The organism is Streptomyces corynorhini (assembly GCF_003346515.1).
GTDB classification, from domain to species: domain Bacteria; phylum Actinomycetota; class Actinomycetes; order Streptomycetales; family Streptomycetaceae; genus Streptomyces; species Streptomyces corynorhini.
On record NZ_QQNA01000001.1, the window covers coordinates 1 to 57,671 of the forward strand.

Annotated in this window: 43 protein-coding genes and 2 pseudogenes; 26 read left to right on the plus strand and 19 right to left on the minus strand. The window is 69.9% G+C overall.

Going from position 1 to position 57,671, the window contains the following annotated elements:
- Together DVH02_RS00005 and DVH02_RS00010 are read left to right on the plus strand one after the other, a co-directional pair.
- Positions 1-610 (plus strand): ABC transporter permease (locus DVH02_RS00005; protein WP_407697569.1); only part of this gene is annotated, 610 nt, incomplete at its 5' end.
- 316 nt (positions 611-926) lie between these two features.
- Positions 927-2,867 (plus strand): ATP-binding cassette domain-containing protein, encoded by a 1,941-nt coding sequence (locus DVH02_RS00010; RefSeq protein ID WP_114621564.1) that lies wholly within the window; start codon positions 927-929, stop codon positions 2,865-2,867.
- 1,423 nt (positions 2,868-4,290) lie between these two features.
- Here DVH02_RS00010 and DVH02_RS00015 read toward each other — a convergent pair.
- Complete coding sequence (locus DVH02_RS00015; RefSeq protein WP_114621565.1) at positions 4,291-4,902, minus strand: TetR/AcrR family transcriptional regulator; 612 nt, start codon at positions 4,900-4,902, stop codon at positions 4,291-4,293.
- A 143-nt stretch (positions 4,903-5,045) separates the two neighbouring features.
- Here DVH02_RS00015 and DVH02_RS00020 point away from each other — a divergent pair, with 143 nt between their 5' ends.
- Complete coding sequence (locus DVH02_RS00020; protein WP_114621566.1) at positions 5,046-5,693, plus strand: hypothetical protein; 648 nt, start codon at positions 5,046-5,048, stop codon at positions 5,691-5,693.
- A 120-nt stretch (positions 5,694-5,813) separates the two neighbouring features.
- On the plus strand, positions 5,814-7,424 hold the full coding sequence (locus DVH02_RS00025) for an alpha/beta hydrolase (RefSeq protein ID WP_114621615.1): 1,611 nt from the start codon (positions 5,814-5,816) through the stop codon (positions 7,422-7,424).
- 310 nt (positions 7,425-7,734) lie between these two features.
- Here DVH02_RS00025 and DVH02_RS35830 read toward each other — a convergent pair whose 3' ends face one another.
- Positions 7,735-8,595: a site-specific integrase gene (locus DVH02_RS35830; protein ID WP_325051310.1), complete on the minus strand. Its 861-nt coding sequence runs from the start codon at positions 8,593-8,595 to the stop codon at positions 7,735-7,737.
- 1,287 nt (positions 8,596-9,882) lie between these two features.
- Here DVH02_RS35830 and DVH02_RS00040 point away from each other — a divergent pair.
- The 4 genes and pseudogenes from DVH02_RS00040 to DVH02_RS00055 all read left to right on the plus strand — a co-directional run bounded on the left by DVH02_RS00040 (position 9,883) and on the right by DVH02_RS00055 (position 15,316).
- Complete coding sequence (locus tag DVH02_RS00040) at positions 9,883-10,869, plus strand: AAA family ATPase (protein WP_114621569.1); 987 nt, start codon at positions 9,883-9,885, stop codon at positions 10,867-10,869.
- Positions 10,862-13,504, plus strand: coding sequence for a S8 family peptidase (locus DVH02_RS00045; protein WP_114621570.1), 2,643 nt, complete (start codon positions 10,862-10,864; stop codon positions 13,502-13,504). The genes DVH02_RS00040 and DVH02_RS00045 overlap by 8 nt, the downstream gene beginning before the upstream one ends.
- A gap of 420 nt (positions 13,505-13,924) precedes the next feature.
- The gene (locus tag DVH02_RS00050) at positions 13,925-14,533 is read left to right on the plus strand and encodes a DNA glycosylase family protein (RefSeq protein ID WP_199566109.1); all 609 of its coding nucleotides are present in this window, start codon (positions 13,925-13,927) and stop codon (positions 14,531-14,533) included.
- Positions 14,534-14,792: 259 nt separating this feature from the next.
- Positions 14,793-15,316, plus strand: a pseudogene (locus DVH02_RS00055) (hypothetical protein).
- Between the two features lie 45 nt (positions 15,317-15,361).
- On the opposite strand, the pseudogene DVH02_RS00065 reads toward DVH02_RS00055, so the two are convergent.
- The 3 genes and pseudogenes from DVH02_RS00065 to DVH02_RS00075 form a co-directional block, all read right to left on the minus strand.
- A pseudogene (locus DVH02_RS00065) lies at positions 15,362-15,613 on the minus strand (transposase); the annotation flags it as partial.
- A gap of 464 nt (positions 15,614-16,077) precedes the next feature.
- Positions 16,078-16,716: a DUF6303 family protein gene (locus DVH02_RS34665; protein ID WP_147285975.1), complete on the minus strand. Its 639-nt coding sequence runs from the start codon at positions 16,714-16,716 to the stop codon at positions 16,078-16,080.
- 206 nt (positions 16,717-16,922) lie between these two features.
- Positions 16,923-18,431: a competence protein CoiA family protein gene (locus DVH02_RS00075; protein WP_114621572.1), complete on the minus strand. Its 1,509-nt coding sequence runs from the start codon at positions 18,429-18,431 to the stop codon at positions 16,923-16,925.
- 257 nt (positions 18,432-18,688) lie between these two features.
- On the opposite strand from DVH02_RS00075, the gene DVH02_RS00080 reads away from it, so the two are divergent.
- Positions 18,689-19,789 carry a hypothetical protein gene (locus DVH02_RS00080; RefSeq protein ID WP_114621573.1) on the plus strand — a complete coding sequence of 367 codons (1,101 nt, stop codon included), beginning with the start codon at positions 18,689-18,691 and terminating at the stop codon, positions 19,787-19,789.
- Positions 19,790-19,964: 175 nt separating this feature from the next.
- On the opposite strand, the gene DVH02_RS00085 is transcribed toward DVH02_RS00080, so the two are convergent.
- Positions 19,965-20,585 carry a hypothetical protein gene (locus DVH02_RS00085; RefSeq protein ID WP_147285976.1) on the minus strand — a complete coding sequence of 207 codons (621 nt, stop codon included), beginning with the start codon at positions 20,583-20,585 and terminating at the stop codon, positions 19,965-19,967.
- Positions 20,586-20,903: 318 nt separating this feature from the next.
- Positions 20,904-21,992 (minus strand): redox-regulated ATPase YchF, encoded by a 1,089-nt coding sequence (gene ychF / locus DVH02_RS00090; RefSeq protein ID WP_114621575.1) that lies wholly within the window; start codon positions 21,990-21,992, stop codon positions 20,904-20,906.
- A 245-nt stretch (positions 21,993-22,237) separates the two neighbouring features.
- Here ychF and DVH02_RS00095 point away from each other — a divergent pair, with 245 nt between their 5' ends.
- Positions 22,238-22,906, plus strand: a complete 669-nt coding sequence (locus DVH02_RS00095) for a DUF6542 domain-containing protein (protein ID WP_407697570.1) — start codon at positions 22,238-22,240, stop codon at positions 22,904-22,906.
- Positions 22,907-22,929: 23 nt separating this feature from the next.
- Here DVH02_RS00095 and ppgK read toward each other — a convergent pair whose 3' ends face one another.
- Complete coding sequence (gene ppgK / locus DVH02_RS00100; RefSeq protein ID WP_114621577.1) at positions 22,930-23,667, minus strand: polyphosphate--glucose phosphotransferase; 738 nt, start codon at positions 23,665-23,667, stop codon at positions 22,930-22,932.
- Between the two features lie 134 nt (positions 23,668-23,801).
- A complete protein-coding gene (locus tag DVH02_RS00105; protein WP_114621616.1) occupies positions 23,802-24,830 on the minus strand; it encodes a 4-hydroxy-3-methylbut-2-enyl diphosphate reductase in 1,029 nt (342 codons plus the stop codon).
- 108 nt (positions 24,831-24,938) lie between these two features.
- Between DVH02_RS00105 and DVH02_RS00110 the strand changes: the two genes are divergently transcribed.
- The 4 genes from DVH02_RS00110 (at position 24,939) to DVH02_RS00125 (ending at position 28,970) form a co-directional block, all read left to right on the plus strand.
- Complete coding sequence (locus DVH02_RS00110; protein WP_114621578.1) at positions 24,939-26,384, plus strand: APC family permease; 1,446 nt, start codon at positions 24,939-24,941, stop codon at positions 26,382-26,384.
- A 162-nt stretch (positions 26,385-26,546) separates the two neighbouring features.
- Positions 26,547-27,755: an exodeoxyribonuclease VII large subunit gene (gene xseA / locus DVH02_RS00115; protein WP_114621579.1), complete on the plus strand. Its 1,209-nt coding sequence runs from the start codon at positions 26,547-26,549 to the stop codon at positions 27,753-27,755.
- Positions 27,756-27,940: 185 nt separating this feature from the next.
- The gene (locus DVH02_RS00120; protein ID WP_114621580.1) at positions 27,941-28,207 is read left to right on the plus strand and encodes an exodeoxyribonuclease VII small subunit; all 267 of its coding nucleotides are present in this window, start codon (positions 27,941-27,943) and stop codon (positions 28,205-28,207) included.
- Positions 28,208-28,379: 172 nt separating this feature from the next.
- Complete coding sequence (locus DVH02_RS00125) at positions 28,380-28,970, plus strand: malonic semialdehyde reductase (RefSeq protein WP_114621581.1); 591 nt, start codon at positions 28,380-28,382, stop codon at positions 28,968-28,970.
- Between the two features lie 218 nt (positions 28,971-29,188).
- Here DVH02_RS00125 and DVH02_RS00130 read toward each other — a convergent pair whose 3' ends face one another.
- Positions 29,189-29,713, minus strand: a complete 525-nt coding sequence (locus DVH02_RS00130; RefSeq protein WP_114621582.1) for a DUF4245 domain-containing protein — start codon at positions 29,711-29,713, stop codon at positions 29,189-29,191.
- A 122-nt stretch (positions 29,714-29,835) separates the two neighbouring features.
- On the opposite strand from DVH02_RS00130, the gene glpX reads away from it, so the two are divergent.
- Complete coding sequence (gene glpX, locus DVH02_RS00135) at positions 29,836-30,867, plus strand: class II fructose-bisphosphatase (protein ID WP_114621583.1); 1,032 nt, start codon at positions 29,836-29,838, stop codon at positions 30,865-30,867.
- A 244-nt stretch (positions 30,868-31,111) separates the two neighbouring features.
- Here glpX and DVH02_RS00140 read toward each other — a convergent pair whose 3' ends face one another.
- Together DVH02_RS00140 and DVH02_RS00145 are read right to left on the minus strand one after the other, a co-directional pair.
- Positions 31,112-31,486: a WhiB family transcriptional regulator gene (locus DVH02_RS00140; RefSeq protein ID WP_114621584.1), complete on the minus strand. Its 375-nt coding sequence runs from the start codon at positions 31,484-31,486 to the stop codon at positions 31,112-31,114.
- Between the two features lie 226 nt (positions 31,487-31,712).
- A complete protein-coding gene (locus tag DVH02_RS00145; RefSeq protein WP_114621585.1) occupies positions 31,713-32,390 on the minus strand; it encodes a DUF1707 SHOCT-like domain-containing protein in 678 nt (225 codons plus the stop codon).
- Positions 32,391-32,715: 325 nt separating this feature from the next.
- Here DVH02_RS00145 and DVH02_RS00150 point away from each other — a divergent pair, with 325 nt between their 5' ends.
- The 5 genes from DVH02_RS00150 to DVH02_RS00170 all read left to right on the plus strand — a co-directional run bounded on the left by DVH02_RS00150 (position 32,716) and on the right by DVH02_RS00170 (position 41,040).
- A complete protein-coding gene (locus DVH02_RS00150) occupies positions 32,716-34,383 on the plus strand; it encodes a fumarate hydratase (protein ID WP_114621586.1) in 1,668 nt (555 codons plus the stop codon).
- A 320-nt stretch (positions 34,384-34,703) separates the two neighbouring features.
- The gene (locus DVH02_RS00155; RefSeq protein WP_114621587.1) at positions 34,704-36,101 is read left to right on the plus strand and encodes a class II fumarate hydratase; all 1,398 of its coding nucleotides are present in this window, start codon (positions 34,704-34,706) and stop codon (positions 36,099-36,101) included.
- Between the two features lie 300 nt (positions 36,102-36,401).
- Positions 36,402-37,088, plus strand: a complete 687-nt coding sequence (gene fomD, locus DVH02_RS00160) for a cytidylyl-2-hydroxypropylphosphonate hydrolase (RefSeq protein WP_114621588.1) — start codon at positions 36,402-36,404, stop codon at positions 37,086-37,088.
- A gap of 436 nt (positions 37,089-37,524) precedes the next feature.
- Positions 37,525-39,417, plus strand: coding sequence for a SpoIIE family protein phosphatase (locus DVH02_RS00165; RefSeq protein ID WP_114621589.1), 1,893 nt, complete (start codon positions 37,525-37,527; stop codon positions 39,415-39,417).
- Positions 39,418-39,597: 180 nt separating this feature from the next.
- Positions 39,598-41,040: a catalase gene (locus DVH02_RS00170; protein ID WP_114621590.1), complete on the plus strand. Its 1,443-nt coding sequence runs from the start codon at positions 39,598-39,600 to the stop codon at positions 41,038-41,040.
- Between the two features lie 171 nt (positions 41,041-41,211).
- Here the strand turns inward: DVH02_RS00170 and DVH02_RS00175 are convergent, their stop codons facing one another.
- Positions 41,212-43,467 carry a transglycosylase domain-containing protein gene (locus DVH02_RS00175; RefSeq protein ID WP_114621591.1) on the minus strand — a complete coding sequence of 752 codons (2,256 nt, stop codon included), beginning with the start codon at positions 43,465-43,467 and terminating at the stop codon, positions 41,212-41,214.
- Between the two features lie 343 nt (positions 43,468-43,810).
- On the opposite strand from DVH02_RS00175, the gene DVH02_RS00180 reads away from it, so the two are divergent.
- The 3 genes from DVH02_RS00180 to DVH02_RS00190 are packed head-to-tail and all read left to right on the plus strand — an operon-like array spanning position 43,811 to position 47,561.
- A complete protein-coding gene (locus tag DVH02_RS00180) occupies positions 43,811-44,335 on the plus strand; it encodes a PadR family transcriptional regulator (protein ID WP_114621592.1) in 525 nt (174 codons plus the stop codon).
- A complete protein-coding gene (locus DVH02_RS00185) occupies positions 44,332-45,018 on the plus strand; it encodes an ABC transporter ATP-binding protein (RefSeq protein WP_114621593.1) in 687 nt (228 codons plus the stop codon). Before DVH02_RS00180 ends, DVH02_RS00185 begins: the two co-directional genes overlap by 4 nt.
- The gene (locus DVH02_RS00190; protein ID WP_114621594.1) at positions 45,015-47,561 is read left to right on the plus strand and encodes an FtsX-like permease family protein; all 2,547 of its coding nucleotides are present in this window, start codon (positions 45,015-45,017) and stop codon (positions 47,559-47,561) included. The genes DVH02_RS00185 and DVH02_RS00190 overlap by 4 nt, the downstream gene beginning before the upstream one ends.
- Here the strand turns inward: DVH02_RS00190 and DVH02_RS00195 are convergent.
- Positions 47,488-48,558: a LysR substrate-binding domain-containing protein gene (locus DVH02_RS00195; RefSeq protein WP_407697571.1), complete on the minus strand. Its 1,071-nt coding sequence runs from the start codon at positions 48,556-48,558 to the stop codon at positions 47,488-47,490. The genes DVH02_RS00190 and DVH02_RS00195 overlap by 74 nt on opposite strands.
- Before the next feature lie 264 nt (positions 48,559-48,822).
- Here DVH02_RS00195 and DVH02_RS00200 point away from each other — a divergent pair, with 264 nt between their 5' ends.
- Positions 48,823-49,377 (plus strand): peroxiredoxin, encoded by a 555-nt coding sequence (locus tag DVH02_RS00200; protein ID WP_114621595.1) that lies wholly within the window; start codon positions 48,823-48,825, stop codon positions 49,375-49,377.
- Positions 49,378-49,383: 6 nt separating this feature from the next.
- The gene (locus tag DVH02_RS00205; RefSeq protein ID WP_114621596.1) at positions 49,384-49,929 is read left to right on the plus strand and encodes an alkyl hydroperoxide reductase; all 546 of its coding nucleotides are present in this window, start codon (positions 49,384-49,386) and stop codon (positions 49,927-49,929) included.
- 66 nt (positions 49,930-49,995) lie between these two features.
- Here DVH02_RS00205 and DVH02_RS00210 read toward each other — a convergent pair whose 3' ends face one another.
- The 5 genes from DVH02_RS00210 to DVH02_RS00230 form a co-directional block, all read right to left on the minus strand.
- A complete protein-coding gene (locus DVH02_RS00210) occupies positions 49,996-50,802 on the minus strand; it encodes a hypothetical protein (protein ID WP_114621597.1) in 807 nt (268 codons plus the stop codon).
- A complete protein-coding gene (locus DVH02_RS00215; RefSeq protein WP_114621598.1) occupies positions 50,799-52,310 on the minus strand; it encodes an AI-2E family transporter in 1,512 nt (503 codons plus the stop codon). The genes DVH02_RS00210 and DVH02_RS00215 overlap by 4 nt, the downstream gene beginning before the upstream one ends.
- Before the next feature lie 200 nt (positions 52,311-52,510).
- Positions 52,511-53,233 carry an aggregation-promoting factor C-terminal-like domain-containing protein gene (locus tag DVH02_RS00220; protein ID WP_114621599.1) on the minus strand — a complete coding sequence of 241 codons (723 nt, stop codon included), beginning with the start codon at positions 53,231-53,233 and terminating at the stop codon, positions 52,511-52,513.
- Between the two features lie 389 nt (positions 53,234-53,622).
- Positions 53,623-54,957 carry a PhoH family protein gene (locus DVH02_RS00225; RefSeq protein WP_114621600.1) on the minus strand — a complete coding sequence of 445 codons (1,335 nt, stop codon included), beginning with the start codon at positions 54,955-54,957 and terminating at the stop codon, positions 53,623-53,625.
- 378 nt (positions 54,958-55,335) lie between these two features.
- The gene (locus tag DVH02_RS00230) at positions 55,336-56,097 is read right to left on the minus strand and encodes an isoprenyl transferase (RefSeq protein WP_114621601.1); all 762 of its coding nucleotides are present in this window, start codon (positions 56,095-56,097) and stop codon (positions 55,336-55,338) included.
- 148 nt (positions 56,098-56,245) lie between these two features.
- Here DVH02_RS00230 and mgrA point away from each other — a divergent pair, with 148 nt between their 5' ends.
- Positions 56,246-57,283, plus strand: coding sequence for an L-glyceraldehyde 3-phosphate reductase (gene mgrA / locus DVH02_RS00235; RefSeq protein WP_114621602.1), 1,038 nt, complete (start codon positions 56,246-56,248; stop codon positions 57,281-57,283).
- The last annotated feature ends 388 nt before the right edge of the window (positions 57,284-57,671 follow it).

The following is a 57,671-nucleotide window of genomic DNA, read 5'->3' on the forward strand; positions in this document are numbered from 1 at the left end:
GGCGCCCTGGGAGAGCGCCGCGTCGTTCGCCCCCGAGACCGTGGCCGCCACGCGCCCGACAGGCGAGGTCGACAGCCGTGCGACCTATCTCAGCTTCGGACTCGCCTACCTGCTCGGCCACGGCGCCGCGGCGCTCTCCCAGGGCGCCACCCCGCTGCTCGACCTGCCCGACTGGCTGCCCATGACGCTCCTCGGCACCGGGCTCGCGGCCGGCACCGTCAACGCGACCATCGCCGCCGGGCGCGCTCAGCGCACCACCACCGACCCCGGCGACATCCTCACCGGCAAGCTGCTCGGCGCCGCCTGGGTCGTGGCCCTGGCCGCCCTGTTCCTCGCCGTCACCGGCCTGACGAACACCGTCGACGCGCCCGACATCCAGGCCGCGCTCTGGCCCACCGCCTCCGGCCTCGTCGTCGGCCTGCTCTACCTCGCAGAAGGCACCGCGCGCCGCAACCTCCTGCACTACGGCCTGGGCGCCTGGCTCACCCTGATCTCCACCACAGCCCTCTTTGTCGGCACCCCGGCCCTCTTCTGGATCCTCACCGTCGCCGGCGGCGGCGCCTACGCCCTGGCCGCGCTCCTCGAAGGCCGCCGCCTGGGCACCCGTTGACACCAGCCCCCTCAAAGGCCGCGGCGCACCCCGAACTCACCGGCACCACCGGCACCACCGGAACCACCGGCACCACCGGCACCACCGGCAGCACCGGACGCGCGGGCGGCCCGGAGCGGCGCCACGCGGCGCTGTCGGCGTTTCGGCCATCTCCTGTCGGGAGCCGCTCCGAGCCGGACCAGGGGTCCAGGGGCCGAAGGGTCCCGTCGTGCGGCGATCGCGGGCCTCCCAGCACGACCGAATGACGTGTGTTCGATATCGCCGCTGGGTCGTTGGTCCTCACGACTCCGCCGCTGCGACCGTCATAGGGGGAACGATGACCTCGCCCATCACACAGGATCAGCCGCCTCAGCCACCGAACGGCACCTCGCGGGACGACGAACCGGAGGAGGCGAGTGTTCGAGAGGAGGAATACCTCTACCGCGACACGTCACGGCTCCAGGCCGGATCGCTGCTGACCTCCCGCACCATGGCGCGGCGACTGCCCTCTCTCGTGCTGCGCTCCGTACGGATGGCCTGGCGGGTGGACCGCGGCGCGACCATCGGACTGCTGGTCTGCCAGATCGGGACGGGTGTCCTCGCGGCCCTCAGCCTCTTGGCCGTCACGGGAACGATCACCGCGCTGATCGCCTCGGGCGACATCACCGAGCGGCTGTGGGACGCCGCCCCGCGGTTGGCCGTCATCGCCGCCGCCACCGGCCTGCGCGCACTGCTGGGCATCACGGTCGTCTGGCTGACCGGGCGTCTGCGCCCGGTGCTCGGCCGGGCGGCGGAGCTGACGATGGTGGAGGCCGCGCTCGGCGCGGAGCTGGCCGCCAACAACAAGCCCGGCTACAACGACGCCTACGACATCGCGGACCGCGGCGCCCAGGTCACCCCCGACCTCGTGGAAGAGGCGCAGGACGTACTCGCGGCGACGGCGACGCTCGCGGCGGGAGCGGCCGTCCTGACGGTTCTGCACCCGCTGCTCCTCCCCCTCCTCTTCCTCGCGTGCCTGCCGCAGGCCGCCGCCTACGTCCGCTCCGCGCGCGTGATCTACCTCGCCGGTCTGGAGACGTCCGGGCGGCGCCGGATGCTGGGCAAGCTGCGCTGGCACATGGCCTACACGGAGTCCAGCGAGGAGATGCGCGCCTGTCTGGCCGGCCCCTTCCTGATCGAGCGGTACCGAAAGCTGGCCGCCTCGGTCAACGCGGCCGAGCGCAAGGCCGCGAACACGGGTGCCCGGATGGGGCTGGCCGGTGCCGTCGCCGGTGGAATCGCCTCGGCCGCGGTGTGGGCGGCGCTGCTGTGGCTCCTCGCCTCGGGCCGGATGAGCCTGGCCGCCGGGGGCGGCGCCGTCTTCGCCCTCCAGACGGCCACCAGCTCGGTGCGGGGCATCATCAACGGCGGGGCCCGCCTGGTACGCACCGGCTGGTACGTACAGGACTGGCAGAACTTCCTCGACAACGCCCACGGTCAGGCCATGGCCGACTCCCGCGGCAACGCGGCACTTTCCGCGGTCCCGGAGCGTTTCGAGGTCCGCGACGTCACCTACCGCTACGACGGCGCCCCGAAGGACAGCCTCAGCGGCGTCTCACTTCACGTGCGGCGCGGCGAGATCGTGGCCCTGGTCGGGGAGAACGGCTCCGGCAAATCCACCCTCTCCCGCCTGCTGTGCGGACTGCTGCTGCCCACCGGAGGCGAAGTGGCCTGGGACCACGCCTCCACAGCGGAGCTGGATCCCTGGGGAGCGTGGCAGCAAGTCGCGCTGGTCCCGCAGAAGTTCACGTATCTGCCACTGACGATGCGCGACAACATCACCTTCGGGCAGGGCGACACCGGCGACGCGGCGCTGCTCGCCGCGTGCGAGGCGTCCGGCGCCGCAGAGCTGCTGCCCGGCCTTCGCTCCGGCCTGAACACCCTGCTGACCAGCGAGTGGTTCGGCGGGCAGCAGCTCTCCGGCGGCCAGTGGCAGCGGCTGGTCCTCACACGGGCCTTCCACCGGCAGGCGGCCCTGCTGGTGATGGACGAACCGACGGCAGCCCTCGACGCACGGGCGGAGCACCGGATCTTCTCCGGCCTGCGCGAACTGGCCAAGGACCGGGCCATCCTGCTGATCACGCACCGCCTCACGAACGTGGCGATCGCCGACCGGATCATCGTCCTGGACGAGGGCCGGATCGTCCAGGAGGGCACCTACAAGCAGCTCACCCAGGAGCCGGGGCTCTTCAGGTCCTTGTGGGAGCTGCAACAGCGGATGAGCGGCGAGATGCCCTGACGGCCCCGGCCCAAGTCCCGTCCCGGGGCGGCCGGACGCGTTGGCGCTGGTGCAGAAGAGCCTTCTGACACTGACCGAGCGGCCCTCACCGTCGCCCGCCCCCGCCCTGCCCTGCCCCGCCCTGCCCTGCCCAACTGGGTCGGCACGCTGCAGGAGTGGCACGGATGGAACCGGCCGCTCGCGGACAACGCCCCACTGCGAGACGTCGATCCGTGGACGCTTCGCAACGTCGCCAGGCCGGCCGGGGCGGAGGCGGATTTCCCCGCCGCCACGGCCGGTCACCGCCTCGCGTTCCACGGTCCGCGGGACGGGCGGCGCGACGAGTTGAGGACCGGAGACTCTCCCGAGGCTCAGCCCTCGGGCTTCAGCCGCGGAGCTTCGCCGCCGCAATTCTCGCCCGGGGACGAGTTGATGGTGTCCGCCGGGACAAACTTCGCCACGCGAAGGCGACATGACGACTCATCAGCGTGTCCAGCCGACCTCGGGACAGCTCGCCCCGGGGCCCCAGCACGGTAGGGGCGGGGCACGGTGACGAGGGGGGACGAGAGGTCAACTCCCCCGGCACCATCCCGGCGCGGAAAAACAGGGGCCCGCCCCCGAAGAGCCAGACCCCTTGTGAACTGCACGTTCACCAGATCGACGACGTGGTGACGCGTCAACCGCTACGCGTTGAAGCGGAACGTTCAATGTGGCGCTCCCACCTGCGGAGACGTTCCTTCGGGTGAGCGCATCCAGCACCCATCCAGCACCGTCGGGCTCCATCCATCACATCCAGCACCACAGGCAACAGAAACCTGCACCGACGGCTCCTGGGGCACCGGCCGCATGGCGTGCCGCAGGACTGCGCGGAGGCGGCTCCAGGCTCTAGGGAGGAGGTGCCCGTAGATGTCGATCGTGGTCTTGACCGACCGGTGCCCTGGCCGGCGCGAGACTTCGTGAATCGGCATCCCAGGTGCGAGGTCGCGCGGAAGTGCATGTGTTTACGGTCCTTGTGCCACCGCAGTTCCGGACAGGAGTCCTGAACGCGTGGGCCCGGCACACGACACACGTCTCCGTCCCGCCGTACGCCGACGGCCAGATTCTCGTGCCCGTGCAGACCTTCGACCTCATGTCCGTGACCGGCATGACCCGGGCGCAGTTCACCGGGGCCGATCTGGCGGCGACGGCGTGCGTCACCGCCACGGCGGACACCGACGTCCGCCCGCACGAGTGGCACTCAACGCCTGCCGGAGTCGTCCCCCGGCTCAACTGCCTGCCGCAAGAACTGGTACGCCCGCGGTGGAGGTCTTCACGCTCTGCCGGCAGGAAGTTCTTGGTCCGCCAACGCAGCGTCGTCGCCGACATCCTCGGCCTGCTGCCGGCCGTGCTGCTCCCGCGCCCCACCCGTCGGGTGGAACCGGTGCGGAGGGGCGGTTGGTCCGGTTCACGGCCGAGTCGGTCCGGCGGTTGGCGCGGGGCCGGTGGAGAGGACGTGGTCGACGGCGGCGTTGAGGGTCTCGGCCTCGGAGATGAGGACGGATTCGCCTGTGGGCAGGGCGCGTTCGACCGAGAGTCCGTTGAGGACGGTGAGAAGGAACCTGACGTTGCGGGTGCGGTCTCCCGGGGGCAGTGCGCCTTCCTCGGCGAGCACGGTCAGCCAGTGTTCGACCCGGCGCTCCGCCTCCCGCGCATGGCCGAGGTATGCGGCGCGTACCTGTCCGGTCGGCTCGGGCTCGATGAAGGTCCGGTACATCGCGCCCCATGCGGTTCGCGCGTCCTCGTTGGTGCCGAGCGGTGCGAGAACCTGCCGCAGGCAGTTCAGCAGCCGTTCGCGCGGAGGCAGAGTCCGGTCCAGGATCGGGTCGCCGGGCAGGAGGTGCTCGTAGATCCGCGCGAGCAAGCTGTCCTGCAGCGCGCGCTGGGTGGGGAAGTGGAACCTCAGCGAGCCGGTGCTCACTCCCGCACGCGCGGCGACCGCTCGCACGCTCAGCTTCGCTGTCATGTCCTCGGCGATCATCTCCGCAGCGGCCTGGAGGATCTTTTCGCGTGTTTCCATGCCCCGCTCTCCTTCTCTTCTCCCCAGCCTCCCTACTGTACTAGCACGCCGTACTAGTACAGCGTGCTAGTACGGCGTGCTAGCGTTTCTCTAACACGCTGTACTAGTGAGGGTGCGGCCGATGCGTGAAGGAGGGACGGAGCATGACCTGGAAGCAACGGGCGGCATCGAAGCGCCTCAAGCCGGGAGACGGCAGGCAACTGCGGCGGTTCCGCCGGTGGCAGCTCCCTCTGCGCTCCCTGTTCTGGCTACGGCTTCCCGGCACCGACGGGCACGCCCGCCTGTACGCCGTCGACGTACGGCACTGGGCGCGGCTGGACAACAGCAAGATCCGGGCGCATCTGTTCCTGGACGGCAGGCACATGGCCGAGTCGAAATTGCCCGCGGCCTTCCCTGTCGACGGGGGTGTCATCGAGGTGGCGATGAGCAACTACGGCATCAGACGCTGCCACTACCGCCCCTTGGACGGACAGCCGCAGCAGCTCACGCCCGACCCGGCCTCGGCGGAGGGACGGCGGGCACGCTTCGACGCCCGCCATCCGGGACCGAGCAGGGCGATCGGCATCGGATCGGTGTTGCTGCTCGTCATCGGTGTGGGCCTGAACCTGCTGCAGCTCGCAGAGCCCGTCTCTCACATTCCTCCCGTCACACAGCGGGTCGGAACGTTCGAATCTCCGATACACCTGCCGCTCTGGCTGAACCTCGCCCTGGGGGGCGGGGCCGTTCTGGCGAGCATGGAGCGCGCGCTCCGCCTGCGGTACTCCCCTCTGCTCGACGCGGCCGGTCGCTGATCGCTGACCCCTCGAAGCGAGGAAGGCACGGCCACGTCAACCCCCTCCGGTCGGCTTCTTGCGCGACCGGCATGGCCCGGCCGCATGGAATGACACACGTAGGACGAAAGGAAGATGATCATGATCCAGTTGAGGCCACGGGCCGCCGTCCAGTACGGGGCGGCATTCGCCGCAGCCCTCATGGCCCTGACGGGATGTTCGTCCGGCGCCTCCGGGCCGCGCAGCATGTCCGCAGCGGGCGCGTCGGCCTCCGCGCCGTCCCCGGACCCGCTCACCTGGAGCGAGTGCGGGAAGAACTTGGAATGCGCCACGATCAAGGTGCCGCGGGAATACACCGAGCCTGATGGCGCGCAGATCCCGCTCGCGGTCATGCGGCACCGGGCCACTGATCCCGGCCACCGCATCGGCAGCCTGATCTTCAACCCGGGCGGGCCCGGGGTCTCCGCCACCGAAACGCTGCGCAATCTACCCAAAACAGCTGGCACTCCGGGCGCCTTCTCGCCTGCGGTGCTCGCCAAATTCGACGTCATCGCGATGGACCCGCGCGGCGTCGGCGAATCGCAGGCCGTTCGCTGCCTGACCGACGAGCAGCGAGCCGAGGCCGCCGGCACCGACTTCGACCCTTCCGTCCCCGGGGGCAAGCCTCTGCCGCGGCTGCTGGCCGATGCCGCCACGTTCACCGACGGCTGCGCCGAGCACCAGAGCAAGAAGTTCCTGGCCAGCCTGTCCACCGACAACGTTGCCCGCGACATCGACCAGGTTCGCTCCGCGCTCGGCGAGGACAAGATCACGTACTACGGCTTGTCCTACGGCACCGTGGTCGGCCCGATGTACGCCACCCTCTTCCCTCACCGCGTCCGCCAGATGGTGCTCGACGCGCCCGTCGACACCAACCAGTGGTTCGGCGACCCCCTCCCCTTCCAGAACGACGTCGCCGTGGCAAGCGAACGGACCCTCAACGCCTGGTTCAAGACCTGCCGCACCGAAGGGACCGCGGTGTGCCCGTTCGGAGCGGGAGACCCGCAGGCGGCGTTCGACGCACTGATCGACACGCTGGAAGCGAAGCCGCTGAAGATCGCACCCGTCAAGGGCGCCACCCCGGGCGGCGAACTCGACGGCGCCATGGCCCTTGAGACCACCCGAGCCCTGGCCGGCGAACAGAACACCTGGCCGTTGCTGACCTCGGCGTTGCTGGCCGCGCGGGACGGCAACGGCGCACCCCTGTACACCCTGTGGAGCAGCGTCACGGTATCTCCCTTCCCTGTCCCGACCGCGATGTTCGAAGCCCACACCGCGGTACGCTGCGCCGACTGGCAGACCCCGGCCGGTATCGCCGCGCACCAGGCCGCGGCCACCAAGGCCGTTACCGAGGCCAGGCGGATCGGGACCCGGGCCGCCTACTCCGCCCTGAACTGCGCTCGGTGGCCCGCGCCGAACAAGGACCGCGTCACCAAGCCGCTCACAGGCGCTGGTACGCCCCCGGCGCTGGTGGTCGCAGGCCGACTGGACCCCGTCACCCCCCACCACTGGGCCGAGAACATGACCCGAACCCTGGACTCTGCGGTCCTGCTCACGCGTGAAGGAGTCGGACACGGCTCCTACGGCACCAACTCTTGTGTCACTCGCGCAGTTGACGCCGCCCTCATCCGCGGCACCCATCCCGCCGACGGCACCGTATGCGAGACAGACCAGCCCGCCACCACTCGCCCCCTTGTCCTTGCGAACCGTTGAGTCACAACCGGACTTCACTCGCGTACGCACTCGACGAGGGTGTCCTCGATGGCCGCGCTTCGGGGAAGAGGGTGGCGCCGCCGCTCCGATGCCTGCGGCCGACCGACACCCCGCCCGAACGCGCCGCGCCGACCCCAGAGCCGCCAGCTGGCCCATCACACCCGCCCGCCTGACCGCCCCCGGACGGTCCACCTGCACCGTCCGGGGGGCGCACCGTCCGACCGGTGCTCTGAGGGCGGTCGCCCGGGACAGTAGCCGTCAACGCCTCAACGACGGCCCCACGCAGTCCGGTTCACCAGAGTGGTGGAATTCATAGATTGAAGCGGAACGTTTGGCGCAGAGCCCCCACCTGCGAAAACGTGGTTTCTGGGGTGTCCATCCCAGCACCATCCCAGCACGGGAGTTCTATCCCAGCACCGTGCAGCTCAGGCGCCTCACCGGCAGCCCCTCGACCCGTCACCTGCGTGCTGACGCCGGATCCGGTCAGCACCTCAGTCGGGTCCGCCTCGATGAGGGGTGTCGACCGCATCGCGTTCTGCAGGACCGTGCGGCAGCGGCCCCAGGCGCTCGGCAGCAGATGCCCGTAGATGTCGATCGTGGTCTTGACCGACCGGTGGCCCAGCCAGCGTGACACCTCGTGGATCGGGACACCGTGGGCCAAGGCGGTCGAGGCAAAGAAGTGCCGCAGACTGCCAGGGGTGCATGCCGCCTCGCCGTCCGCGCCGACCAGGCCCGCCGACTGGCACGCTTTCTTGAAGTGGTAGCCGTAGGTGGACGCGGTGGGCATCGTGCTCTTGCCGTGGGAACGCGGGGAGAAGAAGGCTTCAAGCCTGCGCCGCTTGCCCCTCTGCCCGATGAAGATCACGGGCACCGGCTTCCATGTCGACAGATGAGCCTCCATCTCCTGATCAACAAAGAGGGCAGTCGGGACGTCGCGATATTCACCCTCCGTCCGATTCTTAAGCGGCACGAAGACCGTGCGGCAGTCCGCACGGTGGGCCATGGCGCTGACCTGCCAACGGATCCTGACGAATCCGGACCGTCGACATTCGGTGGAGAAGGCGAGGGCCTCGCTTGGACGCTGGCCAGTACCCGCCTGCAGATAGACCGCGAGCCGGTATTGCGGCGATATATGCGCCGCAATGAGGTCGACCTCGGTCGGCGTCGGGATCTCGGGATATCCGAACCCCTCGTGCGGGGTTGTCCGGGATCTGTTTGTCGACTACGGCTGCCTCCAACATGGCGGCCACCACGAGCATGCGATCGTTGACCGTGGAAGCCGCCAGGCTCGCACCCGATCCGTGCAGGCTCTTGGCGAACTGTTCGAAGTCGCGTCGCGCCAGACTGACCAGAGTCCTATGTCCCAGGCGCGGCACGAGGTGGTTGCGAATGAAGCCCTCGTAGTTGCGGCGAGTCGTGTCACCGATGGCTCGCCTCTCGACCCAGTCCTGTGCCCAGATCTGCAGGCGCACGGTTCCCCGAGCGGGGTCCGGGAAGGTGCCCGCCTTCTTGTCGTTCTCGACGTGGACGACAAAGGCGTCCGCACCATCCGGGCCCACCCTCCGAGAGAACGACTTCTCCCGTTGCCGACCCCGCCTGCCGCCCGGCTCCCGATATCGCACCGTCCACCTGTGGCCGCACCTTGGACGTTCGCAGGGATAGCTCGGATCCCGGACATCCCGCTTGTACTTCTGGAAAACGCTGGCCACCCACACCTTCTCTGCTAGCTAGTGCCCAGAGCGAGGCAGCCGCTGTATCGCTCTCTGCGGCAAACAAGCCCACGGCCATCCGCGTCAGCCATCCGTCCGGACCGGCGCGTGCTCCGCCTAGGGACCTCACCGCTGCGGGCTCCGTGCGCCGAGCGGCAGTCCTCACTGACTCGCCCAGCACCCGAAACCGTGCTCCCTCCACTCAAGACGAGCAAGGAAAAACTGACCAAACCACCCCTTGCAGTGAATGTGCAGTCCCGCTCGTGCACTCCCCGGGCCAAACGGGAAGTTCGGCGCGCCCTTCACGCAGCCGTGGAGGGACCATCCGCCTCCTGCCCCATCCGAGGGGCGGCGAGTGGCACAGCGCCGTCGGCCAGAACCGGATCTTCGGAGCAAGCGCTCGCTTCTCGCAGGCAGATCCTCGATCCGGAGACAGGCTAAGGGGGTGAGGGGACGCGGGGTCTGAGAAGAGCGCCGAGCACCTAGGTTGCCTGCACTCAGCCCTTGCTCGGCATACATGATTCGGGCATCACCGGCAGACAAACCTGCCGCCGCCTGGGTTACAGATAGATCCCAGGCCAGCAGGCTGCGCGGGTTCTGGCACCGCGATCCGCTCATTCGGACATCCCGGCCAGTGGTGGATCCGGGCAGCAGCCTGGAGCCCAGGGCCGTACGATGCAGGCGCAGGGGCCCGCTGATTTGGGTATACCTCTTCTAACAGGCAGTCCACATCGGAGGGTGACAGGCGTATGGCGGCGAACGCCGATCACCTGAAAGCTCTTGTGCGGGCGCACTCCGAAGCCAACGATGACCTCTTTTACAGCGTCGCTCTGCAAGTTGCAGCGAAGTCCGCCCGCCAGGGGCAGGGAAAGTTCGCCGTAGAGCTGCGCGAGCTGGTCGAGGCCGCCCAACAGAGGCAGGGAAAGCCAGACACCCAGCGTGCCGCTACCCCGGTGGTGCAGCCCCGTGGTGAGCTGACCAGTCTCCTGACTGCAGGCTATCCGGACACCCAGCTCGACGACATGACCCTGGACGCCGGACTGCGTGCCTCGCTGGATCGCGTGCTGCACGAACAGCGACAGCGTGCACGGCTGGAGCGTTTCGGCTTTACCCCGGTGCACCGCATTCTGCTGTCCGGGCCTCCTGGGACGGGCAAGAGCATGACGGCAGCGGCCCTGGCCGGAGAGCTGAAACTGCCCCTGTTCACCATTCGCCTGGACGGTCTGATCAGCCGGTTCATGGGCGAGACCGCCGCCAAACTGCGCCTGGTCTTCGACGCCGTGGCTCAGACCCGTGCGGTCTACCTGTTCGATGAGTTCGACGCTCTGGGAGCCGAACGGGCGGCCGGCAACGACGTTGGCGAAGCCCGCAGGATCCTCAACTCATTCCTGCTGTTTCTTGATGAGGCACCCTCCGAGAGTCTCGTGGTGGCCGGCACCAACCACCACCAGCTTCTGGACCAGGCTCTGTTCCGCCGCTTCGACATGATCGCCACCTACGGCCCTCCCACCGGGAAGGAAGCTGTACAGGTGCTGCAGCGACGTCTAGCCGGAATGGACACAAGCACACTACGGTGGGGCCTCGTGACAGAACGTGCATCGGGCCTGAGTCACGCCGAGCTGGTCAAAGCGGCGGAAGCAGCAGCCAAACGAGCCATCCTGGCTGACCGGGACGTGGTGGACGAACAGCTGCTGCTGGAAGCCCTGAGCGAGCGGAACGCCTCCCACCATGCCTGAGCCCGACTCTTCCGCACGGCTCAGTCCGCACCTGATCGTGCCCTGGGAGGCCGCCACCTTCACGCCGCGCTCCGAGGCTGCTGGCGGGAGCGGTCCGGACCTGGTACAGCACACGGACCGGCAGGGGCACGCCGACGCTTTGGTGGACGGGCTGGAGACGGCCCGCCGTGAGGCGACCCAGCTCATGCAGCAGACGCCCGAGGACCGCCAGCCTGACGGTTTCGCGGTGCGTATCGAGGCGGCTCGCGACCACCCTCTGAGCCTGGAGCGCCTGGACGCATCCGGCCTGACACTCATGAGCAGCCACCCGCAGACCGAGAACAGTCAGCAGGACGCGCTGGTCTGGATCCCCTTCGACAAAGTCGCCTCGTTCACCCAGCGGATCGCCGACTTCACGGACAACACCCCCGGCGGCAACCCCAAGCAGGCCCTGCTGGTGGCCAATATGGAACAGGTCCAGCGGGCTCTGCTGGAGCACCTCTGGCAGGAGCGGCAGGATCTGCCGCCGCTGGACGAGGAGCGGTGGTGGGAGTTGTGGTTCGATCCGCGGATCTCGCCGACGGCGGTTGCCACCTTGCGTTCCCTGGCCGAAGAGCGTCGCTGGCGGGTCAGTGAACGGGCGATCCATGTCGGAGAACGCCTGGTGGCACACGTCGCGACGACCGGTAACGAGCTGGCGTTCCTGTTGGCCACGAACGGCTGCCCTGCTGAGATCCGCAGCCCTACCTTCGCCGAGGGCCTCTACGCCGTCGACCGCGAGTTCCGCGTGGGCCTCGTCAAGGATCTCGCCGCGCGAATCGAGCCGGCCGCACCGGAGTCCCCGGCGGTATGCATCCTGGACACAGGGATAGCCCAGGAGCACGCCCTGCTGAAGCCCGCGTTGCACGAGCGCGCCTACAGCGTGCTTCCTGGCAGCACGCCGGCCGACCGGATCGGGCACGGCACGCAGATGGCCGGGCTCGCCCTCTTCGGGGACTTCGCGGCAGCCCTTGAATCACAAGGCCCCGTCGTCCTCGGTCACGGCCTTGAGTCCGTGAAGATCCTCAACGACGCTCACACACCCGACCCATCCCCGCGCAGCTGTGCGGAGACGACCGCGAACGCGGTCGCGACCGCTGAGATCGGCAACGGAGGCCCCGCACCGTCCGGACGGGTCTTCTCGATGGCTGTCACCCGGCAGTCCGGGGAAGGGGAGAACGGCGTAGACGGCACCGCGACCCTGTGGTCAGCCACACTGGACGCCCTGGCGGCAGGCACGGACGTCATCGTGCGAGACGACCGCATCGAACTGATCGGAGCACCCGATCCCGAAGCCTCACGTCTGATCATCGTCAGCGCCGGCAACATCCGCGGTGCCGTCCCCCACCAGATGCGCCGCGACGACGGCACGCTGGATCCGCTGCTTCTGTCCGACCTGTCACGCATCGAGGAACCCGCCCAGGCACACAACGTACTCACCGTCGGGGCGTGCACGCATATGGATGCCGTCCCCGATTCCGCCCTGTTCCGGGGATACCGTGCGCTGGCGGCGCCGGGCGCTCTGTCCCCCTTCAGCCGGACCTCGGTGGCGCTGACCAACGCGGCCATCACCAAGCCCGACATCGTTCTGGAGGGCGGCAACATGCTCGTCGCCCCTGACGACAGCATCCTGGACGCACACGATCTGGTGAGCGTGGCGACTACCCACCACGACCCGGCGCGTCAGCTGACCTGGACGAACGCCACGAGCGCTGCCACGGCGCAGGCGGCTGCGCTCGCCGCCACGGCGATGAGCGCCTACCCCGGACTGCGGCCGGAGACTGTTCGCGCTCTTCTCGTGCACGAAGCCCAGTGGACCCCGGCCATGGTCGAGCAGGGCCTGTTCAAGAAGACCGGCGCCCCCAAACTCGCCAAGGGCGACGTGATGCGACAGGTGATCCGCCGGTACGGGTGGGGCATGCCCACCGCCGAGCGTATCCGCAGCAGCGCCTCGAACGCCGTCACGATGATCGTCCAGAACACCCTGGTGCCGTACAAGGTCAAGGGCGGGCAGGTTCGCCTGGCCGAACTCAAGCTGCACGAGCTGCCGTGGCCCCTGGAACAACTGCGCGACCTGGCCGAGACCACCGTCGACCTGCGGGTGACGCTCGCCTACATGATCGAGCCCAATCCCGGCCGGCGCGGCATGCTCGGCCGCTACAGCTACGCCTCGCACGGCCTTCGCTTCGCCATCAAGGGCTCCACCGAATCCAGCGACTCCTTCCAGAGGCGACTGGCCGAACAGGCCGAACACGAGAGCGACGGCCTTGGCAACCCCAGGGCATTCGAGTCCAACAGCAGGTGGCTGGTCGGCCCCCGGGCCCGCAATCTCGGCTCCCTGCACGCGGACATCTGGCGCGGATCGGCGGCCGAACTCGCCGACTGCGGCACGCTCGCCGTCTACCCCGTCGGAGGCTGGTGGAAGGCGAACAGGCGCAACGACCGCATCGGCCTGCCCGTCAGCTACGCCCTCCTGGTCTCCCTGCGCACCCCAGAGGTCTCCACCGACCTGTATACGCCCATCGCCACCCAGCTCGGCGTGTCGATCGGAGTGGCTCCACACGCCCAGACCGAAATCGTGGACGGCATCCCCATTCAGATGGAATTCGGCTGGTAGCTTCCCGGGCGGGTTCGGTCGAGGCCGAGCTTGATCCGGCCGCGCCCACGTGTCCATCTTCGGGACGCGTGTCCCGGCGAGGTGGGGGCTCAAGACGCGCGCGGTGGTGCCGACTTCGCGGGAGATTTGGGCGACCGAGACACCGGCGTAGGTCACCGAGGTGCGATGATAGGTGGAGTTGCCCGGGCGCTGGCGCGTCGGCGGCATATTGGTTGATCATGGTTGCCGTGGCGGGGAACCAGGCGCGCGCAGCAAATATCCGAAGCCCTGCTGAGTGCACAGGTTTCGTCACCGGGCAGCGCCGGTAGGGCGACTTCGCTCGCGTAATTCCTCCACCAGCGGCACCACTTGCCGCGCCCATCCTTCGAGGGCTTCGCGCATTCCGTCCGGTTCTTCAGACCAGTACAACATCATTGGTCTATGACCGTACCCAGCCTTGCCCAGCGGCTCGTCGACCACGTTCAGCACCTCCTGGGCGGTGGTCCGTTTCTCCATCCCGGCGGATGGACCCACATGGGTGCTGTCATCTGCGATGTCAGCTTCCAGCCCAGGTGTAACTACGAAGCGACCCTTCGGCCGCGGCTTCTCCAACTGCAAACGAGCTGGCCGGACGCGAGGACAGTCCGCGGGTTCCAGGGCCAGCTCGCCGCAGAAAACCTTGCCATCGCCATGAAGTTCAACCACGCCCAGAAGGTCGCGACGGCCCATGCCATCACCGACCTCCTAGCTGCAAATGGGGTCGATACCCGCGACGATCTCCACACTTGGCTCGACCAGCAGGCCAATCGCGCCGCTCTACGCACTGTGAAGGGGGTAGGGCCGAAGAGCGTCGACTACATCGGCAACCTTATCGGCCGTTCACAGGTCGCGATCGACGTACATCTGCGCTCCTTCGCTGCAGATGCTGGCGTTCCGGATCTCCGCTACGAACAGCTGCGCACAGTGTACGAGGAAGCCGCCGCAATGCTCGGGCACGACAGAGGCGGGTTGGAGCATGCCGTCTGGCGGCACAAGTCAGGGGCCGCGTAACCACCGCTTCCGTCTCCCACTGCCCGCAGACCCGCAGCCGCGCCTCCCCCGCCCAGCTGCTCGACGAGCGCACAGTTTTGGGGAGTGACGAGAAGCTTCACAGCCAGGGAGCAGGTTCAAGACGAATCCTGAACAGCGCCACCGTAAGCGGCTGTTGTCGTACCGAACCTGAGGGCGGCGTTGTAGCTGGTCAGGCATAGGGTCGACGAACCCGTGGGAGTGGTGACCTGTCCTGTCATCGCTCCTGGGGAGGCCGTGGATGCCGTCGGTCGTGGGATTGCTGGAACAGCTCGAGCTCGCTGCCCGCCGTCGGGTGGACGAACTGCGGGAGGAAGCCGACCGCGTCCAGGCCGAACTGGCCGTGGCCGAGTGGGATTGGAAAGAGTGGGTCATCGCCCGGTCCCGGGTCGGCGAGGTGCTGGACCCGGTCAACGAGCCCGAAGATCACGACCAGACTGAGTGGACTGAGGAGACACCGTCGGTGACGACGGCCGCGAAGCCGAAGTCGCAGGTGCCCTTGTGGCGTGAGGGACTGGGCTGGTCGGTGCTGTCGGTGGACTGCCAGCGCATCGGGCAGGCACTCGCGGACCGCCATCGTCTCCATCAAGGGCCGCTGACCCGCCAGGAGATGGCCGTCTTGTTCGGGATGGATGCGGTGCCGGCGAGGTGGAGGCACTGCGGTCGAAGGCGAAGCGCCTGGTGGTGCGCGGCTGGCTGGCCGAGCGGCAGCCGGGCCGGTTCACGCTCGCCGCGGGCCTGTCCGGGCCAGGCGGCGGGTCATGAGCATCGCCATCGATCAGTAGACCATCGCCTCGGCGCTGGTGGTAGGCCCCACACCCCGGCGCGCGACCAGATCAGGAACCGGCGATGGGCCGTGGACTTCGATATGCCGAAACAGGGCGGCAAGGCCCGCCAGGCGCAGCCTCTGACCAAGACATAGATGATCGCGGCGAACAGGGTCTCGTCGGGTGTGTCCTGCGCCCCTCCGCCCTGCGGCCGCACCCGAGAGGGCGGGATCAGCGGCTTCGCGATCTCCCACAGCCCTTCCGGAACAATCCAACTCCACGTACCCCGCCCCATGACGACCTCAATGTCCGCCTCACCACATAGGACACGATCTTATGGACTTCAGTCCGTCGTGCTCATCTCTTCGTGGGCCGCTTCGCAGTCGCAGTCTCCGTCGTGGCCCGGTTCAAGTCGGCAGTAGAACCAGTAGGGCAGGCCCGTCAGGTGTGGAGGGTGGAAGCGTCGATCACAGTAGGTTTCACTCCAGTGGTCGGTGCCCCGCTTCGCCATCAGACTCACTCCTCGCAGAGATTTCGAGCGTGCAAGAGTCGCAGCGCCCGCGCATGAAGAATGCCAGATCGAAACGCTCTCTCCCCGCGGTGGGCACCCGGGGAGCGGCTGTGACCATGGGCCTGGTCAGCTGGCACCCAACTGGCCAAGCGAAGCGTTCAGTCACGGCTCCCGAGCACACCAGGGGGGCGAGGGAGCGCCTTGACCAGTGACCGGCCGTGTGGTGCCGTTCGGTCACTCGCAGGAAATCAGGAGTTGAGGCGAGCTTTCTTCTCGGCTTGAGCCCTCACGGGGTCAACGGGAATGACGCCAGGTGGAAAGCTGCCGCCATACGGCAGGCCCTCGTGGTCGATATGTACCACGGCATTGTAAATACGCTGATCAGGAACGGTAGGGGACTGCTCGGTGAAGCCGATCAGTTCACGGCCATGGAATACCTTCACCTGTTGATCGGCCATGTACCGGAGGATGCCGCCGCGCCACACTGTCAGTCCCAGTGCCGGCCATCCGGCCGCCACCGGGCCGAGCAGGTCGTGCAGCTCTTCCGACGTCAGCGGCTCCTTCCGGTGTGCCACGGCAAGCCGAGACGGACTCTTTGGAGTCTCTGCTCCTTCCAGCGCAACCACAGCAGCTTGGCCAACGAGCTGCAGGACACCACCGCGAGTTTCGATCTCCTGCCACGCCCAGCCCGAGGCGCAAGATGCGGAGTCAGCTGGACGGTAACCGAGTGAAGCAAGAACAGCTGTGCGATCAGCAGAGGATGGCAGCACGCCGGGAGCTGTGGCTTCGAGTTCCTTAATCAACGCGCCTGCCGAACCCTTTGGCACCCACAACTGCCATGCTCCATCCGGCATTTGCCGCAAACCGGCTTTAGTCTCGTCGCTCATACCTAGACCATCGTCCTTCCGGGCCTCAACAGCCCCGTCATCCGTATCTTCTTGACTGGGCAATGTATCTGCGCATAGCAGCGTCCAAGCCCGGATTGACAATGCCCAGGCGGGATTCGGCCCGTTCTCCCCACGCAGGCGTCGAGCCAACAGAGCTATCCGCCCTCCCTAGTACTACCTGGGCAGCAATTAGCTGGCCCAGGCTCCTACCGATGGCGCCAGAGCTCATACAGAGCCTGCGCATCGGCTTCGAGAACGTCGCGGAGATCGTGCGGATCCTCGGGCAGATCAATCCCGAAGCGAGAAGCCGCGCGCCGGAATGCTGGTATGAGGGCAGGATCTCCGAGGGCGAGCAGAGTCGACAGCAGGGGCTCGTTTGACGGAGTGTTCCGGTCGACCTCGTACAGGACGTTGGCCTGGTCCTCGGCTTTCAGACTGGCGAGGGGAACGGGCCCGATCTGGTCGCGCAGCTTCCCCCACGAGCTCGTGGTTCCTTCGCGAGCCTTCTTCCGCAGAGCCCCGCGTACGGCGGCAACGCCGTCCCTGATCTTCGCCGCCCGCTCCTGTTCCAGGATCGTGGCCCGTGCGGTGGTCTCCTTCGCCGCCCTGTCTGCTGCGGCCCTTCTCGCCTCCTGGTCCGCAGCGGTGGGCTCCACGCGCCGTGGCATGGGCGAGGTGAAGCGCCCCGGGGGGAGGGCCCGGCCGGGGGATGAGGAACGGGCCGCCCGCGTCTTGGTGGCCGACCGCTGGGAGACGGGGCTGGGACGAACGCCGACGCCGCGCTCCATGCGCAGCAGTGCGTCACCTGCGGCCCGGATGAGCCCGTTCTCCCGCAAGTTCGCGCCCGAGCGAGTGGCCGTCTCCGCGCGTTCGAGACACAAGCGGAGCTTTGTCACGTTACGCCCGTCGGCGAGGGCATCTTCCAGGGCTTGGATGACTTCCGTGCGGTCGTAGCCCTGGGGGTCGTTGACCGCCCCGCCAACCACTGCGGGGGTGGTCGGCGGGGGTGTGGCAGGGGTGCGCCGGCCAAGAAGATGGGAAGCGGTGCGCTGGCGGCGTACCGCTTCCACGGACGGGGTCGACGTGCCCTCGGGAGTCAGGGCGCATTCGTTCAGCTCATGCCAGGTCTGGCCGCTGCGCGTCTTCGTGCCGATCTGGGTACGCCGGCGGGGGCCGTCAGGAACGCACCGGACAAGGTTGACGTATCCGTGTCGGGCCAGCACGGCCTCCACGGTGGCGGCCAGGTCCTCGGCGAGCAGGATGTGGGAGGGGCTGCGGTCGGCGATCTGGGCACTGTCCGCGGAGAGGAGCACGCGTAGTCCCGCACCTCGCTGGGGAGTGAAGCGCACCGCTCCGGCCATATTCCCGTCCGCGGCCGCCTCAATCTCGGCGGTGGCATCGTTGTTCTGGTCAGCCAGCCAGCGCAGCAGGTCCTGCTTGATGTAGAGATGGTCAGCGCTGGACACTCCGAGCGCTGATCGTCGGCAGTTGTCGGCGTGGGACAGGTGCGCGAAGTGGCAGACGCATTCGGTACACCGGCGGGCAGTGAGCCGCTGGCCGCACCCGCCCAGCCACACCCCGCACCAATAGGTGTCCTCAGGGTGCCGACGACGGAACGCATCGAGTTCAACGGCGTCCAGCGGCAGAACCACCGGCAACTCCGAGTCGGGGCCGCCGATCACCGCCGTCTGCACCCGTCGCTTGTCGCGGGTCATGCGACCTCCAGCTCACCAGAAAAGGAATCCAACTCCGCATACAGTCGAGCTCCTGGCACCGGTGCCCGACCCATTCCTCGAGGCTAGTGCCCGCCTCTGACAGTCAAGGCTCCTCCAAGCAGCCGCGACGGCGACAGGGCGATCATCTCCACCCAGGGCAAGCCCGCTCGTCCTCCGAAGGCGCTGTACAACGCGCCCTGTCTCCGTGTTGCCTTGATGCATAGGCGCGACCTGCGCCACGAGAAGGGACGGACCCCTTGAACGACCTGACTGCCAAGCTGTCCCAGGAGCAGACGGTGCTCCTGAACACCATGGCGCAGCAGTACCTCATGGAGGGTGTGTGGCCCGTCTGGTCCTTCACCGTCGCCACCTTGGACAATTACGACCTGGAGGCGGAGAAGCTGATCCGCTCCCTGCCCCGCATCGGCTCCCAGGGCAACATCGGCATCTCCTACGGCCTCACCTCGCAAAGCAGCCCTTACTTCGCCGACGACGACCGCCCCTCACTCACGATCGCGGCCTGCCTGCACCTCCCCGAACTCCAGCCGTACATGAGCGAGCCCTTCCTGCGAGTCCTCCACGTGCTGATCGGTATGCAGCGCAGCGCGCACATTTCGACGCAGGAAGCTGCCAGGCCGCGGTTCACCATCGACGACATCAAACAGGAGCTCCCGGGGCTCCCTGAGAGCTTCGCGGCCAGGCTTCCGGACGTCCTGGCGCTGGAACCGGCGACATGGGGCGGCTCCAGCGGCGGCACGGCAGCGGCAGGCACCTGGTGGCGTGAGCTGCGCCGGGAAATCCGCCGGTACAAGGACGCCAAGACCCTTCACGACTACGTCCAGACAACAGCCCGTCTGGTCGCCGCTCAGGCGAACGAAATCCCGGGCGCTGCCCCCATCGTGCCGGTCCCGGTGTCGAACGCCGTACCGGGCCCGGGCCCCTATGTGGACGAAGCTCTGATCGCCGATCTGAAGGCCAAGAACACCGTTTTGCAGCTCGACAAGCTGCTCGCCCTGGTGGGCGAGCTCAACACCAACCACGCCGATCGGCATCCCTACGCCTGCCAGATGCTGTTGCGCGCCATCCTTGACCATGTTCCGCCCGCCTTCGGGCGGCGCACGTTCGAGCAGGTGGTAGCCAACGTGGCGTTCGGCAAGACTGACAAGGCGTACATCAGGAAGCTCACCGATTTCCGCACCAGCGCCGATGACGCCCTGCACCGCCCCATGAGCACCAGACCCTCCCGCCTCAGCATGGACGACCTGCCGCCGCGCACATACATCAACGCACTGCTCCAGAATGTGTTGGACAGCCTCCCCACAGTCCCGCAGCCCACGGCTCCCGTCACTGCCCCGTGACCGCAGGCCGTCACCCACACCACCTGATCCGCGCCCAAGGGCATGCCTCGGCGGTTATCTAGGCTCGAAGCACTTCACACAGGTCAGCCAAGGTGATCCTGTGTCAGGCGAGTTGGCAAGTAGGACTCGGCCCGGTACTTCCGAAGCTACGGGCCCCCTGGGCTGACCCGAGTGTTCACGAGCAGTCCAGATTCTCGCCCCTCTCGATGGCCTGGTTGATTTCGCGCAGGTAGGAGCCCTCCTTGACCTCAACGTCGATCAGGTTGTGGCGGAAGGACAGCTTCGGTTGTCCCTCGACGAGGACCGTGTAGGTGACCGATGCACCCTTGCCCAGGCGACCGGGGGCGACGAGCACCGCCTGGTGGCCAGCCTGGGAGCGGCCGGTGGAAATTCTGGCCGTGGGAGGCCGGGAAGTCGCCGGGTGGGCCTCCGTCGCGAACAGGCACAGCGCCCTGGTGCCGAGCTCCAGGCGCATGGCTACGTTGCCGTCGAAGTGCGCGCTTGCAATGTCCTTGGACCCGGTGTTGACCAGCGTCAGCGCGACCAGCCGCGGATCCTTGACCGGCACCCCCACGAACGACACCTCCACCAGAGAGCCCGCGCCCTCGCCGTCGGCCTGGCGTGCGAACAGCGGCAGCACCGAGAAGCTGTAGGTCAGCCGCCGCCGGGGGTGGCTGGAGCGGTAGTTGAAGCGGATGGCGACGGCCGCGACGAAGACACCGACGGCGGCCCAGAACGCCGTACTGGTCACCACCGGCCTGACCTGCTCCCAGGGAGCAGACGCGAGAAGAGACATACCCCAGAGCCAAGCAGAGCGGCCCCTTGAACGCGGGATCCTTGAGGAAGACGAGAGGTTCCACCCCCGCCAACACGGCGTCACTGCCGACTGCGGTGGCTCCGTGGCCACTCTGAAGGCAGCAGCCACAGGGAGGGCAGTGGTGCCTTAAATGAATGGGACGACTGAGGCAGGGGGAGGGAAATCTTCACCCTCGCATTCAAGGCCCTCGTCAAGGACCGCGGGGACACCTGATGGGGCCGGGACGAACTCGTCCCGGCCCCATCAGGCACTTGTACTTTCGAACTGAACTCCACCACGTCAGCGACGTGGTGGAGTTCACAAACTGAAGCGGAACTCCACCACGTCGCCGTCCTGCATCACGTACTCCTTGCCCTCCATGCGCGCCTTGCCCGCCGAGCGGGCGTCGGCCACCGAGCCCGTCTCGACCAGGTCGGCGAAGGAGATGACCTCGGCCTTGATGAAGCCCTTCTGGAAGTCGGTGTGGATGACACCGGCCGCCTCGGGGGCCGTGGCGCCCTTTTTGATCGTCCAGGCGCGGGATTCCTTGGGGCCGGCCGTGAGGTATGTCTGGAGGCCGAGCGTGCGGAAGCCGACGTGGGCGAGGGTGGCCAGGCCGGGTTCTTCCTGGCCCACGGACTGGAGGAGTTCCAGGGCCTCCTCGTCGTCCAGTTCGGCGAGGTCGGACTCCAGCTTGGCGTTGAGGAAGATCGCTTCGGCGGGGGCGACCAGGGCGCGCTGTTCGTCCTTGAAGGCGTCGTCCGTCAGCTCGTCCTCGTCCACGTTGAAGACGTAGAGGAACGGCTTGGTCGTGAGCAGGTGCAGTTCGCGCAGCGGCTCGGACTTCTCCGTGCCCTGGACGATGCCGGCCGAGAAGAGCGTCTCGCCGGTCTCCAGGATGGCCTGCGCCTCCTCGATGGCCTTGACCTGCGCCACCACGTCCTTCTTGATGCGCGACTCGCGCTGGAGGCGCGGCAGGACCTTCTCGATGGTCTGGAGGTCGGCGAGGATCAGCTCGGTGTTGATCGTCTCGATGTCGTCCTTGGGCGAGACCTTGCCGTCGACGTGCACGACGTTCTCGTCCTTGAAGGCCCGGATGACCTGGCAGATGGCGTCCGACTCGCGGATGTTCGCCAGGAACTTGTTGCCCAGCCCCTCCCCCTCGGAGGCGCCGCGCACGATGCCCGCGATGTCGACGAAGTCGACCGTGGCCGGGAGGATCTTCTGGGAGCCGAAGATCCCCGCGAGCGTGTTCAGCCGGGGGTCGGGGACGCCGACGACGCCGACGTTGGGCTCGATGGTGGCGAACGGGTAGTTGGCCGCCAGCACGTCGTTCTTGGTCAGGGCGTTGAACAGGGTCGACTTGCCGACATTCGGCAGGCCGACGATTCCGATCGTGAGCGACACGTTGGCGACTTCCTGGAGTAAGGGCTGCTGGAGTGCGGGGCCGGAGGGGCCGGGGGCGGGACATTGCGGACAGGCCCTCGGACCGGTTCCCCAGTTTACGGGCGCGCCGTCACGCTCCACGACGGGCTCCGGACCCCCGCCCCCGGCCCCCGCCTGCGCCCGTACGCCTCGAACTGGACGGGAAGGTCCACCAAAGGGCGTGTCCCGCACCTGATTCGGGCCCCTCGGCCACCTACGTTGGTCGGGTGGAGCAGCCAAGGACGTCTCAGCCCGCGCGCCGTCACCGGCAGCAGCGCCCTCCCGCGGCGCGCAGCGCCGTCGCCGGGGCCGCCGGGGTGCCCCAGGTGCCGCCCGCACGGCGGCGGCAGGTCGCACCGGTGGTACGGCGGCTGCGCGGCCTGCCCAATCCCCGGTTCACCGGGCTCGGCGCGGGGCTGTTCGCGACCGCCACCATGCTCTTCTTCGCCTTCCTCGACCAGCTGCTGTTCGACGGCGCGCCGCTCGTCTACGGGCTGCTGTTCCTGCCGGTCAGCGCGGTGACGGCGCTCTGGGTCCGTACGGCCGACCTGGTCACGGCGCCGATCGCCGTGCCCATCGCCTTCGCGGTCGGCGCGCTGCCGATCGCCGGGGGCACCGACGGGTTCGGCGGGCAGCTCATGGGGCTGGTCACCACGCTGGCGATGCACGCCGGCTGGCTGTACGGCGGGACGCTCGTCGCCGGTGTCATCGCCTCCGTACGCAAGGTGCGCCAGATGGGCCGACGGCAGCTCGCCCGGGACGCGGCCGCCCGCGGCGGTCCTCCGGGCCGGGGCGCCGCCGTCCGTCCTCCGGCCCCGCCGACCGGGCGCGTCCCCCGCGCGCCGCGCGCCCCCAGGACCGGGGCCGACGCCTCACGCACCGCCCGGCGGGCCTGAGGCAGCCGTCCGCGCGGGGCGCGTCAGCGGCCCGCCGCCGCCATGGCCGCGCCCACGATGCCCGCGTTGTTCTGCAGCTCGGCCGGGACGATCTCGGCCCTGATCCCCTCGATCAGCGGAAGGAACTTGTCGGCCTTGCGGCTCACGCCGCCGCCGATGATGAACAGCTCGGGCGAGAACAGCATCTCCACATGGGCCAGGTACTTCTGCACCCGGTGCGCCCAGTGGTGCCAGCTCAGCTCCTCGTCCTCCTTGGCCTTGGTGGAGGCGTGCTTCTCCGCCTCGTGGCCGTTCAGCTCCAGATGGCCCAGCTCGGTGTTGGGCACCAGCTTGCCGTCGATGAAGAGGGCGCTGCCGATGCCCGTACCGAAGGTGAGCAGGAATACGGCGCCCTTGCGGCCCCGGCCCGCGCCGAACGCCATCTCGGCCACGCCCGCCGCGTCCGCGTCGTTGAGAACCGTCGCCCGGAGGTTCAGCCGGTCGCCCAGGACCTGGCCCGCGTCGGTGCCGATCCACGCCTTGTCGACATTGGCGGCGGTACGGATCACGGAACCGGTGACCACCCCGGGGAACGTGATGCCGACCGGGCCCGACCAGCCGAAGTGCCGGACGACCTCGACCACGCCGTCGGCCACCGCCTCGGGGGTCGCCGGGTGCGGGGTGAGTACTTTGTAGCGCGGCTCGACCAGGTCGCCGCGGTCCAGGTCCACGGGCGCGCCCTTGATGCCCGTACCGCCGATGTCCACTCCGAAGACGTTCATGAGCACAACGTTACGGCCAGCCGCTGACAGCGACTCCCGGTGCGGGCGGACGGGGTAGCGGGCCCGTACGGGTGCGGGGTGCGGGGAGGGGCCGGTCGGTCGGCCTCCTCCCCGCACCCCGCACTGCGCGCCGCCTACTTCTCCGAGAGGGCGGCGGCCTCGGCGCGCAGGTCGCGGCGCAGCTCCTTGGGGAGCGAGAAGGTGATCGACTCCTCGGCCGCCTTGACGATCTCCACGTCCTCGAAGCCGCGCTGCGAGAGCCACTCCAGGACGCCTTCGACCAGGACCTCGGGGACGGACGCGCCCGAGGTGACGCCGACGGTGGAGACCCCGTCGAGCCACGCCTCGTCGATCTCGTCCGCGGCGTCGACCAGGTGGGACGCGCTCGCGCCCGCGCCGAGGGCGACCTCGACCAGCCGTACCGAGTTGGAGGAGTTCTTGGAGCCGACCACGATGACCAGATCGGCGTCGGCGCCCATCTGCTTGACGGCGATCTGGCGGTTCTGCGTGGCGTAGCAGATGTCGTCGCTCGGCGGCGCGATCAGCTGCGGGAACTTCTCCTTGAGGGCGTCGACCGTCTCCATCGTCTCGTCGACGGAGAGCGTGGTCTGGGAGAGCCAGACGACCTTCGACTCGTCGCGGACCTCGACGTTGGCGACGTCCTCGGGGCCGTCGACCAGCGTGATGTGGTCCGGGGCCTCGCCCGAGGTGCCGATGACCTCTTCGTGGCCGTCGTGGCCGATCAGCAGGATGTCGTAGTCCTCGGAGGCGAAGCGCACGGCCTCCTTGTGGACCTTGGTGACCAGCGGGCAGGTCGCGTCGATGGTGGCGAGCCTGCGTTCGGCGGCCTCCTCGTGGACGACCGGCGCGACACCGTGGGCCGAGAACATGACGATCGACCCCTCGGGGACCTCCGCCGTTCTGTCCACGAAGATGGCGCCCTTGTTCTCCAGGGTTTTGACGACGTATTTGTTGTGGACGATCTCGTGGCGGACGTAGATGGGCGCCCCGTACTGCTCCAGGGCCTTCTCCACGGCGATCACGGCACGGTCCACACCCGCGCAGTAACCGCGGGGGGCGGCGAGGAGGACGCGTTTGCCGGCGCGGCGCGCGGCGTCTCCACTGGGGGTGGCGGCGGGCGACGGGCGGGACGTTGCAGTCATGCCTCCCATCGTAAGGCCGCGCCGGGAGCCGACCGTAAGGCCGTCCACAAGAGGCGGAACCACGCCCGCCTGCCGAGACTGGGCCTACGCGATCAACGGAGGAACGCGATGGCCCACACGGACACCGGTACCGGCGCCGGAGCGGACGGCTCCGGCATCGGCTCCGGCCCGAACGGCGGCGGGGGCGAGGACAGCGGCGACGGCAGGGGCAGCGGCCACGGCGGCGGCAGGGGCGAGCTGCGGCGGAGTCTGGGCTTCCGGGACCTCGTCGTCTACGGGCTGCTGTTCATCGCGCCCATGGCCCCCGTGGGTGTGTACGGCACTCTGGACGCCAAGTCGCACGGGGCGGTGGCCCTCGTCTACGTGGTCGCGACCGTCGCGATGGCCTTCACCGCCTTCAGCTACGCCCAGATGGTCCGGGTCGCCCCGCAGGCAGGTTCGGTCTTCGCGTACGCCCGCAAGGGGCTCGGCGAGGGGCCAGGGTTCATCGCCGGGTGGATGGCGATGCTCGACTATCTGCTGATCCCCGCGGTCGCCTACCTGTTCTCCGGGATCGCGATGGAGGCGCTGGTGCCGTCCGTCAACCGGTGGGTGTGGACCGCCCTCGCCGTCGTGATCACCACGCTGCTCAACCTCTGGGGGGTACGGGCGGCGGCCCGGGTCGGGTTCGCGGTGCTCGCCATGGAGATCGTGGTGCTGCTGGTGTTCGTGGTGTCGGCGCTCGTCGTCCTGGCGCGCGACGGCGCGACGCGCGGCTGGGCGTCGCCGTTCACCGGCGATACGGGGTTCTCGACGGCGGCGGTGCTGGGCGCGGTCTCGGTGGCGGTGCTGTCGTATCTGGGCTTCGACGCGATCGCCTCGTTCGCCGAGGAGGTGACCGGGGGGTCGCGGCAGGTGGCGCGGGCGGTGCTGTTCTGTCTGGTGCTGGCGGGTGCGCTGTTCATCGCGCAGACCTATCTGGTGGCGCTGCTGGAGCCGTCGACCTCGGCCGAGCTGGCGGCCGACCCCGCGAAGCAGGGGTCGGCCTTCTACGACGCGGTGAACACCTCGGTCGGTGGCTGGCTGCACGATCTGGTGGCGGTCAGCAAGGCGATCGGCGCGGCGTTCGCGGCGCTGGCCGGGCAGGCGGCGGCCGGGCGGCTGCTGTTCGCGATGGGCCGGGAGCGGCGGCTGCCGCGCGCGCTGTCGCGCACGGACTCGGGCGTGCCGCGCGTGGCGCTGCTGCTCGCGGCGGTGGTGACGCTGGTGGCGGCGGTGTGGGCGGCGCGGCGGGACGACGGGCTCGACCGGCTGGTCTCGGTGGTGGACATCGGGGCGCTGACGGCGTTCGTGCTGCTGCACGCGTCGGTGGTGGGGTGGTTCGCGGTGCGGCGCGCGGCGGGGCCGCCGCGCTGGCTCGTCCATGTGGTGCTGCCCGTGATCGGGGCGGGCATCCTGATCGCGGTGATCGTGGAGGCGGCGGGGTCGGCGCAGCTGGTGGGCGCGATCTGGCTGGCGGTGGGGCTGGTGGTGCTCCTGATCCAGCGAAAGCGTGGCGCGCTCGGCGGCCGGTAGTGGTCGCGGCAGCCGACAGCGCTCGGTAGTGGTCGCGGCAGCCCCCAGCGGTCGGTAGCGGTCGCGGCAGCCGCCAGCGCTCGGTAGCGGTCGCGGCAGCCCCCAGCCGTCGGCGGTCGCTTTTCGGGGGCGATGTCACAGGCGGCCGATACGCTCCTTCCCATGGCTCTCCAAACGTCCGCAGAAGCCCCGCTGCCCGTGGGCGAGGTGTCGCGGCTCATCGGTGGGTGGATCGACCGGCTCGGCGGTATCTGGGTCGAGGGGCAGATCACCCAGCTCTCGCGCAGGCCCGGCGCGGGGGTCGTCTTCCTGACGCTGCGCGATCCTTCGCACGACATCTCGGTGAGCGTCACCTGCTACCGGCAGGTCTTCGACGCGATCGCCGACGTGGTCTCCGAGGGCGCCCGGGTCGTGGTGCGGGCGAAGCCCGAGTGGTACGCGCCGCGCGGGCAGCTGTCGCTGCGGGCCACGGAGATACGGCCGGTCGGCATCGGGGAGCTGCTGGTGCGGCTGGAGCGGCTGAAGAAGTCGCTGGGGGCCGAGGGGCTGTTCGCCGCCGACCGCAAGAAGCCGCTGCCGTTCCTGCCCCAGCTGATCGGGCTGGTCTGCGGGCGCGCGTCGGCGGCCGAGCGCGATGTCCTGGAGAACGCGCGCCGGCGCTGGCCTGCCGTGCGGTTCGAGGTCCGCAACACGGCGGTGCAGGGGGTCAACGCCGTGTCGCAGGTCGTGCGGGCGGTGGCGGAGCTGGACGCGCTGCCGGAGGTCGACGTCATCATCGTGGCGCGCGGCGGCGGCAGTGTGGAGGATCTGCTGCCGTTCTCGGACGAGGAGCTGGTACGGGCGGTGGCCGCGTGCCGGACGCCGGTGGTGTCGGCCATCGGGCACGAGCCGGACTCGCCGCTGCTGGATCTCGTGGCGGATGTCCGGGCCTCGACGCCGACCGACGCGGCGAAGCGGATCGTGCCGGATGTCGGTGAGGAGCTGGACCGGGTCCAGGCGCTGCGGGACCGGGCGCTGCGGACGGTACGGGGGTTGCTGGACCGGGAGGAGCGCGGTCTCGCGCACGCGCTGGCCCGGCCGGTGATGGAGCGGCCGCACCGGATGGTGGAGGAGCGCGAGGCCGAGGTGTCCGCGCTGACCGACCGGAGCCGACGGGTGCTGCGGCATCAGCTGGACCGGGCGGACTCGGAGCTGTCGCACACCCGCGCGCGGGTGGTCGCGCTGTCCCCTGCGGCGACGCTGGAGCGGGGGTACGCGGTGCTCCAGCGGCCGGACGGCGCGGTCGTACGGTCCCCGGAGGAGGTCGGCGCGGCCGACGAGCTGCGGGCCCGGGTGGCGGAGGGCGAGTTCACGGTGCGCGTCACCGGGTGAGGTGCCCTCCGGTGGGCGGTCCCGGGCCGACCGCGCCCGGAGGACGCCGGTGCGTTGTCTCCGGGTGGACGTGGGCCCACCCGGACAGGCGTCGACGCGGCAGGCGCGGTGGGCCTGGCCGAAGTGGCGGAAAGAGTCGAAACGGTCGGCGTAGTCGAAACAGTCGGCGTAGTCGAGGTAAAGGGATGGTTCGGACTGTGGCTGGTACGGAAGAGGGAGCCGCGACGCTCGGTTACGAGCAGGCGCGGGACGAGTTGATCGAGGTCGTCCGTCGGCTGGAGGCGGGCGGAACGTCGCTGGAGGACTCGCTCGCGCTGTGGGAGCGGGGCGAGGAGCTGGCGAAGGTGTGCCGCCGCTGGCTGGAGGGCGCGCGCGCCCGGCTGGACGCCTCGCTGACCAGCGCGGACGCGGCCGGTGAGCGCGCGGAGGGGGACGCGACGCCGGAGGCGTAGGGGCCGACCCGCACGGCGCGCGAAGAGGCACGAAGGGCGCGGGGAGCGCAGGGGCGCGAGGGGCGCTGTGAAGCCGATCACCCCCTCCGGTTTTTGTTGAAGCTTCATATACTTACTTGTAGGGTGAAGCTGATCAACCGATCCTCCACGCCTTCGGAAGGTACTTCGCACGATGTCCCTCGTACTCGACCCCGCAGCCCAGGACCTCCTCTTCCGTGAGGCCCACACCGCCAACACGTTCTCGGACGAGCCGGTGACCGAGGAGCAGGTCCAGGCGATCTACGACCTGGTCAAGTTCGGCCCGACCGCCTTCAACCAGTCACCGCTGCGCGTCGTCCTGGTCCGCTCGCCCGAGGCCCGCGAGCGCCTCGTCGCGCACATGTCCGAGGGCAACCAGGCCAAGACCGCCACCGCGCCGCTCGTCGCGATCCTCGCCGCGGACAACGAGTTCCACGAGGAGCTGCCCCGCCTCTTCCCGGCCTTCCCGCAGGCGAAGGACGCGTTCTTCAGCGAGCGCACCTCCCGCGAGTCGGCCGCCACGCTGAACGCGTCCCTGCAGGCCGGGTACTTCATCGTCGGCATCCGCGCCGCCGGTCTCGCCGCGGGCCCGATGACCGGCTTCGACCCGGCGGGCATCCAGAAGGAGTTCCTGGACGGCGACCACACGCCGCTGGCCGTCGTGAACATCGGCAAGCCGGGCGACGGCGCCTTCTACCCGCGCTCCCCGCGCCTCGCCTTCGACGAGGTCATCACCACCGTCTGAACCGCGTGCCATCGCCGCGCCGCACGGCCGGGGATCCACCGCACGACGAGGCCGCCGCACCCTCCGCTCGGGAGGGCACGGCGGCCTCGTCCATGTCCATGTCCGTGTCCGTGTCCGTGTCCTGGTCCGGATCCGGGTTCGCGCCACGCCGCGCCGCGCGCCACACCCTGCGGAGCACCACGCTCGCGTCGGCGCGTCGGCGCGTCGGCGCGTCAGCCTCAGGACTTCCCGGCCTCCAGCGCGGCGGCCATCTCCGCCAGCCGCTCGTACGAGGCCGTGCCGGTCACCACCGTCGTCGCGTCCCCGTCGGCGCGGACCAGGGCGTCGTACTTGGGCCCCTTCCAGCGCTGCCAGGTCTCGCCCGCCACCTGCTGCGTCCGGCCGGTGTCCTCGGCCCGCTGGGTGACGTCGCTCACGTACTTCGCCGGGGGCGCGGTGGACTGCTCGACCGCGACGTACTGGCCGTCCGGGGCCAGATAGCCCAGATGCCAGGCGTCGGCGCTCTGCCTCTTGTACGAGACGGATGTCGGTTTCCAGGTGTCGGCCAGGCCCGCCGGCGCCACCACCGGGTACGGCGCGGCGCGCCGGGCGGTCGCCAGCTCGACCCGGTAGTCGACCGCCTTCACCGGGTCGGCCTTGTCGTCGTGCGGAATGAACATGTAGATACCGGCGACGACGAGTCCGATGACCGCCATCGACAGGAACATGTCCCGCACCGTCTGCGTACCTCGCTTGCCTGCCACGGACTCATCGTCGCATCACCCCATCGCGCTCATCCGTGGGCCCCTCTGCTCATTTTGGCGCGGTGCGGATACAGTCGTATCACCCTCTTTTCCGGCCGTCGCCGTACAGAAAGGTGCGCTCGATGACCGAGCATCAACTGCCTTCTCCCCTTGAGGTGTCTCCCGAGGCACCCGACCGCAACCTCGCCCTGGAGCTGGTCCGGGTCACCGAGGCCGCCGCGATGGCGGCCGGCCGGTGGGTGGGGCGCGGCGACAAGAACGGCGCGGACGGCGCCGCCGTGAACGCCATGCGCACGCTCGTCTCCACCGTGTCGATGAACGGTGTCGTCGTCATCGGCGAGGGCGAGAAGGACGAGGCCCCGATGCTGTTCAACGGCGAACGCGTCGGGGACGGCACCGGCGCCGAGGTCGACATCGCCGTGGACCCCGTCGACGGCACCACCCTCAACGCCAAGGGCATGCCCAACGCGATCGCCGTCCTGGCCGCCGCCGACCGGCACGCCATGTTCGACCCGTCCGCCGTCTTCTACATGGACAAGCTGGTCACCGGCCCCGAGGCCGCGGACTACGTCGACATCAACGCGCCCGTCTCGGTCAATATCCGCCGGGTCGCCAAGGCCAAGAACTGCGCCCCCGACGATGTGACCGTCGTCGTGCTCGACCGCCCCCGTCACGAGAGCATGGTCAAGGAGATCCGGGAGACGGGAGCCCGGATCACGTTCATCTCCGACGGCGATGTCGCCGGTTCGATCATGGCCGCGCGCGAGGGCACCGGCGTCGACCTGCTGATGGGCATCGGCGGCACGCCCGAGGGCATCATCTCCGCGTGCGCCATCAAGTGCCTCGGGGGTGTCATCCAGGGCAAGCTCTGGCCCAAGGACGACAAGGAACGCCAGCGCGCGATCGACGCCGGACACGATCTGGACCGCGTCCTGTCGACCGAGGACCTGGTCGGTGGCGACAACGTGTTCTTCGTGGCGACCGGCATCACGGACGGCGAGCTGCTGCGCGGGGTGCGCTACCGCTCGGAGACCGCCACCACCCAGTCCCTGGTGATGCGCTCCAAGTCGGGGACGATCCGGCAGATCGACTCGACGCACCGGCTGTCGAAGCTGCGCGCCTACAGCACGATCGACTTCGACCGCGCCAAGTAGCCACCGGCCACACACCACACACCACACACCGCGCACCACGCGACCTCAGGTCCACAAGCGGGACTCGGAAGCGGACTCGCGAGCGACATCCGGGAGCGACATCCGGGAGCGAGATCCGGAGCGAGACCCGGAGCGAGACCCGGGAGCGAGTGGGCCCCCGGGCCCGGGGGACGCGGGCACAGGGAAGGGGCACCCCCGTTGTGCGGCGGGGCGCCCCTCCCTGTGCCGCCGGTCCTCCGCGGGCTCAGCCGGCGGCGGCGATCCGCTCGCCCGCCGAGGCCGCCTTCCTCAGCTCCACCTCACGCCGCCTGCGGCGCGCCAGCGCCACCCGGCGCTCGGCCGCCGTCAGCCCGCCCCACACCCCGTACGGCTCGGGCTGGAGCAGCGCATGCTCGCGGCATTCGACCATTACCGGACACCGGGCGCAGACCCGCTTGGCGGCCTCCTCGCGCGCCAGCCTCGCGGCTGTCGGCTCCTTGGAGGGGGCGAAGAACAATCCGGCTTCGTCCCGGCGGCACACCGCCTCCGAGTGCCAGGGGCCGGCCTGATCCTCCCGAGCGGGACTCCGCTGCGGCGGAACGGCGGCGACCTGCAAGGGCTGATGCGGCAGTTGCAGCACGGTCTACTCCTGACGACGGCTTCGCGAGCGAGAGACGATGAGGCTTTCCCTACCCGCTGTACGCACTCCTATGCACTGAGTGGTACCCACATCCGGCGCCCGGAACGCGGTACGGAATTGACGCGCGTCGCTCCCGGGGACGACTCTGGCCGGAAACAGCCGGAATCCCCGGGTAAGTTGAAATCAGAAATTCAAGCACCACCACGCGCCCGAGCGCGCGGGCGCCTCAGGTGCCCAGGTACTTGCGCAGGTGTTTCCGCAGATCAGTGATCACCTTGCCGCGCTTCGGCTTGGCCTCCACGTTGCCGAACACCGAGTAGCCGTTGACGACGACGGTCGGCGCCTCCGAATCCTCGGCCACCAGCGCGTCGACCTCGAAATTGCCGAGGATTCCGGTGCCGTTGCCCCGCATGGAGATGTTCTGTGGGACGCGGATCTCGACATTGCCGAAAATGGCCGTCGCGTTGATCACCGTGATCCGCTGACTGAACAACGCCTCCGTGAGATCGATCTCGACATTGCCGAAGAGCGCGAAGGCGTCGGTCCTGCGGCCGACGCGCCAGCGGCCCTTGCGCACCGAACTGCTGAAGATCGCCACCATGTTCTCGGTACCGGTGTTCTCCGCCGCGTATCCGTAAGCCCCCTGGGCGGAGGCGGCGGCGAAGGGTGGGCCGGTGTCACCCCCCGGCACCGGCAAGTCCCTGACCAGCGGCTCCAGTTCACCGACGGTCTTGGCCCGGTAGACGGAGTCGATCCGCTCCGCATGCTCCTCCGCGTCCAGTCGCCCCTGCGCCAGGGCTTCCCGGAGGATGTCCGCGATCCGGTCCCGGTCGGCGTCGGAGGCCCGGATGCCAGCGGGCTCAGCGGGGGCGACCGGCTTCTGAGGGTGCTTTTCGAGGTCCACGGCAACAGGGTAGCGAAACGCGATAGATCGCGACTAGGCCCTGTCCGGCAAAGAGCGCCGTCCACCCCTCCGGCGGGGCTCCCTGCCGGACAGGGCCCGGTCCGCGGCGCACACATGGGGCGACCCTCCGCCTCGCGGGAGCGCCCGGCATCCGAAGGACGCGTCAACCGCCGAGGCGCAGCGAGCGAAGCGAGCGCAGCGCACCGGACACCGCGGGGGCCCGCCCTTCGGGCGGACGGTGCCACTTCGAGGACAGGGCCTAGGCTGGTGGGCGCCGCCGCCAATGGAGGCCGCGTCACCGCCCGTCGAGTGAGGAATGGCCGTAATGCCAGAGTTTGCGTACTCCGATCTGCTCCCCCTGGGAGAGGACACCACCCCGTACCGGCTGGTGACCGCCGAGGGTGTCTCGACGTTCGAGGCCGACGGCCGTACGTTCCTCAAGGTCGGGCCGGAGGCGCTGCGCACGCTCGCCGCGGAGGCGATGCACGACATCTCGCACTATCTGCGCCCGGCCCATCTGGCCCAGCTGCGCCGGATCGTGGACGACCCCGAGGCATCCTCGAACGACAAGTTCGTGGCGCTCGACCTCTTGAAGAACGCGAATATCGCGGCGGCGGGCGTACTCCCCATGTGCCAGGACACCGGCACGGCGATCGTGATGGGCAAGCGCGGGCAGAACGTGCTCACCGAGGGCGGCGACGAGGAAGCCCTTTCGCACGGAATCTACGACGCGTACACCAAGCTCAATCTGCGCTATTCGCAGATGGCGCCGCTGACGATGTGGGACGAGAAGAACACCGGCTCGAACCTGCCCGCGCAGATCGAGCTGTACGCGACCGACGGCGGCGCCTACAAGTTCCTCTTCATGGCGAAGGGCGGCGGCTCGGCGAACAAGTCGTTCCTGTACCAGGAGACCAAGGCCGTCCTGAACGAAGCCTCCATGATGAAATTCCTGGAGGAGAAGATCCGTTCGCTGGGTACGGCGGCGTGCCCCCCGTACCACCTGGCGATCGTCGTGGGCGGCACCTCGGCCGAGTTCGCGCTGAAGACCGCGAAGTACGCCTCGGCGCACTACCTGGACGAGCTGCCCGCCGAGGGCTCCCCCACCGGCCACGGCTTCCGGGACAAGGAGCTGGAGCAGAAGGTCTTCGAGCTGACGCAGCGGATCGGGATCGGCGCCCAGTTCGGCGGCAAGTACTTCTGCCACGACGTGCGCGTGGTGCGGCTGCCGCGCCACGGGGCGTCGCTGCCCGTCGCGATCGCCGTCTCCTGCTCGGCCGACCGCCAGGCCGTCGCGAAGATCACCGCGGAGGGCGTCTTCCTGGAGCAGCTGGAGAAGGACCCGGCGCGCTTCCTGCCCGACACCACCGACGAGCACCTCGGTACGGACGACAGCGTGGTGCGGATCGACCTCAACCGGCCGATGGACGAGGTCCTGGCCGAGCTGACGAGGTATCCGGTCAAGACGCGGCTCTCGCTCACCGGACCGCTGGTCGTGGCGCGCGACATCGCGCACGCGAAGATCAAGGAGCGGCTGGACGCGGGCGAGGAGATGCCCCAGTACCTGAAGGACCACCCGGTCTACTACGCGGGCCCGGCGAAGACCCCCGAGGGGTACGCCTCGGGGTCCTTCGGGCCGACGACGGCCGGTCGGATGGACTCGTACGTGGAGCAGTTCCAGGCGGCGGGCGGCTCGAAGGTCATGCTCGCCAAGGGCAACCGTTCGAAACAGGTGACCGACGCCTGCGGCGCGCACGGCGGCTTCTACCTCGGCTCGATCGGCGGCCCGGCGGCCCGGCTGGCGCAGGACTGCATCAAGAAGGTCGAGGTCGTCGAGTACGAGGAGCTGGGCATGGAGGCGGTCTGGAAGATCGAGGTGGAGGACTTCCCCGCGTTCGTCGTCGTGGACGACAAGGGCAATGACTTCTTCACGGAGCCCGCCCCGGCCCCCACCTTCACCAACATCCCGGTACGCGGCCCCGGCCTCGCGTAACCCGGCGCGCGACGCCGACCGACGGACGGAGTCCGGCGCGGCTGCCCGAAGCCCGGGAGGCCCCCAGGGGCCGAGCGACGCGAGGGCAGCCATCGGCAGGAAGAGCCAAGGGAAACGACTTCTTCACCGAACCCGCCCCGGCCCCCACCTTCACCAACATCCCCGTACGCGGCCCCGGCCTCGCGTAAACCCGGCGCGTGGGCAGGGGCGCGCGGGCGCGGGTGGTCGTACCTCTTCCCGGGGCGGGGGCGTCACGGCGGGCACCATGGGGAACACAATCGATCTCCCGGACGCTCTCCCCTGCAGGAGGTACGACCACGATGACGACCGACGCGAACCAGTACCGGACCGAGCACGACTCCATGGGCGAGGTACGTGTCCCGGCGTACGCCAAGTGGCGTGCCCAGACGCAGCGCGCGGTGGAGAACTTCCCCATCTCGGGACAGCGCCTGGAGCGCGCCCACATCGAGGCGCTGGCCCGCGTCAAGTCCGCCGCCGCCAAGGTCAACGCCGATCTCGGGGTGATCGACCGGGACGTCGCGGACGCCATCAGGGCCGCCGCCGCCGAGGTGGCGGAGGGCCGCTGGGACGAGCATTTCCCGGTCGACGTCTTCCAGACCGGCTCGGGCACCTCGTCCAACATGAACACCAACGAGGTGCTCGCGACCCTCGCCACCGAGCGGCTCGGCCGCGACGTCCATCCGAACGACCACGTCAACGCCTCGCAAAGCTCCAACGACGTCTTCCCCTCCAGCATCCACATCGCCGCGACCGCCGCCGTCACCGGCGAGCTGATCCCGGCGCTCGACCACCTCGCCGCCGCGCTGGAGCGCAAGTCCGTCGAGTTCGCCGACGTCGTCAAGTCGGGCCGTACGCACCTGATGGACGCCACGCCCGTCACGCTCGGCCAGGAGTTCGGCGGCTACGCCGCCCAGGTGCGGTACGCCGTGGAGCGGCTGACGGCCTCGCTGCCCCGGCTCGCGGAGCTGCCCCTCGGCGGTACGGCGGTGGGCACCGGCATCAACACGCCGCCCGGCTTCTCGGCGGCCGTCATCGCCGAGGTGGCGCACGAGACGGGGCTGCCGCTGACCGAGGCCCGCGACCACTTCGAGGCGCAGGGCGCGCGGGACGGGCTGGTGGAGACGTCCGGGCAGCTCCGTACGCTCGGCGTCTCCCTCACCAAGATCGCCAACGATGTGCGCTGGATGGCGTCGGGCCCGCGCACCGGACTGGCCGAAATCAGTCTCCCCGATCTCCAGCCCGGCTCCTCGATCATGCCCGGCAAGGTCAACCCGGTGATCCCGGAGGCGGTCCTGATGGTCGCCGCCCAGGTCACCGGCGCCGACGCGACGGTCGCCGCGGCCGGCGCCGCCGGGAACTTCGAGCTGAACGTGATGCTCCCGGTGATCGCCAAGAATCTGCTGGAGTCGGTGCGGCTGCTCACCAACGTCTCGCGGCTGTTCGCCGACCGTACGGTGGACGGCATCGTCGCCCATGCCGAGCGCGCCCGGCAGTACGCCGAGTCGTCGCCGTCCGTCGTCACCCCGCTGAACAAGTACATCGGGTACGAGGAGGCCGCCAAGGTGGCCAAGAAGTCCCTCGCCGACGGGACGACGATCCGCGAGACGGTGCTGGCGCTCGGCTATGTGGAACGCGGGGACCTCACCCTGGAGCAGCTCGACGCGGCGCTCGATGTGCTGCGTATGACGCACCCGTAAGACCCGGAGGAACCCCCCGGGGCCGGTGCGTGGGCGCGCCCTGTGCCGCGACCGCGCACGGCTCAGGCCCTGTCGTCGAAGCAGCGCCGTCCGCGCCAAGGGCGGGCCCCCGTGGCATCCGGTGCGCTGCGCTCGCCGCGCCTCGGCGTTTGACGCGTCCTTCGGATCCCGAGCCGCTCCCGCACGGCCGAGGGCCGTCCCCGTACGGATGTACGGGGGCGATCCCGGCCACGACGCGAGCGGGCGTGCCGGACGCCGCGGGGCAGGCGGGACTCCGCGGACACGCCCTAGGATCTGTCCATGACAGCGACGGTGAGAACGGCGAGCGGGCAGGCGGAGGGCGGGCGCTGGGCGCCCGGTGAGCGGATTCTGTGGCGGTACCGGGAGAACGCCGGGGACCGGGTCCACATCTGCCGTCCGGTCACGGTCGTACAGGATACCGACGAGTTGCTCGCCGCCTGGCTGGCGCCCGACACGCCGTGTGTGCGGCCGGTGCTCGCGGACGGCACGCCGATCCACCACGAGCCGCTGGCCACCCGCTACACCAAGCCGCGCACCGTGGTGCGCGACCGGTGGTACGGCATGGGCGTGCTGAAGCTGGCGCGCCCCGGCGAGCCGTGGTCGGTCTGGCTGTGGTGGGAGCGCGGCTGGCGCTTCCAGCACTGGTACGTGAACCTGGAGGAGCCGCTGACCCGTTGGGCGGGCGGCGTCGACTCCGAGGACCACTTTCTGGACATCGACGTCTATCCGGACCGCAGCTGGCGCTGGCGTGACGAGGACGAGTTCGCGCAGGCCCAGCGGGACGGGCTGATGGAGCCGGCCCAGGCACGCCGGGTGGAGGCGGCGGGCCGGGCGGCGATCGAGACGATCGACGCGTGGGGCGCCCCGTTCGACGGCGGCTGGGAGCACTGGCGGCCCGACCCGGCGTGGCCGGTGCCCGAGCTGCCGCAGGGCTGGGACAGCGCACCCGTACGGGCGGTCTGCTGACCGCTCGTACCCCCCGATCGCGGGTGATCCACGGGGGGCGGGGAGCCGGGGCCGGGGAGAAGTCGGGAGACCCTTGATACCACCCCTGGGTTCAAACGTAGGATCGTCCTCCGGAAGACTGCAGCGTGGCAACAGACCTGCGCCGTCACCGGACTGATCATGAGTCACAGCGCTTCTCACACCACACGCCACACGGTCGACCGGTACGACCGCCGAGCACAACGACCGCACAACACAACGACCGTGAGTCACTACGAGGGGGTGGAGCCGTGCGTTTCGGCCACCACCCTGTCGACGCCGCCTGCCGAGGGGTAGTTTCACCTGGTGAACGGGGAGGGAGCGGCATCCGCCGCTGCCGGTACGGTCCCCGGTCCACCGTGTCGCCAGTCGAAGCGACCGCCTCGCAGCCCCGGCCCGGACGGACGGAATCCCACGCGTGACGGAGCACCCCCCCTCCCACGAAGGCCGGCAGCCTCTGGTTGCCCGGTCCCAGGAACGTACCCGGCCTCGGCAGGAGGCGGTGCCCTCGCCGCAGCCGGCTGTGCCGGCCCAGGCGCCCGACCCCGCCACGACGGCGCGGCGCGAGGGCGACCGGCTGCGCTTCGTGGGTGCCGCCACCCGGCGGATCGCCCGGGGCATAGACCTGGACGAGATCGTGCTGGGGCTGTGCCGGGCGACCGTGCCGACGTTCTCGGACGCCATACTCGTCTATCTGCGCGATCCGCTGCCGGTGGGCGACGACCGTCCCGTCTCGCCGTTCGTGCTGCGGCTGCGCCGCACCGACCGGCTGCGGATGAGCGACGACGACCCGGAGAACGCGCTGGGCGCGGGCGGGCTGCCGCTCCAGGTCGCCGAGGGGGTCAGGCTGCCGCTGCTGGACCCGCAGTCGGACGTGTTGCCGGCCGCCGAGCTGTGCGAGGTGCAGTCGGGCGGCGCGCTCTCCGAGGTGCTGCGGGGGGTGCGGCCGGTCTTCGGCGACTCGGCGGCGGCGCGGGCCGCGCTGCCGGAGCTGCTGGGCGCCGACCGCACCGTGCCGAACGGGCACCGCGCGATCCTCGCGCCGCTGCGCGGCCGGCGCCGGGTCATCGGCGCGGCCGTCTTCCTGCGCAGGCCGGACCGGTCCGCCTTCGAGGCGAACGACCTGCTGGTCGCCGCGCAGCTGGCCACGCACACGGCGCTGGGCATCGACAAGGCGGTGCTCTACGGCCGTGAGGCGTACATCGCCGACGAACTCCAGCGCACGATGCTGCCGGAGAACCTTCCGCAGCCCACCGGGGTGCGGCTGGCCTCGCGCTATCTGCCGGCCGCCGAGACCGCCCGGGTCGGCGGCGACTGGTACGACGCGATCCCGCTGCCCGGCAGCCGGGTCGCCCTGGTCGTGGGCGACGTCATGGGCCACTCGATGACCTCGGCGGCGATCATGGGCCAGCTGCGGACCACCGCGCAGACCCTGGCCGGGCTCGACCTGCCGCCGCAGGAGGTCCTGCACCATCTGGACGAGCAGGCCCAGCGGCTCGGCACGGACCGGATGGCGACCTGCCTCTACGCGGTGTACGACCCGGTCGCGCACCGGATCACCATCGCCAACGCCGGCCATCCGCCGCCCATACTGCTCCACCTGGGCGGCCGGGCCGAGGTGCTTCGGGTGCCGCCGGGGGCGCCGATCGGGGTCGGCGGCGTCGACTTCGAGGCGGTCGAGCTGGACGCGCCCGCCGGGGCGACGCTGCTGCTCTACACGGACGGACTGGTGGAGTCGCGGCTGCGGGACGTGTGGACGGGGATCGAGCAGCTGCGGGAGCGGCTCGCCGCCACCGCCCAGCTCACCGGCCCGGACCACGCGCCGCCGCTGGAGGCGCTCTGCGACGACGTGCTCGACGTACTGGGTCCTGGCGACCGGGACGACGACATCGCGCTGCTCGCCGCCCGGTTCGACGGGATCGCGCCGAGCGATGTGGCGTGCTGGTCGCTGGATCCGGAGGACGCGGCTCCGGGCCGGGCCAGGCGGCTCGCCCGGCGGGCGCTGGCCCGCTGGGACCTGGAGGAGCTGAGCGACTCGGTGGAGCTGCTGATCAGCGAGGTGGTGACCAACGCCGTGCGGTACGCGGAGCGTCCCGTGACGCTGCGGCTGCTCCGTACGGAGGTACTGCGCTGCGAGGTCGGGGACGATTCGCCGCAGCTGCCCAGGCAGCGGCGGGCCCGCGACACCGACGAGGGCGGCCGGGGTCTGTTCCTGGTGAACCGGCTGGCGCGGCGCTGGGGCGCCACCCGGCTCTCCACCGGCAAGGTCGTCTGGTTCGAACTGACGACCAGGCCGCCGTCCGCGACGTAGCGACGGTACGGGCCCACGGCGCCCGTACCGGACAAGCGGTGGCAAAACCCAACAATCGGCGTGGAGCCGTACATATGTTGCCGACGGGGTGTCGGAGAGGTTAGCTGGGGCAGGCGGCCCGTAGTGACCGCTGCCCAGGTCCTGGCCCCGGCCAGGACCTCTCACGACGGGAGGACACGCGTGACGCACACCACCAACAACGTCGGCATCCCGGTGGAGAGCGACGAGCACTCGCTCACCGTCAGCCCGGACGGCCCCATCCTGCTCCAGGACCACTACCTCATCGAGAAGATGGCGCAGTTCAACCGGGAGCGGGTACCTGAGCGCGTGGTCCACGCGAAGGGCGCGGGGGCGTACGGCGTCTTCGAAGTGACCCATGACGTCAGCCAGTTCACCAAGGCGGACCTCTTCCAGCCGGGCAGGCGCACCGAGATGCTGGCCCGCTTCTCCACGGTCGCCGGTGAACTCGGCTCGCCGGACACCTGGCGCGATCCGCGCGGCTTCGCGCTGAAGTTCTACACGGAGCACGGCAATTACGACATGGTCGGCAACAACACGCCGGTCTTCTTCGTGCGCGACCCGATCAAGTTCCAGGACTTCATCCGCTCGCAGAAGCGCCATCCGGCGACCGGGCTGCGCGACAACGACATGCAGTGGGACTTCTGGACGCTGTCGCCCGAGTCGGCACACCAGGTGACGTGGCTGATGGGCGACCGGGGCATCCCGAAGTCCTTCCGCCACATGAACGGCTACAGCTCGCACACCTATATGTGGGTGAACGGCGCGGGCGAGCGGTTCTGGGTGAAGTACCACTTCAAGACCGACCAGGGCATCGAGTGCCTCACCCAGGCGGACGCCGACGAGATGGCCGGTTCGGACGGCGACCACCACCGCCGCGATCTGTACGAGTCGATCGCGTCGGGCAACGCGCCGACCTGGAGCCTGAAGGTCCAGATCATGCCGTTCGAGGCGGCGGCCGACTACCGGTTCAACCCGTTCGACCTGACCAAGGTGTGGCCGCACGGCGACTATCCGCTGATCGACGTCGGCCGGATGACGCTCAACAGGAATCCGGACAACTTCTTCGTCCATATCGAGCAGGCGGCGTTCGAGCCCTCGAATCTGGTGCCGGGCATCGGCCCGTCCCCGGACAAGATGCTGCTGGGCCGCCTCTTCTCGTACCCGGACACGCACCGCTACCGGATCGGCCCGAACTACACCCAGCTGCCGCCCAACCGGCCGCATTCGCCGGTCAATTCGTACGCGAAGGACGGGCCGATGCGTTACGAGCCGTCGAACGCGGCGCGGCCTTACGCACCGAACTCGTACGGCGGGCCCGCGGCGGACACCGAGCGGTTCGGCGAGCCGGCGGGGTGGGCGTCGGCGGGCGAGATGGTGCGCGAGGCGTACCGGCTCCACCGCGAGGACGACGACTGGGGCCAGGCGGGCACCCAGGTCAGGCAGGTGCTGGACGACGCGCAGCGCGACCGGCTGGTCTCGAACGTCAGCGGGCATCTGAAGCAGGGTGTGTCCCGGCCGGTGCTGGACCGGGCGTTGCGGTACTGGCGCAACATCGACAAGAACATCGGCGACCGGATCGCCGCGAAGGTCAACGGCGGCTGAGCGGCGGGCCTTCGGGCGGACCGGAGCGGATACGGCGGCGGGCCCCGCGCACCTCTCGTGCGCGGGGCCCGCCGCCGTACGCGTCATCGCCTCACCGCGTCATCGCCTCACCGCGTCATCGCCTCACCGCGTCACCGTGTCACCGCGTCACCGTGTCACCGCGTCGCCGTGTCACAGCAGGTTCGGCCCCCGGTCCTGGCCGGTTCCGTCACCGCCGCCGTCCGCGCCGCCGTTCCCGCCCGCGCCGCCGGACTCGGCCGGATCGGTCGACTCGTCCGGGTCGGGCTCCGGGGGCGGCGCCGACGTGGTGGGCGGCGGCGAGGTGGTGGCCGGGGCGCTGGTCGTCGGGGTGGGGTCCGGGTCGGGCTCGGTGGTCTCGCTGCGGCTCGGCGAGGGCGGGGCGGTGGTCGACGTCGACGCCGAGGGGCTCGACGTGACCGACGGGAGGATCTTCTCGGGCCGCGCGATGTCGAGGTCGAACTTCGCGTCCGAGCCGCCGTTCAGCGCGCCGAGGGTGTAGTCCGCCCAGATCCTGGCGGGGAAGCCGCCGCCGTTCGCCCGGCCGGAGTTGGCGGTGCCGGTCAGGGTGACCTGTCCGCCGCCCTCCTTCGCGGACTCGCCGTACAGCGCGACCACCGTGGTGAGTCGGGGGGTGTAGGCGGCGAACCACGCGGACTTGTTCGACTCCGAGGTGCCGGTCTTGCCCGCCGCCTGGTAGTCGCCGGTGTGGGCCGCCTGGCCGGAGCCGTCCTTCACGACGCCCTGGAGGACATGGGTGACGGTGTCGGCCGTCTGGCGGCTGACCACCTGTTTGCCGATGGCGTCGGGCGTGGTGAGCGTCTCGCGGTCCCGGTGTTCGGCGGACTTCACGATGACCGGGGTGACCTTCTTGCCGTGGTTGTCGAGGGTGGCGTACACCCCCGCCATGTCCCAGGTGGAGGCGTTCATCGTGCCGAGGGTGATGGCGGGCCGCTCGGGGAAACCCTTGTCCGGCATCCCCAGGTCCAAGGCGGTCCGCTTGACCTTCGCGGGGCCGACGTCCACGACCATCTGCGCGAAGACGGAGTTGACGGAGAGGTTCATCGCCTTCTGGACGTCGACGGAGCCGTAGTCGCGGTCGTCCTCGTTCTGCGGGGCGAAGGGGGTGTCACTGCCCACGACGGGCCGCTTGCTGGTGCCGTCGTACAGGGTGGCCGTGTCGATCTTCCGGCCGTCCTGGGTCTCGGAGCCGTTCTCCAGGGCGGAGGTGAGCACGAGCGGCTTGAAGGTGGAGGCGGGCTGGTAGTCGGAGCGTGTGGCGTTGGATATCCAGTGCTCGGTGGCGCTGACTCCGCCGTACAGCGCGACCACATGGCCCGTCTTGGGGTCGACGGAGGTGGCGCCGGCCTGGACGGTCGCGTCCGTCTTGTTCTTCTTGCGGTCGATCTTGCTCTCCAACTGCCGGTCGACCGCCTTGACCAGCTCCCGCTGCTTCTTCTTGTCCACGGTGAGCGTGATGGTCCAGCCGCCCTTGGCGATCTGTGCCTTGTCGATGCCCTGCGCGGCCAGCTCGTCGTTGGCCGCGTCGACGATATAGCCGGTCTGGCCCTCCATTCCGGGGGCGGCCTTGGGCTCGTGCGGCATGTCGAACTTCAGGCCCTCGCGCTCCGCGGGGCTCAGCCAGTCCTTCTCGACCATGTTGTCGAGGACGTAGTTCCAGCGCCGCGTGACGAGCTTCTTGGCGCCCGCGGTGGCGGTGGTCCAGTCGTACTGGCTGGGGGCCTGGAGCAGCGCGGCGAGGTAGGCGCCCTGCGAGACGCTGAGGTCGACGGCGTCGACACCGTAGTACGCCTGTGCGGCGGCCTGGATGCCGTAGGCGCCGCGACCGTAGTAGCTGGTGTTGATGTAGCCGGCGAGGATGTCGCTCTTGCTCATCTTCCGGTCGACCTTGAGGGAGATCACCAGCTCCTTGAGCTTGCGGGTGACCGTCTGGTCCTGGGTCAGGAAGTAGTTCTTGACGTACTGCTGGGTGATGGTCGAGCCACCCTGCTTGCCCTTGCCCGAGAGGGTGTTGATCACGCCGCGCGCGGTGCCCTTGAAGTCGACGCCGTTGTCGTTGTAGAAGCTCTTGTTCTCGGCGGCGACGAAGGAGCGCTGGACCTTGGTGGGGATCTTGTCCAAGCCGACGATCTCGCGGTTGACCTTGCCGGTACGGGCCAGGATCGTGCCGTCGCCGTACTTGTAGACGTTGCTCTGCATCTCGGCCTGGGCGTTGGCGTTGGGCACCGGGACCATCAGGTAGACCACGAACAGCCCGCCCATGGTGAGCAGGGACAGGACGAAGAACGTACCGAGCATCTTCTTCCATGTGAAGAGGCGGCGTATGACGCCCTTCTTGGCGCGCGGCGCGGCGTGCTGCCCCGCCCGTCTGGCTTCCGCTCGGCCCATCGCCGTGTCGCTCCGCTCTCAGTTCTGGTCGTCAGGTCTCGTGCGCCGCTCTCACCCACCGGAATCAGCTCAGAAAGCTAACACCGCTCCCTATGACAAAGGGCGACTGATCCGATCTTTTGGGACGTGACAATCAGCACCCTTCTCATCTGGAACCGACTCCTGACGGAGCGGGAAGGTTGCGAGGCGCGCGCCGCCGGATCCCGCGGCGTACGACGCCGCGGGCCGCGGCAGAGGGGTCCTGGCCGCACCGGGACGGGGCGAAGAAAGGGGATGGGCGGGCGGAAGAGCGCCCGACCCTCCTCTATACATCCCGTGTATAGAAGGTGTATAGGGTGCTCGTATGTCAATCGGTCACACCCTCCTCGGGCTCCTGGAGTCGGGACCGCGCCACGGCTACGACCTGAAGCGCGCCTTCGACGAACAGTTCGGCCACGACCGCCCCCTCCACTACGGGCAGGTCTACTCGACCATGTCCCGGCTGCTCAAGAACGGTCTCGTCGTCGTGGACGGCGTCGAGTCCGGCGGCGGCCCCGAGCGCAAGCGGTACGCCATCACCGACTCGGGGATCACCGACGTGGCACAGTGGCTCGCGCAGCCGGAGAGCCCGGACTCCTATCTCCAGTCGACCCTCTACACCAAGGTCGTCATCGCGCTGCTCACCGGCCGCGGTGCCGCCGAACTGCTGGACACCCAACGGGCCGCACACCTGCGCAGAATGCGCGAGCTGACCGCCCGCAAGCAGCGCGGCGACCTCGCCGATCAGCTGATCTGCGATCACGCGCTGTTCCATCTGGAGGCGGATCTGCGCTGGCTGGAGCTGACCGCCGCCCGGCTGGACCGGCTCGCGGCGGAGGTACGCGCGTGACGCCCGCCGGCTCCCTGCTGGTGGCGGACGGGCTGCGCAAGACGTACGGGCGCACGCCCGCGCTCGACGGCGTGTCGTTCTCCATCCACCCCGGCGAGGTCGTCGCCGTCATGGGTCCCTCGGGCTCCGGCAAGTCGACCCTGCTGCACTGCCTGGCCGGGATCGTCAGCCCCGACGCGGGCACCGTCACCTACCGGGGCCGTGAGCTGACCGGCCTGCCGGACGCGGAGCGCTCCGCGCTGCGCCGTACGGAGTTCGGCTTCGTCTTCCAGTTCGGCCGCCTCGTGCCCGAGTTGACGTGTGTGGAGAACGTGGCGCTGCCGCTGCGCCTCGGGGGCGTCAAGCGGCGCCCCGCCGAGCGCGCCGCGCTGGAGTGGCTGGAGCGCCTGGAGGTCGACACCGTGGCCACCCAGCGGCTCGGTGAGGTCTCCGGCGGCCAGGGCCAGCGCGTCGCGGTCGCCCGCGCGCTGGCCACCTCGCCGCGGGTGATCTTCGCGGACGAGCCGACCGGCGCGCTCGACTCCCTCAACGGTGAGCGGGTGATGGAGCTGCTGACCCGCACGGCGCGGGCCACCAGCGCGGCGGTCGTCCTGGTCACGCACGAGGCGCGGGTCGCCGCCTACTCGGACCGCGAGATCGTCGTGCGCGACGGCAGGTCCCACGCGTCGGAGTTCGCCGTATGACGCCGTCCGACGGCCCCGAAGACCCCTACGGGTCCGACGGGAGCCCTGTGCCGCCCCGCTCCCCGGGCTCCCCCGTCCCGCCGCCGCCTGATTCGCGGCTGTCTGTCCCGCCGTTGCCTGATTCGCCGTTGCCTGATTCGCGGCTGCCTGATTCGCCGCTGCGGCCGGTCGTGGCCGGTGGCGCCGTGCGCGACCGGCTGCGTGATCTCGGGCTCGGCGTACGGCTGGCCGTCACGGGCGGCCGGGCCGGGTGGGCCCGTACCGCGCTGGTCGCCCTGGGCGTCGGACTCGGCGTCGCCCTGCTCTTCGCCGCCTCGTCCGTACCGCATCTGCTCGACGAGCGCGCCAAGCGCGCGGACGCGCGGTTCGCGGGCACGCACGCGCGGTTCGCCCCCGCGGACGCGCCCGACAGGAAGGTGGGGCGCTCGGAGACCACCCTCGTCCTGAACGACACGACGACCGAGTACCGCGGCGACACGGTCAACGGCCGGCTGGTGCGCCCGGACGGGGCGCGTCCGCCGCTGCCGCCGGGGCTCTCCCGGCTGCCGGGGCCCGGGGAGATCACGGTCTCCCCCGCCCTGCGCGCGCTGCTGGACTCGCCCAGGGGCGCGCTGCTCAAGGAGCGGCTGGACCGGCGGATCGTCGGCACCATCGGCGCCGCCGGACTCCTGGACCCCGGGGAGCTGTACTACTACGCGGGCAGCGACACCCTCACCGAGGCCACCGGCGGATGGCGGACCGAGGGCTTCGGCGCCCCCTCCCTCCAGGAACCGGCGGATCCGCTGCTGATGCCGCTGATCACGATGGTCTGCGTGGTGCTGCTGGTGCCGGTGATCATCTTCATCGCCACCGCCGTCCGCTTCGGCGGCGAGCGCAGGGACCGCGGGCTGGCCGCGCTGCGGCTGGTGGGCGCGGACATCCGGATGACCCGGCGGATCGCCGCGGGCGAGGCGCTGTTCGGCGCGGGGCTCGGGCTGCTGACCGGGCTCGGCCTGTTCCTGGCCGCCCGGCCGCTGGCGGGCGGGGTACGGCTGTGGGGCGTCAGCGCCTTCCCCGCCGACCTGGTGCCGGGACCGGCGCTGGCCGGGCTGATCGTGGTCGCCGTACCGGTGGCCGCCGTCCTGGTGACCACGGTCGCGCTGCGCTCGGTGACGATCGATCCGCTCGGGGTGGTACGGGAGTCCGCCGCCCCGCGCCGCAGGCTGTGGTGGCGGCTGCTGCCGCCCGCGACGGGCGTCGGGGTGCTCCTGTGGATCGGCTCGGTCGGTGATGTGGGGCACGAGGCCGATCCGATTCCCCTCGCGCTCGGCGCGACCCTGTTGCTGGGCGGTCTGACCACGCTGCTGCCCTGGCTGGTCGGGGCGGTGGTCCGCGGGGCGCGCCGCGGGCCGGTGTCCTGGCAGCTCGCCACGCGCCGGCTCCAGTTGGACAGCGGCTCGGCGGCGCGGGCGGTCAGCGGGATCACCGTGGCCGTCGCCGGGGCCATCGCGCTCCAGATGGTGTTCGGCGGTATGCACGCGGAGTTCGTCGAGATCACCGGCCGGAATCCGGCGCGGGCGGACATCACCGTCACCGCGGACTACGGCAGCGCCGCACTCACCCGGCGGATGGCCGAGGACTTCCGCTCCACCGAGGGGGTCACCCGGGTCATCGCCACGACCCAGGACTATGTCGTGCGGCCGGGCGCCGTGAGCGAGCGCATCCGGCCCACCACCAGCCTGACCATCGGCGACTGCGCCACCCTGCGGGAACTCGCCGCGCTGCCGTCCTGCGCGGACGGGGACACCTTCGTCTCCCACTACGCGCACGACCGCGAGCAGAACGACTGGATCGACCGGACGGCCCGGCCGGGCAAGCCCATCGACCTCAACAGCTCCTCGATGAGCGAGGGTTCGGAGCCGGTGCTGTGGACGCTGCCCGCGTCGACGCCGACGGTGACGGCCAGGAAGGACCAGCTCGGCCTGGGGAGCGAAGGCATCCTCGCCACCCCCGGCGCCCTCGACCCGGCCATGCTGCCGGAGAGCAGCACCGGCGCCGCCCTGCGGCTCGACCCCGCCGTCCCGGACGCCGAGGAGTATCTGCGCAACGCCGCGGCCCGGATCGACCCCACCCTACGGGTGACCACCTTCAGGGTCGTCGAACGCGACCGGCGCTACGCCAGCCTCCAGAGCGGACTGCTGGTCGGCGGCACCGCCACCATGGCGCTGATCGCCGCGAGCCTGCTCATCGCCCAGATCGAGCAACTGCGCGAGCGCAGAAGGGCGCTGGCGGTGCTGGTCGCCCTCGGCACGCGCCGCTCGACGCTCGCCTGGTCGGTGCTGTGGCAGAGCGCCGTACCGGTGGTGCTCGGTACGGCGCTGTCGGTCGTCGGCGGGCTGACGCTCGGGACCCTCATGCTGGACATGCTCGGCAAACCGCTCGCCGACGGCTGGGTCTTCCTGCCCTTCGCGGGCACCGGCATGGCGATGGTCACCCTGGTGACGCTGGTCTCCATGCCGCCGCTGTGGCGGATGACGCGGCCGGACGGTCTGCGCGCGGAGTGACACCCGGCGGCGCGGCCGCCACCCGTACCGGAAGCTCCCGCAGCGCCTCGCGCAGCGCGGCGGCGAACTCCTCGAACTCGGCGGCCCGCGCCGCGCCCGTCCGCATCGCCAGCGCGATCCGGCGGGCGGGCGCCGGGGCGGCGAAGTAGCCGGTGGCGAGCCGGTCGCTGCGGCCGGTCTCCACCCGCACCGCCGTACGCGGCAGCAGCGTGACGCCGAGACCGCCCGCGACGAGCTGCACGAGGGTGGCCAGCCCCGCCGCCGTGGTGGTCACGGGCACCCCGTCGGCGCGGCCGGCCTCCCGGCAGATGTCCAGGGCCTGATCGCGCAGGCAGTGGCCCTCGTCGAGCAGCAGCAGCGGCAGTTCGCGCAGCGCCTCGCGCGGCAGGTCGTGGCGCCCGGCGAACTCGTGCCCGTCGGGGGTGATCAGGACGAAGTCCTCCTCGAACAGCGGCAGTTCGGTGACGGCCGGCTGACCGAGCGGCACGGCGAGCAGCAGCAGGTCGAGCCGCCCGGCCGGCAACCCCTCCAGCAGGGAGGAGGTCTGCTCCTCGTGGACCTGGAGGTCGAGCGCCGGATAGCGCTCCTGGACCAGCCGCAGCACCGAGGGCAGCAGGTACGGCGCGACGGTCGGGATCACGCCGAGCCTGAGCACCCCGGTGAACGGCGCCCGTACCGCCTCGGCCTCGTCCAGCAGCGCCCCCACCGCGTACAGCACCGCCTTGGCGCGGACCGCGAGGCGCTCACCGGCCGGGGAGAGCAGCACCCGGCGTGTCGTACGCTCCACGAGCTGCACGCCGAGCGCCTCCTCCAGCGCGGAGAGCGCCCCGGAGAGGGCGGGCTGGCTCATCCCGATCGCGGCGGCCGCGTCCCGGAAGTGCAGATGCTCGGCCACGGCGGCGAAGGCGCGCAGCTGGGAGAGGCTGGGCTGCTTGGCGCGCGGCACGGGCTGGCCCAGGTACGGCGCCGGGGACCGGCCGGGCTGCCGCTGTCTCACGACCACGGTCCCGTACCCCCTTCCGCCTCGCGCGCCGCCTGCACCTCTCGCACGTCTCGCGCCGCTATCGCCTCGCGCGCCCCTCTCACCTCTCGTACCTCGGTCGTCTGTGCCACGCCCGCCACCTTCACTGATAGGTACCTCCGATCACGGCGACCGAGTCTAGCTATTTCTATGATCAATAGTCTCTGTGCCACCATCAGTAACCTGTCCGACCCCCCGGAAGACCCCAAAAGGGATTCCCTCCCCTCGCAAGGAGCGCGCGTGCTCACTGTTGGTGACAAGTTTCCCTCGTTCGATCTGACCGCCTGTGTCTCCCTGGAGAGCGGCAAGGAGTTCTCGCAGATCGACCACAAGACCTACGAGGGCAAGTGGAAGGTCGTCTTCGCCTGGCCCAAGGACTTCACTTTCGTGTGCCCGACGGAGATCGCGGCCTTCGGCCGGCTCAACGACGACTTCGCCGACCGCGACGCCCAGATCCTCGGCTTCTCCGGTGACTCCGAGTTCGTGCACCACGCCTGGCGCAAGGACCACCCGGACCTGACCGACCTGCCGTTCCCGATGCTCGCCGACTCGAAGCACGAGCTGATGCGCGACCTCGGCATCGAGGGCGCTGACGGCTTCGCGCAGCGCGCCGTCTTCATCGTCGACCCCAACAACGAGATCCAGTTCACGATGGTGACCGCCGGTTCCGTGGGCCGTAACCCCAAGGAGGTCCTGCGGGTGCTGGACGCCCTGCAGACCGACGAGCTGTGCCCGTGCAACTGGAACAAGGGCGAGACGACGCTCGACCCCGTCAAGCTCCTGTCGGGCGAGTGATACCGGATGTCACTCGATGAGCTGAAGTCCGCGCTGCCGGACTACGCCAAGGACCTGAAGCTCAACCTCGGTTCGGTCATCGGCAACAGCGAGCTGTCCGAGCAGCGGCTCTGGGGCACGGTGCTGGCCTGCGCGATCGCCTCCCGCTCGCCGCGCGTGCTGCGCGAGCTGGAGCCGGAGGCCCGGGAGAAGCTGGAGCCCGAGGCGTACACGGCGGCCAAGTCGGCCGCCGCGATCATGGCGATGAACAACGTCTTCTACCGGACCCGGCATCTGCTGTCGGACCCCGAGTACGGGACGCTGCGGGCCGGTCTGCGGATGAACGTCATCGGCAAGCCGGGCGTGGAGAAGGTCGACTTCGAGCTGTGGTCGCTCGCCGTCTCCGCCGTCAACGGCTGCGGCCAGTGCCTCGACTCGCACGAGCAGGTGCTGCGCGGGGCCGGGGTGGACCGCGAGACGATCCAGGAAGCCTTCAAGATCGCGGCGGTGATCACGGCGGTCGGCACGACGCTGGACGCCGAGGCGGTCCTGGCCGAGGCCGTCTCCGCCTAGTCTTCGAAGTCCCGCCCGCCCCCCCGCCCGCCCGTCTCCGCCGCACCGGGTGAGCGCCGCGCGGCGTCACCCCTTCACGGCGGCCATCAGCTCTGCCATGTCCGTGACCAGATCGGGCGCCATGCCCGCCGGATCGAGCGGCTCGGTCTCCCGCGACTCGCCGCTGGTCGGATCGACGACATTGAGCCTCAGCGTCGAGACCTCAAGGGTGAATTCGGCCCTGCCGTCGAGGACCTTGAGCCGCACCCCGTCCAGCCCGGAGTCGATGATCAGATAGGCGCGCTCCCCCGGACCGGGAACCCGTCGCACCTCGGGCCGCGCACCGTCGGCCGGTACGAGATCGGTGATCCGCGCGTCGAACTCCGGCGCCGGGTCGGTCTTCTTGTGCAGCGTGTACCCAACTTCCACGGTGGCGTACGTCGAGGGCACGGGCTCCTGCCCCGCCTCGCGCTCTTCCGCGGGCATCAGGGTGATCCGGCAGACGGCCCGGTCCACGGACGGGCGCTCGTCCACTCCCGACCCGGCGTCCCCCCGGCGCCCGAACCGTTCGGTCAGGGCGGGCAGTTCGGCGTCGAGGCAGAGGTCACGGCTGATCGCGTAGCCGCCCAGATCGGGGCCGGTCCTGGCGTACGCGTACAGCCCGCCCGCCCAGACGGCGGAGGCGGCGACCGCGCCGCCGAGCGCCCAGAGCCAGGGCCGTCGGCGTGCCGGGCCGGCGGGCGGAGCGCCCGCGCCGATCGTCTCGCCGCCGGAGCCGGGTCCCTCACCGTCGTACGGAGGGGGCGTGCCGCTCTCCGTACGAGGTGCGGGCAGGGCGGACCGCTCGGCGTCGCCGTCGTCGGGCCAGCCCACCGGCTCCGGCTCGGAGATCACGCCGTGTCGTCCCCGCCCTCTGCCGTGGCGGGGCGTATGGACGGTGCCGGAGGCGCCCCGGGCGCCGGGACGGATCCCGCCGCGGGCCCCGGCCCGGCGTCGGGCTCGGGAGCGGCGGAGGCGGGAGCGGCGGCGGAGGCAGGAGAGGCGGGAGCGGCGGCGGAGGCTCCGGAGGCGTCCGGCGCGGCGACGGTGGCGGGGGTCCGCGGGTCGGGCGACGGTGTCGGGGCCGTGCCGTGTGCCGTGGCGCCGTGCGGCGGCGGCGCGTCGCGCAGGCTCTGCTCCTGGCTGTACGCGCGGAGATAGCCGACGACGGTGTTGGCGACGGCCACCAGGGGCACCGCCACCACGGCACCGGCTATGCCCGCCACCAGGCTCCCCGCCGCGACGGCGAGGACCACGGCCAGCGGATGCACCCGTACCGCGCGGCCCAGGATGAAGGGCTGCAGCACATGTCCCTCGATCTGCTGGACGCCGAGCACGACCAGCAGCACCATCAGCGCGGTGAACACGTCCTGGGTGACCAGCGCCACCACCACGGCCAGCGCCCCGGAGACCAGCGCGCCGACCAGCGGGACGAAGGCGCCGAGGAAGATGAAGACGGCCAGCGGCACGGCCAGCGGCACGTCGAGCAGATAGAGCCCCAGACCGATGAACACCGCGTCGATCAGCGCCACCAGCACGGTCCCGCGCACATAGGCGGTGAGCGTGTGCCAGGCGCGCGGCCCGGCTCCGGCGACACCCTCACGGGCCGCCGCGGGGACGAACTTGAGCGACCAGTTCCAGATCTTGTTGCCGTCGTACAGCAGGAAGAGCGTCGAGAACATCGCCAGGAACATCCCGGTCAACACCTCGACCAGCACCGTCAGACCCTGCAGCCCGGCGGAAGTGATCTTCTCGGTGTTGGAGCCGACGGCGTCGCTGAGCGTCTTGGCGATGTCGTTGATCTGGGCCTCGGTGACATGGAACGGGCTGTTGAGCAGCCAGCGCTTCAGCTCGTTGATGCCCTGGGTGACCCGGCTGGAGACATCGTCGATGTTCTCCATGACCTGCCACACCACGAACCAGCCGACCAGCCCCATGACGACGAAGCCCGCGATCGCGGTGAGGGCGGTGGCGAGCCCGCGCGGTACCCCGTACCGCTTCAGCCACGCGACGGTCGGCTGGAGCAGCGCCGTGATGAGCAGCCCGAGGACGAAGGCCAGCACCACCAGTTGGACGGCGCCGATGACGCGCATCAGCACCCAGACCGTGCCCGCGAGGACGAGCAGCCGCCAGCCCGCCTCCCCGGCGACCCGCATCCCCCAGGGGATGGCGGCCGACGGATCCGGCTTGGGCGGCACGGCGGGCGCGTAGGCGGGGGGCGGGGGGACGCTGTCCCGCGTGGCGACCCTGACGGGGCCGTCCTCTGCTTCGGCGTCGGCTTCGGCGCGGCGCTGGTCCAGGCGCTCTCCCATACGGGTGAGTTCCGCACCCACCTGACCGAGCCATGATGGCACTCTTGACATGCGTCTTCCTCTTCCCCCGGGCGGGCTCCCCACTCACCCACCTCAGGAGTGGTTCGCCTCGAACGGTACACGGACGGTCCACGAGCGCCCCCGGTGCCGGGCACGCCGAACGGCCGCGGGCCGTGCTCCCGGGTGGGGGGCACGGCCCGCGGCCGAAGCTCGGGGGTCGGACGCGTCCTGGTGTAGCGGACGGGTACGGCCTAGTAGTAGTGGTTGGCCTGCCAGAACGACCAGGCGCCGCACGGGCTCTGGTAACGCTCGTTCATGTAGCCCAGACCCCACTTGATCTGGGTGGCCGGGTTGGTCTGCCAGTCGGCACCCACCGAGGACATCTTCGAACCGGGCAGCGCCTGGACGAGACCGTAGGCGCCCGAGGACGGGTTCTGCGCCTTGTAGTTCCAGGTGGACTCGTGGTTCACGATGTTGCTGAAGCACTGGAACTGATCGGCCGGCACGATCTGCCGGGCCAGGGCCTGGACCTCGGCCACCGTGTACGAGCCCTGCTGGGGGAAGGAACCGGCGCTCGCGGTGGAACGGACCTCGTCGCGGCTGGCGCGCTCGGCCTCGTCCTTCTTCCGCTTCTCCTCGTCGGCCTTGCGCTTGACCTCGTCCTCGGCGGCCTGCTTCTTCGCCGTGGCGTCCTTCGCCGCCTGGATACGGGCCGATTCCTCCGCCGACTTCCGTGCGGAGGAGTCGGCGGCGGCGGCCTGCGCGTCCGCCTGCTGCGTCAGCGACGCGGTCTGCACCTGGGCCTGCTGGCCCGCGGGGATGTCTGCGAGAAGCGTCATGTCGGCTGCGGTCGCCTCGAAGTTGTCGTTCGAGGTCGTCTGGGGGTCGCCCGAGGCAACACCCACGACAGCGCCGACGGTGGTGACCGCAGTGGCAGATGCCACAGCAAATCCCCGGACCGAGATCCGGCTCACACGGTGTCCTTCCAGCGTCGCCCGCCTACGTGACCTCACAGGCGCGATCGTGCCCCTGGCACTGGCCTCCGCACTACTGGTCACGGGGAGACACGGGCCCGGTGGGCAATCCCCTTGCGAGGAGAGCCGCGTGGTGCACGGGCGGCATACGGCGGCGGCTGTTGAGTTGTGTGATGCCGCATCTACGGGAGATGCGCGTGTGCCGCATGCGGGGCCTGACGGAAGCAAGACTCTGCCGGAAGGTCACGCCGGGAGGCAATTCTTCGTTACGTGGGAAAGCTCACACCCCGTTTGCCGCAACGGTTCGCCGGAAATACCGGCGCAGCACGGCGCCGTCCGGCTAAGCTGCTGCGCTTGCGCCGGACGGCGCCATCTGGGGTGATACGAGGTCAGATCTGGCCGTCCTCCAGCATTTCGGTCACGAGCGCGGCGATCTGCGAACGCTCGGAGCGGGTCAGCGTGACATGCGCGAACAGCGGATGGCCCTTGAGCTTCTCGACGACGGCGACGATCCCGTCGTACCGGCCCACCCGCAAGTTGTCCCGCTGCGCCACGTCATGGGTGAGCACCACGCGGGAGTTGGCCCCGATCCGGGAGAGAACGGTCAGCAGAACGTTCCGCTCCAGGGACTGGGCCTCGTCCACGATCACGAACGCGTCGTGCAGCGAACGGCCGCGGATATGGGTGAGCGGCAGCACCTCCAGCATGCCGCGCCCGAGGACCTCCTCGATCACCTCGCGGCCCGCGACCGCGGAGAGCGTGTCGAAGACCGCCTGCGCCCAGGGGCTCATCTTCTCGGCCTCGGTGCCGGGCAGATAGCCCAGCTCCTGCCCGCCGACCGCGTACAGCGGCCGGAAGACCATCACCTTCTGGTGCTGCCTGCGCTCCAGGACGGCTTCCAGACCCGCGCAGAGCGCCAGCGCCGACTTGCCCGTGCCGGCCCGGCCTCCCATGGAGACGATGCCGATGTCCGGATCGAGGAGGAGATCGAGGGCGATGCGCTGCTCGGCGCTGCGCCCGTGGATCCCGAACGCCTCGCGATCGCCCCTGACGATCCGTACGTTGCCCTCCGGGGTGACCCGGCCGAGCGCCTTGCCGCGCTCGGACTGGAGCACCAGACCGGTGTGGACGGGCAGCTCGGCCGCCTCGGGTACGTAGAGCGACTCCTCGGTGAACAGGAGGTCGACCTGGTCGGCGGCGAGCGTCAGCTCGCTCATGCCCGTCCAGCCGGAGGAGCTGGAGGCATCGGTGATGGCGAGTTCGGCGCGGTACTCCTCGGCGAGGAGACCGACCGACGACGCCTTGATGCGCAGCGGCAGGTCCTTGGAGACGACCGTGACGTCGTACCCCTCGGCCTGGAGATTGCGCGCGACGGCGAGGATCCGTGAGTCGTTGTCCCCCAATCGGAAGCCGGCGGGCAGGATGCCGGGATCAGAGTGGTTGAGCTCGACGCGCAGTGTGCCTCCCAGCTCGCCCAGGGGGATGGGGGCGTCGAGACGTCCGAACCGGATACGGAAGTCGTCGAGCAGGCGCAGGGCCTGCCGGGCGAAGTAGCCGAGCTCCGGATGGTGCCTCTTGGCCTCCAGCTCCGTGATCACCACGATCGGGAGCACCACTTCGTGCTCCTCGAAGCGGGACATGGCTTTGGGATCGGCCAGCAGGACGCTGGTGTCGAGAACGTAGGTGCGCCTGTCGGGCATGCGGCGCTTTGTGCTGGTCACCACGGAAGGACGTACCCCCTCGGATGAGGTCGGGGTGCGACGGCGTCGCGGGCGGATGGCCGGGCTCGGGCCCCATGCGCGGGCCGGCGCTCCGGCCCTCCACGTCGCCCGTACGACATGACGCACGGTCGTCCTGGTGCAAAGGGCCTCCCGGGCGGACGGCCCCATGCCGTCCGCTGAGATGCGATGTCCTCCGGCTGTTCTTTTCGGACATCGACCTGGAGGAGGTATTCCCTCGAACACACGCCACCATGCCAGGTGGTACGGCGGACGGTGGGTGAACCGAGGGTGACGGGCCCGCGCGGCGGAGCCGTCCCGGCCGGTGCTCCGCCCGGCCCCTGCGGGGCGGAGCGGAGCCGGTCCGAGGGGAGAAGGCCGAGGTCAGGTTCCGTAGCGGCGGTGCCGGGCGGCGTAGTCACGCAGGGCGCGCAGGAAGTCGACCTTGCGGAAAGCGGGCCAGAAGACCTCGCAGAAGTAGTACTCCGAATGGGCGCTCTGCCAGAGCATGAACCCGGAGAGCCGCTGCTCACCGCTGGTCCTGATGACGAGATCGGGGTCGGGCTGGCCCCGGGTGTAGAGATGGGAGGAGATCAGGTCGACGTCGACGATGCCGGCGAGGTCCTCGAAGGAGGTCCCCTTGCTCGCGTGCTCCATCAGCAGGGAGCTGACGGCGTCGGCGATCTCCTGACGGCCGCCGTACCCGACGGCGACGTTGACGAGTATTCCCTTGTTGCCGGCGGTGACCTCCTCGGCCTCCTTGAGAACGGTCTGGGTGTGGGAGGGGAGCAGGTCGAGCGTGCCGACGTGGTGCACGCGCCAGCGGCCGTCGGCCGCCAGATCGGTGACCGCGTTCTCGATGATGGAGACGAGCGGCATGAGCTGCTTCTCCGGACGGCTGAGGTTGTCCGTGGAGAGCATCCAGAGTGTGACGACCTCGACATTGGTCTCGGAGCACCAGCCGAGCAGCTCCTGGATCTTGCTGGCGCCCGCCTTGTGTCCCTGCTCGGCCGTACCGCCCGACGCGCGCGCCCAGCGACGGTTGCCGTCGAGGATGACGCCGATGTGCTTGGGCGCCTGTGCGAGATCGAGGCGCCGTTCCACCCGGCGTGCGTAGAGCCCATACACCAGGTCGCGCAAGTTCACTGAGTCCACCTCTCGATTCCATGGGGACCGGCGCGTCCGCTGACGGGATCCTGGGGCCGGCCCAGGGACCCCGAAGCCGTCACATTACTGCGCGCCCGCCACTGCCACCCAACCCGGTCTGTCACAAGTCCGTGATAAGGAGGGAAGCATGAGCAATTCCCCCTCCTACCTCGCGGCCGACGACCGGTACGGCTCCATGGAGTACCGCCGTACCGGTCGCAGTGGCCTGAAACTGCCCGCGATCTCACTGGGTCTCTGGCACAACTTCGGTGACGACAGGACCCTCGATTCCCAGCGCGCCATCCTGCGCCGCGCCTTCGATCTCGGAGTGACCCACTTCGACCTGGCGAACAACTACGGGCCGCCGCCCGGATCGGCCGAGCTGAATTTCGGCAAGATCTTCGCTCAGGACTTCTCGGCCTACCGTGATGAACTCATCATTTCGACCAAGGCCGGTTATTTGATGCATTCGGGCCCATACGGTGAATGGGGCTCCCGCAAGTATCTGCTGTCGTCGCTCGACGCGTCCCTGAAGCGGATGGGGCTCGATTACGTCGACATCTTCTACTCCCACCGCTTCGACCCCCACACTCCACTGGAGGAGACGATGGGGGCGCTGGCCTCCGCCGTACGGAGCGGAAAGGCGCTGTACGCCGGGGTGTCCTCGTACAGCGCGGAGCAGACGGCCGAGGCGGCGAGGCTGCTGCGGCAGATGGGCGTTCCGGCCCTCATCCACCAGCCGTCGTACTCGATGATCAACCGCTGGACCGAGGACGACGGGCTGCTGGACGCCCTGGAGACGGCCGGGATGGGCTGCATCTCCTTCGCTCCGCTCGCCCAGGGACTGCTGACGGACAAGTACCTGTCGGGCATCCCCGAGGGGTCGCGGGCGGCGCAGGGCAAGTCGCTCGATCCGGGGCTGCTCTCGGACGACGTGGTACGGCGGCTGCGCGGGCTGAACGACATCGCGCGGCGGCGCGGGCAGTCGCTGGCGCAGCTGGCGCTGGCGTGGGTGCTGCGCGATCCCCGGATGACCTCGGCGCTGACCGGCGCGTCCAGCGTGGCCCAGCTGGAGGGGAACATCGCGGCGCTGGCCGGGCCGGCCCTCTCGGCGGAGGAGCTGACGGAGATCGACACCTTCGCGGTGGACACGAAGGCCACGAACATCTGGGCCAACCGGGGCTGACAGCCGCCGGACAGGAGGTCCGGTGGGCGCGGAGGTCCGGCGGGCCGCGGAGGTCTGCCGGGCGTCCGGCGTGAGTGTCCGGCGTGACGTCCGACCCGAGCGTCCGGCGTGACGTCCGACCCGAGTGTCCGGCGGGAGTGTCCGGCGTGACGTCCGGGACAGAAAACGGGCCGGTCCGTGGGGGGGGGATACGGACCGGCCCGAGGGGGGGGTTTCCACCATAACCCTTTGTGAGCGTCGATGGGGGCCTGGACGCGCCGGGACGGAGTTTCCGGGCCGCGCGCATGGCCGGGCGTATCGGAAAAGCCCAGGAAGAGGCGGCTTTTCCCGGTTCCGGGCCGCCATATGGCGAGTAGTTGCCATTCTGTGTCGTCACACTCAGGAGTGA

Excerpts from the sequence above, each read along its gene's own strand:
- DVH02_RS00085 (WP_147285976.1), bottom strand. The coding sequence starts at position 20,585 with ATGTCTCTTCTCGCGTCTGCTCCCTGGGAGCAGGTCAGGCCGGTGGTG.
- DVH02_RS00155 (WP_114621587.1), top strand. The coding sequence starts at position 34,704 with ATGACGACCGACGCGAACCAGTACCGGACCGAGCACGACTCCATGGGC.
- DVH02_RS34665 (WP_147285975.1), bottom strand. The coding sequence starts at position 16,716 with ATGAGCGACGAGACTAAAGCCGGTTTGCGGCAAATGCCGGATGGAGCA.
- DVH02_RS00105 (WP_114621616.1), bottom strand. The coding sequence starts at position 24,830 with ATGACTGCAACGTCCCGCCCGTCGCCCGCCGCCACCCCCAGTGGAGAC.
- DVH02_RS00120 (WP_114621580.1), top strand. The coding sequence starts at position 27,941 with ATGGTTCGGACTGTGGCTGGTACGGAAGAGGGAGCCGCGACGCTCGGT.
- DVH02_RS00015 (WP_114621565.1), bottom strand. The coding sequence starts at position 4,902 with ATGGAAACACGCGAAAAGATCCTCCAGGCCGCTGCGGAGATGATCGCC.
- DVH02_RS00040 (WP_114621569.1), top strand. The coding sequence starts at position 9,883 with ATGGCGGCGAACGCCGATCACCTGAAAGCTCTTGTGCGGGCGCACTCC.
- fomD (WP_114621588.1), top strand. The coding sequence starts at position 36,402 with ATGACAGCGACGGTGAGAACGGCGAGCGGGCAGGCGGAGGGCGGGCGC.
- DVH02_RS00125 (WP_114621581.1), top strand. The coding sequence starts at position 28,380 with ATGTCCCTCGTACTCGACCCCGCAGCCCAGGACCTCCTCTTCCGTGAG.
- ppgK (WP_114621577.1), bottom strand. The coding sequence starts at position 23,667 with ATGAACGTCTTCGGAGTGGACATCGGCGGTACGGGCATCAAGGGCGCG.
- DVH02_RS00110 (WP_114621578.1), top strand. The coding sequence starts at position 24,939 with ATGGCCCACACGGACACCGGTACCGGCGCCGGAGCGGACGGCTCCGGC.
- DVH02_RS00075 (WP_114621572.1), bottom strand. The coding sequence starts at position 18,431 with ATGACCCGCGACAAGCGACGGGTGCAGACGGCGGTGATCGGCGGCCCC.
- DVH02_RS00025 (WP_114621615.1), top strand. The coding sequence starts at position 5,814 with ATGATCCAGTTGAGGCCACGGGCCGCCGTCCAGTACGGGGCGGCATTC.
- DVH02_RS00010 (WP_114621564.1), top strand. The coding sequence starts at position 927 with ATGACCTCGCCCATCACACAGGATCAGCCGCCTCAGCCACCGAACGGC.
- DVH02_RS00205 (WP_114621596.1), top strand. The coding sequence starts at position 49,384 with ATGTCACTCGATGAGCTGAAGTCCGCGCTGCCGGACTACGCCAAGGAC.
- mgrA (WP_114621602.1), top strand. The coding sequence starts at position 56,246 with ATGAGCAATTCCCCCTCCTACCTCGCGGCCGACGACCGGTACGGCTCC.
- DVH02_RS00190 (WP_114621594.1), top strand. The coding sequence starts at position 45,015 with ATGACGCCGTCCGACGGCCCCGAAGACCCCTACGGGTCCGACGGGAGC.
- DVH02_RS00150 (WP_114621586.1), top strand. The coding sequence starts at position 32,716 with ATGCCAGAGTTTGCGTACTCCGATCTGCTCCCCCTGGGAGAGGACACC.
- xseA (WP_114621579.1), top strand. The coding sequence starts at position 26,547 with ATGGCTCTCCAAACGTCCGCAGAAGCCCCGCTGCCCGTGGGCGAGGTG.
- DVH02_RS00050 (WP_199566109.1), top strand. The coding sequence starts at position 13,925 with ATGACCGTACCCAGCCTTGCCCAGCGGCTCGTCGACCACGTTCAGCAC.
- glpX (WP_114621583.1), top strand. The coding sequence starts at position 29,836 with ATGACCGAGCATCAACTGCCTTCTCCCCTTGAGGTGTCTCCCGAGGCA.
- DVH02_RS00020 (WP_114621566.1), top strand. The coding sequence starts at position 5,046 with ATGACCTGGAAGCAACGGGCGGCATCGAAGCGCCTCAAGCCGGGAGAC.
- DVH02_RS00045 (WP_114621570.1), top strand. The coding sequence starts at position 10,862 with ATGCCTGAGCCCGACTCTTCCGCACGGCTCAGTCCGCACCTGATCGTG.
- DVH02_RS00175 (WP_114621591.1), bottom strand. The coding sequence starts at position 43,467 with ATGGGCCGAGCGGAAGCCAGACGGGCGGGGCAGCACGCCGCGCCGCGC.
- DVH02_RS00180 (WP_114621592.1), top strand. The coding sequence starts at position 43,811 with ATGTCAATCGGTCACACCCTCCTCGGGCTCCTGGAGTCGGGACCGCGC.
- DVH02_RS00215 (WP_114621598.1), bottom strand. The coding sequence starts at position 52,310 with ATGTCAAGAGTGCCATCATGGCTCGGTCAGGTGGGTGCGGAACTCACC.